We start from the raw sequence: 54807 nt of genomic DNA on the forward strand, positions 1-54807 counted from the left end.
GCCACACATAATTCGCAGTTTTTTTATGCATCGCAAATTACAATATGCGGCATAGTTATGTCCACTTACTTATGCACTGATTAATAATTCGTTTGGTATATACTAAATGAGCTTAGTGGCTTTTACGAAATAATGAATATTACACATATATCTGAGGTTAGGGAGGTACAGAGATGAAATTTTTAGAAGATATTATAGTGGATTATCTGAATACAGATAAAACTTATTACGCGATTTTAATAAATGGCAAATGGGGAAGTGGCAAAACATATTATTTTAATCACCACATATCTAAGATTATTAAAAAGCATAATTATAATCCAATTTATATATCTCTTTTTGGGATAACAAAGATAGAAGATATTACAAAGAATATTTTTCTTGAACAAAATCAGATATTAAAAAAGGTAATGAAAAAAAAATCAACAATGCGACTATCTCAAGTTAGCAAAACTATTTTGAGTTTACCATTTGCTTATGGAGCAGGCAAATTGGGAGAGACATTCACTCCTGATGCATGGATAAATAAAGACGAGATAACTGTGTTTTGTTTTGACGATTTGGAACGTACAAAGCTCAAATATGATGAATTATTTGGATATATCAATAACTTTATAGAACACGACAATATAAAAGTCATTATAATTGCCAATGAAGATAAAATACTAAAAATAGATGGTCATAAAAAAGATGATAGTAAAATTTATTTGGATTATAAAGAAAAGATTATAAAGCATACAGTAGACTTTAAACCTACAGTTGAGGATTCAATAGGTAGTATACTTGAACAAGAATGCAATGATAGGCCACAAACCTTTAAGCTATTTATCGATAATAATAAAATTAAATTATTTGACACAATAAAAGCAACTAAAACTGAGAATCTAAGACTAATAAAATATGCTATTTCATTATATATCACGTTTTATAATAGAGCCTATAAATGTATTGACAAGATTTGTAAAGATAAGTGTAAAGATAAGAATAATATATATATGGATAAATATAAGTCAACACTACTTATTGGCAGTATCATAATTACAGTTGAGTCAAGTGGTTTAGACAAAAAACATGCTGTGGATTTATTTAACGGATTAGCTGCAGATGATGATTTCAATTCTCGTCATTCAGATATCGGATTTCTTTATTCAAGAGATTCTCTTTATAGAAGAATAATGGACCTACCACATAAAAGAATAATGGACCTACCACTAAACCTAGAAAATACTGCTTTTGACTACTACTGTTCTAATTTCCTTAGTAAATATGATAATTATATTGGTAGCCATAAATTCAATAATTCTTTGACTAAATATATATTGACAGGATACTTTGACGAGGAACAAATAAAAAAAGACACACAATTATTTATAGATATAATGAAATCGGACGAACTGTATGATAAGGAACAAGCAAAAAAAGACATACGATCAATTATAGATACAATGAAATCGGACAAACCGTATGATGAGGAACAATCAAAAGAAGACATGCGATCAATTGATGTAAAGAAAATAGCCATAACATATCCCTTCGACTTCATTGTAAAAGATTTTATTAGAAATTGGAACTATATAGATGATCATACAAAATTTACTTTAATAGCTAATACAGTTCTGAAATTAGTCGAGGAAGGAAAATTAGGTTTATTATTGTATCGTGGATTATTACCTTTATATATACACTTTTCAAATAAATGTTTAATAGCAGACAATATAGATACCATTAAACAGAAATTCATAAGTGGGATTGATAAGGCATCCAAGAATTTAACTAATAGATATAGACAGCTATTTAGAAAATGGAATATTACACCATATCAAGACGATGAAGTCGGATATACTATATTTCTGATGCAGACCATTGTAAGTGAGAAATTAGAAGCATCTGAGGAGAAGACTAAAATGACACAAGTCACAGAATTATTTAATCTTCTCCCTGATGATATAGTTAAATTCAAAGATAAAGTATTAGATAAAGATAGTCGCTACAGCTTCATGCATATCTTTTCATACTGTGACGCTAATATGCTGATAGAAAAAATTATACCTTTGACTAATAAAGGTATTTGTATCTTCGACAAAGCATTATATTCACTGTTTAATGTAGAAGGCAAGATTATAGCAAACCATATTGACTCATATAAAAAAGCAGTTGTTAATCTGGAAAAACTATCAGAATTGATTCAGAAATATATCAACACTAATATTGATCAGATAAAAAGATATAATCTGAATCAATTAGTAAACAGTATCAATGAAATATGCAAGAGAATTAATACTATACAAAAAAAATTAGCCAATAACTTATGCTAAATATTACAGTGCCATTTCAAAATCATAGTCAGTAATTCCTGCATCTTTTATAATTGCTTTAAGTATATATGGATTTAGACGCGTGTGGTTGGGGATTACAATACGATAAGTTCCGTTAGACATTACTATGTGCTTGTTTTTGCTGACGACCCTAATTTCACGAATGCCTTAATTGCACACTCAGTAGATACATCAGTGAAAAGCATTTATCATATCGACGTCCACTTTATAAACAGGATTACCCTTTAACTCCTCTTCAATCATTTCAAGATAAGTCATAATTGCGTCTTTTATGTTTTCCTGCGTCTCTTCAAGCGTCTCACCTTGGCTATGACATCCTCTCAGCATCGGACAATGCGCGTCATAACCGTATTCCGATTTATTTATTATTACAGAGAATTCCATATCTCTATCGCTATTAGTGTATCATGATAAGCCCAAAGTGTACAATGCGCCACTTAAACTACACTAAGCGTCTCACCATGTTCAAGGGCGTCTATTACGACAGATGATGTGGCTCTAATGTTTTCGAACTCTTCCGGTGAGTAACATAGGGCGTCGATGTGTTTTGGAAATCTTACAGTTTTTAACAGCACCGCCATTCTATTAATAAATACTGTGCCTTTGAAATAGTCAGATACAACGATAATGTCAATGTCCGAGCCCTCATCTGCCATGCCCGTTATTCGTGAGCCAAATATTAATACCATCTCAGGTGAAAACGCATTAACAATCAGCGGCAATGCCTCATTTTTGAATTTCTCTATCCAGACATCATGGCTCACTATACTATAATACCGCATCTTGCTAAACAAGGATTTTCACAAATGCGGCTGAATTAACAATCTGTATGCCTTTATAGTGTTTTATCGATAGCAAATGTTCATCTCCTGAGACAACATAATCAGCCTCACCTTCAATGGCACATGAGAGAAACTTGTCATCGTCAGGGTCTGCATTAATGCACTTAACGCTTATTATTTCCTCGGTAATGACAGCTCCCTCAGCGATGATATGCCGTTTATGATATCCTCATCCAGATGATATTTTGTGTAAATATGCTTCCTGTGAAGCACGCTCAGAATTTCATGATTTATCGTTATGGAAGTAATCACCCTGAACTGTCCTTTAAGCGCTACATTCAATACCTTACGAGGTGAACCGTTGGGTGATATGGCGCCGCTTACAAATACATTAGTATCTATGACTGCCCTAATTATTGGCTGCTGCCCTCACTTCGGCTACAGCTGCGCTTACATCGGTTAAGACCTCTTCTTCTGGAAACGCACTGTTTCTCTTGTCAGTTTCATTTAGAGACCAACCGAACATCTCCTGCCATGTCAGTATCTTATCATGTTGCAGCTTCCTCTTGAGTATGAGTTTTTCGTCAGGGTTAAGCTGCTCAATTAATGTAAGAAGTTTCTGAAACGGAATTTCGAGTTTCACGGTTTTTGCAGCCATATCAGGCCTCCTCTATGATATTTCACTATTTTACCATATTACAGGAGGAAAATATTGACCAGGAAGTCAAGACTACCCTAACGGGCTTCTTATCTTTCTGGCTATTGTCTTAATCATACCGCTTCTTTTAATCAGCGGCTCGATGGCGTTGCGATAGACGATGAACAGCGGCAGGTTGTTCTGGAATTTTTCGTGTGCCTTCAGTAACTCTACCTGGTGGGCATAGATTATCTCCGAGTCTGGCATTCCACCCTTGTTCCTGATTTTCACGAGGGAATTTTCAATTTGCCTGTACGCCTCTTTTAGGGCAGCCCCGCTGAAATGGAGATATTTCTTTTGGAATGTAAGCGATTCTCTAAAACCCGACGCAGGATTCGATACAAGCGCAATTTCGGGCGCCGCCTCCAGTGACAGCGCTATGTCAGTGAACTCCTCTATTTCTCCTATGTTTTGGGAGTTCAGCGTCATCGCTATAAAAAATGGAAATCCCTGTCTTGCCTTAAGTTCTTGTATCTTTTGTAAATTTTTCACTACACGGCCCCAGAAATTCCCCCTCAATAACTTATACGTACTCTCACGTGCCGCATCCAGCGATACGCCGAATAAGCCAATGTTTATCCTGTTGAGCATCGCAAAGAGTTCATCTGTCAGCAGTGTCGCATTGGATATAAAGAAATGCCGACAGTGCTTGTTTTCAGACCAGCTCGCCATCAGCCGCTTTGCCGGTTCATACATAAAGGGCTCCCCGCCAAAATAAAATATCACCTGAAGATACTTTAATATGGAATCAATTTCAGCAAAAAACTTCTCTGGCAGCGCCTTGTTCTGCGCCCGGATGTCCTTTTGATAGCAGTGGTAACAGTTCAGATTACACACGTAGCTATAGGCAAAACGAACCCAGCGAGGCAGAGATTTAAGGACAAGGTTGCCCGCCTTTATCTCTTCGTCGTTTAGGAGCGCATTTTTATACAGCTCCAGCTCTGGCTCCAGTTTCTTGTACCAGTTAAGCCTCTGGTAGGATTTTGACCCCTTTAGGACGGCGCAGTTCGGGTAACACAAGTCATATGCCCCGCGCGTGAGCATCGCCTTTCTAATGCTGCGGTAGCCATCGCCATTCCAAATATCCTCTATGGTCTGACTGTTGACATTTCCAAGCACTACGGGGCTGTCGCAGCACATCGTAACATCACCGTTAGGATTGTTTACCTCAAAATGTGTCCATGGATAGTCGCAAATCGCTAGCTGCATAGCACGATTGTAACATTTTATCAGGCATTTTTTTTACGTTTTTTACATTCCGCACCATAAGCCACAGTCTATGTGCCCCCACATAATGGTGTATTATATATTTTGTTGCACATCGATGATAATTTTATTGACACAGCCGTTATTGATATGGTTTACTATGTTCACTAAAAAGTTAACTAATAAACAACACGGAGGTACTTTATATGTCAGCTAAAAAGAAGAGGATGGCTGTAATTGCCAGCAAAGGGACGCTTGATATGGCATATCCGCCACTGATTCTGGCGTCAACCGCAGCCGCTATGGATGTGGATGTGCAGATATTTTTCACCCTATACGGGGTGGACATAATAAATAAGAAAAAATATCGGAATCTGCAAGTCTCACCGATAGGCAATCCGGCGATGCCTTCACCGGTTCCTATGCCTAATATTATAGGAATGCTGCCCGGCATGACACCTATGGCCACATCGATGATGAAGGGTATGATTAAGAAGATTAACTGGCCGTCGATTCCGGAACTCGTCGATGCTTGCCGTGAAATCGACGTCAAAATGATCGCCTGCACGCCGACTCTCGAAATGACCAATGTACATAAAGAAGACCTCGTCGAAGGCGTAACGGTTGCCGGGGCCGCAGAGTTTTTAAACTTTGCTCTCGATGCCGATATAACGTTATTTATATAGTATCATTCAGGTGGATTATAAAGCGGAGTCTCTCCGCTTTATCCATGCTGTGCAGCCGCCGTTAGAGCCATCCATTCGTTAATAAGGCGGTGTCTGTCCTAATTTATTGCAGGAGGTGGCATACCATGTCAGTCAGACACTCAAACAGCGCATTAAGAGGCCCTTTAAGTAAATTGTTGGCAAAGATATCATGCGCCTTTAGCAAGGAAAAGCGCCCTATGATTTTCTTCGGGTTCGTTTTCGTTCTTTTTTTATCGATGACTTATATATCTCTGTATTTCCCAAAGGCATTGTACTCAAGCACATCTTCTTCGCAAATTACTGTTGTAAAACCGGCAAGACAGGCTGAAAAGGCACCACAGCTTAAGATTATCAACGGACTTGTTAAAAAGGGTGAAACGCTTCAGGATATCAGCAAGAGATATAACCTCAAGGCAGACGATGTCAAAGGTATCTCGATAGCCTCCAGAGACCTCTACAATCTTAAAACAATCAGGCCAAAGATGTCCTATAAAATTATTGTCAATCCCGTCAACAACGATATCCTCGAACTTAATTATGCCATTGACGACTCATCCTATTTGTCAGTTAAAAGATATGCTGACGCCCCATCACTGGCCGCTGCTGAGGATTATTTTCAGGCCGAGATGGTATCTCTGGCCTATCAAATGAAAATTGGAACACTCACCGGCACAGTAAAATACAACCTCGTCGACTCCATAGGAAAGTCAAGGGAACACCTTAATGTTGCCTACGAGTTGGCTGATTTATTTGCCTATGACATAGACTTCAACACTGACCTTCGAAAGGGCGACACGTTCGAGGTTGTCATCGAGGAGCTTTACAGAGATAACATATTTAAGGGCTATGGCAAGATTCTCTATGCCAGATTCACTAATGATGGTCATCGTTATGAGATACTCAGATATGATATAAACGGCAAGGACGAGTACTTTCGCCCGGATGGCAATTCTATCAAGAAGATGCTGATGAGGGCGCCGCTGAGGTACAGACATATCAGTTCGTTCTTCTCTAAGAGCAGATTTCATCCCATATTAAGAATCAGCCGACCTCACTTTGGCGTGGATTATTCCGCCCCTAAAGGAACCCCGATCTCAGCAGCAGGCGACGGAGTCGTATTTGACGCCGGACGAAATGCTTCATATGGCAATCAATTATTTATCAGGCACGCCGGTGGGTATGTCACAGGTTACGGTCATCTGTCCGCGTTTGCCAAAGGTCTAAGAAACGGCGACAAGGTCACTCAGGGTGAAATCATCGGATATGTAGGCGCCACAGGGCTTGCAACCGGTCCTCACCTTGATTACAGGGTAAAACTCGAGGGAAAACCCATTGACCCGCTTACTATGAAGCTACCGGCAAGCCCCATTCCGGCCAAACACAAGGAGGCTTTCAAGACTTATGTTGCCCAAATGCGCTCTGAGTTGTCTAAATCCCAACTGGCAAAGGCTTCAGCAAAGCCAGCTAAAAAGTTTAAATAGCAGAGATACGGGCTTGACTGCTTCACGGGGTGTTCTGTTTGTGATGTATCTGGCATTAGCCCTATCGTTTACACTGTTAAATCCTCGGGCGGCATTAGCCGGTGATACAATTCGGTGTGCTTCGACAACAAGCACACAAAATTCAGGATTTTTCGATTACATCTTACCGATATTTCAGAAAAAGACCGGTATCACCGTAGAGGTAGTTGCAGTGGGCACAGGGGCGGCTATTGAGGTAGGAAAAAGAGGAGACGTAGATTTCGTCTTCGTTCATGCAAAAGACCAGGAGATGAAGGCAGTTGAAGAGGGATGGTTCATTAACCGTAAGGACGTAATGTATAATGATTTTATTCTGATAGGACACCCTCAAGACCCGGCTGGTGTTAGGGGTATGAAAAGCGCCGCCTCTGCATTTAAACAAATCTCCCAAAAAGAAGTGCCGTTTGTCTCACGCGGCGATAAATCCGGCACGCATACTAAGGAGCTGTTGATCTGGAAAGAGGTCGGCATTGAACCAAAGGGTAAGGGCTGGTACATGGAGGCAGGGCAGGGAATGGAAAAAACCCAGCGTATTGCAGACGAACACAAGGCCTATACGCTTACTGACCGAGGTACATGGCTTGCGAAAAAAGATAAACTCGACCTTCAAATCCTCTTAGAGGGAGACCCATTACTATTCAACCAATACGGTATCATGGCTGTAAATCTGGAAAAACATAAACACGCCAAATATAAAGAAGCAATGGTATTTATAAATTGGCTCACGTCTAAGGAAGGTCAGGATGCCATAGCTGGTTTTAAAGACAAAAACGGTAACAATCTCTTTATACCAAACGCCAAATAGTTCATACTTACTCGTTTTTCATGAATTCCATCCAGATAGGCAGTGCTGCGTGTGCCCCGGTTTCTTTCTCGCCTATTGGCCTGTGGTTGTCTCTGCCGACCCATACGCCGACGGCAAGGTTGTTGTCAAAACCAAGAAACCACGCATCTACGTAGTCGTCTGTTGTACCGGTCTTGCCGTAAACCGTTTGTGGCAGCGACATGGCCGCCCTGCCCGTGCCTTCTGTGATTACTGCCCTTAGAATCGTCTTCATTTCCTCTACGGCTAAGTTGTCCAATATTGCCTTTGGCGGAGCTGCCTTTTGTTCCTCAAGCAGGAGGCCGTCCCTATCGACTATCCTCTCAACCGAAAGATGATCGAATCTCTTCCCTGTTGCAAATGCGGCATACGCATACACCAACTCCAAAAGCGTCATATCCGAGGCCCCAAGCGCCGACGGCATATACGGCTGAATGGTACTCTTTATCCCAAGCATTTTAGCGGTTTCTATAACATTTTTAATCCCTACTTTATCAGCCAAATAGACTGTTGCAGCGTTTAGGGAATGAGCTAGGGCAAACCTTATCGGCACATCGCCCCTGTATTCGCGTTCATAGTTCTGAGGCACCCATACGTCTGCCTTGTTTCTACCGGTAAAACTTATTGGTCCGTCGTATATGACATCCTCCGGGCTGAATCCCTGGTTAAACGCCGCTAAGTAGACAATGGGTTTAAAGGATGAGCCGGGCTGCCTTACGGCTTGTGTGACACGGTTAAACTGTGTCTCCCAGAAGTCTGTGCCGCCGACCATTGCCTTTATGCCGCCTGTTTTTAGGTCAACTGCAAGGAGCGCTGCCTGAACGTTCTTTCTGCCCCGCTTGTTCAGAATTGAAACCCCAAAATCAACTGCATGTTCAGCCGCCCTCTGCAATCTATAATCCAGGGTTGTATATATTTTAAGCCCCGCCGTGTATAATTTCTCATCGTAATCGTCTTCAAGGGTGTTCTTCACATAATCTAAGAAATACGGGGACTTGTACTTTCGTGTATGTGGTATTGTGGGCAGTGGTTCTTTAAGTGCGGCGTCATGCTGCCTCTCGTCGATAAAGCCATTTTCAAGCATCTTTCGTATCGCATAATTTCTGCGGTTCAGGGACTTCTGGGCGTTTTTAAAGGGTGAATATGTCGATGGCGCCTTGGGTATGGCTGACAGGAGTGCGGCCTCTGCTATGCTTAAGTTGCTTGCTGTCTTTCCAAAGTACGTAAATGCCGCGGCCTCTATGCCATATGCACGCGTACCGAAATACGCCTGGTTCAGGTAAAGCCCGATTATCTCATCTTTTGTGTAGTGCCGTTCAATCTGAATGGACAGCGCGGCCTCTTTTACTTTTCTGTTGATGCTGCGCTCTGGTTTTAGAAAAAGCATCTTTGCAAGCTGCTGTGTTATAGTGCTTCCACCCTGAACGAATCCTCCAGCCTTTATGTCTTCAATCATTGCGCCGACTATCCGCACAAAATCTATACCGCTGTGTTTATAAAAGCGTGCGTCCTCAACAGCGATAAAGGCGTTTTTGACGTGCTGCGGGATGCTGAAATATGGTACAAACGTGCGCCTTTCCACAAACAACTCGGCTAATATCTCATTATCTGCCGAATACACAATAGAAGACTCAAGCGGCGCATATTGTTCAAGCTGTCTGATTTTCGGCAAATCAGAAAATGCCCAGAACAAATAACCGCTGAAAAAACCTAACGATACGGCTATCACAATCAGTATAAGGGGGAGAATAATAGAAGCCTTACTTGTCTTTGCCTTCTTCTTTGCAACAGTCTTCTCAGCAGTTCTCTCAGCCACAGCGCCATTATAACAAAAACCCCAACCGCGTGTCTTGGTGTGAGTATATTATTAATGCCTAACCAAAAACTGTATCCGCACTCAACATGTAAATTAATTATACGCTTATGGTATAATTTGCTATTGTATTAATATGAGTATATCTGGTACTATATTGCAGTCAAAATTACTCAACATCAAGAGAGGGCAACTTGGACATCAAGACATTATTATATGGCATAACCAGCTATCTCATGCCTTTTATGCCATATCTCTTGCAATCGCCAGTAGAGAAAGCCGTACCGGCAGATGAACATGCCTTCATGTGGGCAAAACACATCGCAAAACACATTATGGATAAGCTCAAACCCAACCTCAAGCAGCGGCAATCCCTTAAAGACGCCATGCAGGACGCCGCAGACAACCCCTTCGACGACGATGCCCGTGCAGCCTTTCGTCTTCAATTAAGAAAAATTATCGAAAGCGACGATACCCTGGCAAAAGAATTAAGCGATATGTGGGTAACAATGAGCGGTCAGGGCGTCGGCATCGACCTTGGCAAAGAACTCGGCAGCGCTAAATGGCTGAATATACTCAACAGTAACGACGACGTATTAAAGCGTCTCGAAATGGTCCGCCTTCTGAGGACTGGAATGCCGCCGGAGAAGATTGCAAGCGAATTCCATACCGATGTCCAATACCTCTACAGGGTACACTCGGCCTTTTCTCACTACGGGGTATATGGCATCCTCTCAGGCTCGAACATAAAGCACTGGCTGGATAATATGAACATGGAAGACCACGTGCTGCGGCGTCTTGAGATGATTCGTCTGCTCAGGGCCGGGACACCAGCAGAGACCATCGCAAAAGAGTACAACTGTATAAAGGAATACATCTACAGACTTAATGACAGATTTACAAAACATGCCACAATCGGCATATTAACAGAAGAGGATATTCAGAGGTACCGCGCACTAAATCCGAAGATTGTCCGTATTACCTCGTTCAACCTGCACGGCACTCATGGACAAAGTGATGTGCAGCGTTTTAAGCAGATTGCCACAGAGTTAAGCGCCAATGACCCGGAAATCTGCGTCTATCAGGAAGTCATAAACGGGGCAGGTATCAATGAGACCAGCGCCCAAATCGCCGCCTTAATGACAAAAACTACAGGCTATTACTATAGAACCCACTACAGCTACTGCCACCTGTTCATGGATAAGTACCCTGAAGGGGTAGCAGTGTCATCAAGATATGCCATGAAAAATCCCCAGACAATTGACCTTAACAAGGACCTTATCAAGGGGCTTCACCCACTGATGGAGCGTTTTGCAGCAGCAGCCGAGGTAGAAATATACGGCAAAAGGTTTATTTTTGCCTCTGTACACCTCGACCACAGCGAAAATCCCAGGGTGCGTTACGCTCAGGCAGAAAAATTATTAAAATCTCTTGATTTTTTATATGGCAGCGCTGCCTGCTGCACCATAATAGCCGGAGACTTTAACGATGTAGAAGACTCAGATGTCATAACATATCTAAAAGAACAGGGATATACAGATGCCTACAGGTCGTGCCACAGAACTGGTGGAAACACATTTCCCAGTACCGCGCCTCATACCAGAATTGACTATATTATGGTCAAGGGCATCGTCAAAATTCACCATGCAGAGCTTATTCTCAAAGCGCCGTCTCTGAGCGATCACACAGGGGTCTATGCCGTCATTGAATAACATCGAATAACATATGTTCAACATGAGAGGTAGAAACTAATGCCGCACAGATCAGGAAGCTTTGTACTTGCATATCAGTGGGACCACCACTGCCAGGCAATATTCGACTCACTAAATGGAAAGTTCCAACACATCCTGCGTGAACTGCGTGAACTAGAGTATCAGGAAGCCCATGATACAGAACATCTCCTGTATTACTATATGAAATGGCATTACAACAAGACACTCTACGACCAGACTATTGCTGCAATCGACAGGAAATGCGACGTTATCAACTCCCTTGGCTATCGGGGTTATGGCGTAAACATCGACCTTTTAAGCGCCTTTGGCACATTAAAAAAGGACTATGCAGTGCATTTATCCCTGCTGCTTACCGATAGATTTAACAAATACTCAGCAAAGATAACAGAGCTTATCAATTTCCCTGTCTCAAATGCCGATGCGGTAAACTCTGCCCAGATAATTCAACAACTGTGTACCATCTTAGGCCGAAATGCCGAAGAACACACGCCTGTCGTAACACATCCCATACACCTTGACTTGAAGCACTATTTCAAAATAATGGGCGAGGAGACCGCATGGAACGTCAATACGGCCATATTTCAGAAGTTGTTTCTGCACCTGGGCTGCTCATCAATGACCATTATGAAAGGCTCAGTAGGGCACGAGGACCAGCTTTCCCCTCAGGAATTAAAGATTATCGGAAATAGAAATTTCATAGAAATGTACAAAGAGACATTCTCATCCCTTCACACCTACACAGAAATAGGCATTGACCTGCTGAAAAAAATCCATCTTACAATGTCAAAGGAAACCGTGCCTAACGCAGGGAGTTTCAGGCCGTTTGATTTCCCCGACAAAAACGGTGTAACTTATGACAACGGCAACTTCGACAGGGAAGTCAAAGACCTGCAGCATGTGCTGTGGGAAACCAGTCAGAGCTTTCATAACCTTGACGCCTTCATTTATGACTTATCGCGTTCATATTACATGTTCATAGCCATTCACCCGTTTTGGGATTCAAACGGGCGCGTCGGCAAGTGTTTTTTAAACTACATGCTGTTAAAAAAAGGCATCCCGCCGATAAGTTTTTCTCAGACCGAGGAAGTGCAGGCGCTGCCTCGCTATGGCGGTTCGATTGAAGACATGTACGATTACATTAAACACAGGATAAATGTCGCAGTAGAGGCATATTTTTATGAACGATGGAAGCTGGAACACCTCGGCTTTCTGCAAAAGCAGATATATAACATATCCTTTGACTCCGGGTTCTATTTCCGCCAAATCGACGACAGACCCCAGAGGCTGGAAGTACACTTTATTACTTACATAGTGGAAGATAATGAACTGCTCTTCAGCGCCCTCCATGACAGGTGCATGGTTGTCTTTCCCAATGAACACTATCTTTACAATATGGCAACTTACTGCGGGTTTTCAAAGACGAAACGCGGTGACTGGGAACACGTTTTTAATATAAAACACAACTTTTTTATAAAAGAGATACCATCAGATATAAACGGCACGAGGGCATTCGACATAGACTTCTCTATCGAACTGCACGACTACCACTATGACTGCGACTATTTCAACTGCTGTGTCGTATCGCACGAGGGTGGTTACATCCACAATAACAAGGCTTTAAACTACTCATATAAAATACAAAGGTAACTATGGAAAAAGAATATGCTGAAAAATACTGCCACCCAAGCTATAAATGGATAGGCGCCCGGCGTTTCGTTCATAATGTTCAGAACTGGAATATCTCGAACTTTCCCGGCGGTATAGGTTTTGCCTTCGAGGACTATGCCCATGACAAGGCCCTTCGCGTAGTTCTAAAGGTCTTCAGGGAAGACAACGCCGTAGAGTATTACCTAATGAATGCCTATCACTGCGGTCACTGGGGCGATAACTGGCAAAAATGGCAGACCCATCAACTGCCTCTTTTCCCTTACGAGGGGCGCCACGGGCGTATTACACATATAAAATTCTCCTACATCATACACAGATACGGGGCGTCGATTCCTTCCCAATACGATTATAAGTTCGCCGGTCTTGATGATTTTCACAGGGGTCACATAGACTCAGGCGATTTTCACGACTCTTATTTTCATACCATCAACACATACCAGACATGGGAGATGAACCAACAGGACGTACAAAACGCCCTTGACAAAATAAATTTCGAATACGAACACCTCCCAATCAGGCCATATTTTACCAGAGGCAACACATGGAATGCCGATCACCCTATTCATGAACTGCACGGGCACATTGACTGGGTAATCAGACGAAAAGAAGAGGACATGAGCGGACACCACTATATTCACATGGCCATATTTGACCCGGACAATTACCATGTCGCCGAACACCTGATTCATGCGAAAAATAAGGGGGTAGAGGTAGAGGTCTATGCCGAGTGGTCTGCGGTGAGTTCTATGAACGCCACAGAAAATATTGCCAAACTGCGGCGGGCCGGAATCATGGTTTGCGGTATAGTAAGAAATAATCCCTGTGACCCGTCACATGGCATAGCCAGCATGCATACGAAATTCATCATCTTTGACGGCGAGGTAGTCCACTCAAGTTCGTATAACCTGCATTTTCACCTCTGGGGCGGCAACTGGGAAAACGGCCTTGTGTACTACTCAAGGGAATTTGCCACGCTCTATGCAAACATCTACTGCGCTATAAAGGGCGGCGTCATTCAGAGAATTAAAGCAACTCCCGAAAGCAGATACAATCTCTACTACACATTCGGCAGCTACTACACATCGTTCAGAGACTACTACCGTCCACAGGACGCAATAATAACCGAGATAAACAATGCCAAGCACTCGATAATCGTATCTATGTTCGACATAGGATGGATGACCGGCGTATCCAGCGCAGACCACCACGAAACAGACGTAGTCACAGCCCTCATAAACGCCCGTAACCGCGGCGTGTACGTGAAGATTATCCTCAATGGCATGATAGCCCACACAGGGGCGCTGCCGGAGACATGGGACAAAAACAGGTGGCGACCGCTCAAAGACCCGGCCCAGCGCCTCAAGAACAATTGGATGGAACTTGTCTTCGTCTACTACCACGAGAGTATTTACTCACCCCTGCACCACAAATTTGCGGTCTTTGACAACTACACCGTCATAACCGAATCATATAACTGGTATCCTGCAAGCATATACTCAGATGAAGTGCTTTCTGTCATAAGAGACGGAAGGGTCGCCTGGGACTTCATAGTAGAGTCAAACAAGATTTGTGAATCCTTCAGGATTGGGCACGATTAGCAATATTTGCGGCATGGCAGATGCTAATAACCGATTAGATTTGGTTTTCCGCCTGGGCCGCTAGTACTGTCGTCGGAGCAATAGTAACCAACCATATTGCGCTTGGGAAGCGTAGTGCCCTGAAAACAAGCCATCGGTAACGACAGACAATCTACGCCGGATGTCATTGTAGCCAAAGCAGACGTCCAGCTTATTCTTGCCCCATAAGAACAATCCACACAGGTATCGTTTGCAATATTTAAAGAGGTATTATCGCTTATAGTGCCATTGTCACTGGCAGTGGCATTGTCTTGCACCCTTGAGTAAACCCTCTGATTACTAAAGGTGAGCATTGCAGTTCTACCATTTGGAATGGTAAATGTTGAGGGGAGTTCATAAGGTATTTGTGTTGCTGTCTGCTGCGCGTTACTCAAGACGACAAAGCTGTCCGCCGTGGCTTTGTCAGTAGAAAAATTAGCTAACATACAATAGACAACAGCGCTGCTGGATGTATGCAGATAGGGAAAGCCGTAAGTAACATTGTGATAACCTGAGAATCTGGCCTTAAGTGTTGCATTTGACCTAAGCGTTATGGAACAAGTACCATTGTCTGAGACGCTGTCACAATCTTGCCAAAAAGAGAACCTTGAGGTATTATCGGCAACAGGGTACAACGCTATAGTCTGATTTGAGTTATATGTTGCTGTGCCGGTAGAAGAACTCCACGAAAGAGAACCTACCGAAGGAACTATTGTTCCTGAGCCAAAGCCTGTCTTTTTAACCGTAAGTACATACGTACTCGATCCACCGTAGGTAAGTGTCAGGGTCCTATTATCTGTGCTAAAGGTATATGTACATGTGCCATTGTCCGACACGGAAGCACACCCTGACCAGCTCTGAAATGACGAACCCAAACTCGGCTCAACAAAGTAATAGACAGTATCATCCGCATTAGCGGTTGTTGTTCCTGTGCTGCCAGACCAGGTTATTGTGCCAGAGGATGGAGTTATGGTACCACCGCCAGTGCCTGCTATAGTAATATAAACCGTATAAGTCGCAGCAGCCCTTGCGTACAGCGGCAATATCACGGCAAAAGCCAGCAAAAGTACACTGTTCAATATTGGCTTTATTATTGGGTAAATCCTCTTTTTCATTTTCTAATTACCGTCGAAACAGTGCCGCTCCCTTTTTGTTGTGTAGTCATTGTACAAATGGTTAATACCCTATTACATTCTTTGTATTTCCAGGACCTGTAGTGCTGTCGTCCTCACAAATATAACCCACCAAATTGCGCTTAGGATACGTATTTCCCTGGAAGCAGGTCATTGGTAATGTCTTGCAATTGACGCCGGTGGAGCCGGTTGATGAAAAACGCAGCGTACCGCCATATGAGTTGGCCGTACCAGTGTCAGAAGAAAGGTCAACTACCTGAGTACCGGTGTCAACAGTTATGGCTTGAGCTTTGAAAGTAATGAGCTGTGTCTTGCCCTTTCCAACGTTATTAATCGATGGAAATGTCCTTGCTGTCTGTGATGCCTGGCTTGTTGCGTTTGCCATAACCGTAAATGTACTTGATGTAACATCATCAGTGGAAAAATTCGACAACATACAGTAGACTTCAGAGCCAGAGACTGTCGTCAAATATGGCATATAATAATAAACGTTAGTTGTCCCTTCGACAACACCCGTGCCGCTCATAAAAAAGGCAACAGACATACACATCGACATACACAGCGCCAAAACTAACACAAAAACTTTCTTCATATTTGCCCTCCGTAGTCTCTTTATAATTTATGGCATATGTCAACTGCCAGTATCGCAATTTACGATACTACCCATGCTAAATATACTATATACAGCACAATATTGTCAACAAAAAATTATGCGCCCCTCAAGTTGCGCAGCACCAGCATGAAATGTTAATTTACTGATATGGGGAACATTGAAATACTGGACGTATCCGGGGATTTAGGGATTAAGGTACTTGCCGCAAACCTTGAGGATGTGTTCAGCACAGCCGCAATTGGATTATATTCACTCACAACCGGCATAGACAGCATTGAGCCTTTAACTACGGTACAAGTAAACGTAACAGAGGATTCTGTCGAAAGACTTTTAGTCGCGTGGTTAAATGAACTAATCTATCTGCTTGATACGAACGGCTTTATTGGGAAGCAGGTAACACTTATGTCATTAGACGACCGGCATATCAGCGCAGAAATCATAGGTGAGAGCTTTAATCCTGAAAAACACGACAGCGGTTTCTTGATAAAGGCAGCGACATATCACAAGCTGCGGCTTGACAAGTCTGACCCTGGCTGGAGTGCCGAAATTATTTTTGACATCTGAGTCATTTGTTCGTAAAATTGTCGGTCACAATATTTTCATTTCAAACGCAACGACCCGCTTGCCCCCTTCTAGGGCTGCGCGGGTCATTGGCTTAAAACACTGCTATTCGCCGTTTAAATCACTTCTTTGTCGAAAGCGTCTTGACGAACGCCACTATGTCAGCGATGTTTTCGTCACTCAAACCGGCCCCGTCAACTCCAAACGCCGCCATGTGGGTGCCTTCCCTTCCATCTCTCAGCGTAATCGCAAGGAAATCCGTGCTTGCTCCTTTCTGTACGACGGGATTGCGCAAGTTAAGTCCTACACCACCCTCACCCTTTTTGCCGTGACAGCTTACGCAGCGTACCCTGTACAGCTCTTCACCGTGCTGCACGTCAGGCTTATACGGTCCGCAATCAAATCCCATAGAGGCAGAGGCAGGTTTATCCTGCATGATGTAATCAGTGATTTTATCAATCTGGTCATCTGTAAGACCAGCAGCAGCTGATTTCCATGCCGTCATCTGTGTCCCGGCGCGTCCCTCTTCTATTATTGTCTTAAGATACTTCTTGTCCACAGTCTTCAAAAATGAAGGATTTGAAATCGATGGGATAGTCCTCTTAAAGACCTCGTCATAGACACTGTCCTTACCGGTGTCATGACAGGAGCCGCAGTACATCTTGTACAAGTACTCACCGGTATTGGGGATATCCAATCCCTTCCCATGACGCCTGTACTTCTTTGGTATCTCTTCTGAGTGCAGCGACAGTATGTATGTCGTCAACTGGTCTGTCTCCAGGTCGGTAAAGTCTGACTTCATCTCGCTCGTGGCAACGACATTTCTTGGGTCGTCGAAATGTTCCTTCATCCACGCATAAACAGTTTTCTCGCCTGGGATGTTCTTCATCGGGAAATACGCCACCGGCTGTGAGCCTACGCCATCGAGGGCCTTTCCAATTACACCGCCAACACCCTCAAGTTTATGGCAACCCTTACAGCCGCGCTCTCTGAAAAGTACTTCACCGCCTGCCAGTTTGCTGCCGCCATTTGTCTTCAGCATCTCGGCGTCATGGCAGGAAGCACATGAACTCTCAATATATTTAAGCGGGAGTATAGGCAAATCCCAATGTGTGTCATGTCCAAGTCCGTGCGCATTTTTCATATCTACTGCCCTGCCCTGCCCGTTATGACAGACCGTGCATCCAAACTTGTCAGACGAATGGTCTTTCAGATATGGCCCGCTGTGTGTCTTTAACGGCAGCGGCATTTTTGCCATCGCGGGATTCTCAACGCCCAGATGACAGCTCGTACACCTGTCCACACGCTTCAGCCCGCCAAGATATATTTGTTTGACTTCAATATCCATTGACATGGCCGCCTTTTTAGCCTCGGCGTCCTTGGCATTAGCTATGGCAAGGTCCCTGTACTCAAGCTGGTATGGTTTCCACTCAGGCGACATCTCGCCCCGAATAAACATCAAAGTGAATACTATCAGCACCACTGCCGATAGGAATATCATCCATGAATAATATCTACCGTGCATAATCCTCCCTCTCTGTTATATAAAGTATTTTTTACTCCCTCTCCCAGCTCTCTCATACTTCACCCGACAATGGGCCGCAAGCCAGCGTATCACTTCTGACGCCGTTTAAGGCCTCTCTCGTTAAATCTTTGTTATAAACTGTCTTATCAAGACCATACCTTTCACACTCTAACGTGAGTACCGCTTCCACAATCTTTCCGAGGCTTTTATATAATCCTCCTCCTTCAAGACTCTCCAGCTGACGGCAATAAAAAAATCCCCATCTTGCAAGGTGGTCTTTCAAAAATTTTCCCTTCGCATCAACCACTATCTCCTCGTGTTCCTTCGAGTTAGTCTCTATGGCATAGATTTCCTTCGATGTCAAAAGCGCCATGAACTCAAGCTCTACTGAGATGTGGTCTACCATCTCCTTGTCATCAGAAGACTGATTGACACTTAATCCAAACGCCCTGTAAAAGCCGGCAATGTCAGCCAGCTCAAATGGCTTTCTCGATATTTTTTCTGTCAGATACTCTGTTTCGTATGGGGATATCTGGCCTCCTAAGTCAAAAAATGTCAAATAGTCAGACCTTACATCGCCAATTGACACCCCATTAAACTGCCCTGTGAAATCACTTACCATATCAAGCGTTTCACCCTCAAAGAGCGCCTCCCTCTCGGAAACTATCCTCTCTATCGCTGACCAGTGAGCCTCATTGGGATATGTTAGTCCTAATGAGGCTAACTTATACAGATATACCAATTCTTCCATCACTATTTCACCAACACTTCTGCCCATGCCGGAGACACTGCCTTACGCCCGCCGCTTTCTAAACGGTGACCTTCCCATATGGAAAATGCTACTGGTTTTTTCTCACCAGCCTTGAACTGTACGCTCTCCTTATCGGTTACTGTCATCGGTCTTCTCATAACAAGCGTCCATGTGCCGTTTTGCCACTGCGCATCTGCGGATGTGTTCTCAACAGGCTTAGTCTTTAAGGTGCTGGGTCCCTCTGCCGAGGCCTCTTCTACTATCTCCTTGTGAGCGACGGACAAGGGATTGGCAGCCGCCCTGCCGGGTATAAACATATCCTTCTGAACCTGCGTCTTTTCCGTACCCACGCCAGAGACCTTATAGTCAAAGGTGTACATATCTATCGTCATATTCGGATATGCCGTGTTTACTGTTTGAACCCCATCGGTCTGGTCTTTTGACCTCCATGCCCTCCAGTATAAAATATGCACTGGCTTTTTTGGCTCACCCATAAAATACTCTGGCAGCGGCTCGGATGCAACAGGAAATTGTATCGCCGCAGCATCTGAAAAATTCGCTATCCTCACCAAATCATCCTTTGTATCGTCTTTCCATGTCAGCCGAAACGCGATGTACTTGCCGTCGTTTACAGACTGGACTTGCACCTCTTTCACTCCCACTTCCTTTGGTTTTGGCTCAACTAGAAACTGCCTCTGAAGCGGCTGCTTGTACGCCGCAACCCCCTTCCATACCTCGTCGCTTATGCCGACCTTTGAGATATCCACATCCTTGTGAAACGAGGTTATCTCGACAAAGGCCTTGTCTTTACCATACGCACCCTGCACGAATGCAAGCACTATTACTAACACTAAAAATATCTTTTTTCTCATCGTCTTAGCCTCCAAATCCTCTTAAGGTGTATTTTGCCTGTATACTTTAAGCTTTTGATCGAAAAACTCCCTCACATACATAGGCTCCGTTACGGGTACCTTCACTATCTCGTTACCTTTGTCGTCATAACCGTATGCAAGCTTCTCGTCAACCTTAAACGAAGAGAGGGTTTTTTCCATACTGCCGAATAAGACCAGCAGTCCCTTAAGAGCCTGGTCGTTGGGTATATTCTTGTACATCTTGACAGCATTGCCAACGCCTGGGCCAAACATCTGCTCCATATATGACAGCGGTGCGTGAATTGGCGGTATAAAGTATATGTTCGGCTCAGTGCCAAACTGTGGATACAGCGGCAGCGCCAGCTTCCTCACATGTACAAGATAGTCTATCGGATTGTCCTTGTTCGCCTTATCAGGTGTACTCAGATACCCGTGTAGCCTTATCCTTCCGATACAGTTAGTCACGCACTGCGACATCTGACCCTGTTCCATCTTCGGATAACACCCTATACACTTCTCGCTTATCCTCGTCTCGACATTAAACATCGGCTTTTTATATGGACACGCGCGTACACACTCCCTGTAACCACGGCAGCGTGACTGGTCTATTAGGACGATGCCGTCTTCCGGCCTCTTGTAAATCGCCTTTCTTGGGCAGGCCGCCACACATGCAGGATACGTACAGTGGGCACATGTCCGGGGAAGATAGTACATCCATATCCTGTGGGGCAAGGTAAGCCAGTCGCCCTTGTTCACAGAGCCGGCTATCTCGTCCTCGCCAATGTTTGGATGTGACCAGTCCTCGTCTACGGGTATGTGCTGAAGGATTTTCTCATCCTTCTCTGACGCTTCGTACAAGGTCTTGCCTGTGTATTTCTCCCCCTGCCATTCCTGTACACCAAGCTTGGCCAGAATGCCCATGTCCCAGCCTACCGGATAGCCGCCGTAGGGTTTTGTCTCAACATTGTTCCAGAACATATATTCCTGGCCTTTGCCTGACGTCCACGTAGTCTTACATGCCAGCGAACACGTCTGACAGGCTATGCACTTATTCAGGTCAAAGACCATAGCCCATTGTTTCTTCGGCCTGACCTGCGGATATACATATGACGCATTCCTGCCTAATTGCCAGTTAAATACCTTTCTCATTTGCATCGAGGCTGCTCTCCTTATTTTTTAGTGACTATAAATTTTCCATTTATAAACGCCATCATGGCTTCGCTTTCCATAGTAGGGCGTATACCGCTCTTTACCGGCCTCCACGGACCCTTACCATCTATGCCGCCGTCTTCGGCCTTCAGAATCGTAACAAAGCCTTCCCTCGGCGCGCCATCTGCGCAGTGTATATCAGGTTCAAACCCCTTTCCTATTGTCTGACCAAACATTTCCTTATGCACAAGAGAGTCTGTCAGAAGTGTCGGTCTCAGCCATGCGCGTGTTGTACTCTGGTGGCTTCCATAGCGGAACATCGCCTGATAATTTGACTCAGGGTTTTTAGCAAGACCGTCCGGTCTGGTCTCGTGTCCCTTGACGCTCCCTATAGTTGCAGGATAGACATTGTGCCACATCCTCGTTACCCCGCGCGGCGTACCAGGATAGTAACGAGCGCGACAGAGAATCCTTGCGACCTTATAATACTCGTCAGTCTTTTTTGCCCCCCTGTATGGACGATCCTCGGGGTCAGCATCAATATGAACATAGTCGCCGTCGTTTACGCCTATCTCTTTTGCGTCCAACGGGTTTATATCGACATACATCTCTGTTACATATGGAATTCTCTTGTCCCGTCTGTACATATCGGCAAACGGTCCAAACCACACGGCAACCAAATCGGTGTCCGACGGCGTCGTATGCGCGCCGTGACGGTATTTAGGCGTATGCAGGATAAACTTATAGCCCTTGCTCATCAGCGGATGCTTTGTCTGCATCAGCTCCTCTCCTGACTTTTGTATATTTCTTACCTGTCTTGTATCTGTTGAAAGGTCATTTGACGAAAAACCCCAGTCTTCAGGCTTTTTCGGCCTTATGGCGGTATGTTTCTTGCCGACAATTACGTTCGGTTCATAAAATGTCGCATCTATCGGCTCCCTGTAAACAATCATGTTTTCGCCGTGCTGTATCCACTCGTCTTCATGGCGGTAGAACTCAAGCCTGCCGGATTTTGTATAATACGGCGTACCTTCGTGAACCTGCTCATAACTGGAGATTCTTGGATATGTACGGCAGTTCATCAGGGCAGGTTTACCGTTTTTGGCGTCCTCCTCAAGCTTCTGTATCGTATTTCCGGCAAGATTGGCCGAGGCATTTATTATCCTCTGGGAGTAAACTTCCATCTTGTCTTCGGTTACAAACTTCCAGTGGTCGGCAAACCTCTTGTCGTTTAACTGTTTTCCCAACGCTATGGCAATCCCGGCAAGGATATCGACATCGGGCTTTGTATCAAATATCCTCGGAAGCGGCGTCCTCGGATATACCTGCAGAAATGGATTCGTACAGGAGGCTGTAAAATCATACTTCTTAAACTCAGCAGGTGAGTCGCAGCCATACACTATGTCGGCATACTCACACGAGGCAGTCCACCAATACTCCGCCACTGTTATCATCTCAAAACCCTTCAACGTATTGAATACGACGTCATAGTGGCCCTTGGCATTTCCTATCAGCGAGTTAGAGTTATTTATCATCATTACCTTTGACGGTGTGTTCAGATGGGTCTTTCCGGCAAACAAATGCCCGCCTACTCGCAGCGTCCTGTCGCCGTAGTTAAAATAGTGCGCGGATTCGTACTTGAGTAATTTCTTGAGCCTCGGCTTTTTAGCAGGGTCAAGCTCCTGGTCGAATGGGTTTTCCATTACATACATACCCATGCCGCCTATTAACGCCCCCCTGAAGTTACCTGCATAGCTTCCGACGTTGCCGCCAGGGTAGCCGAGGTTCCTTGTCAGCGCACTTAAATAGAATATCGCCCTGTCCTTTAAGTCGTTGTTAAAGAACTGGTTAGTCCCCATACCGGTTGTAAATAAAGTCTGCTCTTTGTTGGCGGCAATCTGCCTGGCAAGGGATATAATTGCTTCCTTCGGTGCCCATGTTATAGTTTGCGCCTGTTCTGGTGTATAGTTTTCGTTGATATATTCCTTCATAAGATCAAATACTGGGCGTACCTGTATCTTCTTTCCATCTATCGTTGTAATGTCGAACTGCCCTTCGAGTGCCGGGTCTGCCGGCATCTGGTCGCCAAATTCATCTCTGCTGATGCCCGCAGGTCCGTTTTTCTTAGCATCCCACACAACGAAATCCTGCCACTCGTTAAACAGGGCCTCTGTTATGTACTGGTCTCCCTGTTCTTTTACCATTGGGGCCTTTTCGTCCTTACCCATGACTTTGGTCTTTCTTGCCGCGTTCTTTCTCTTATAGCCTGGGATTACATCCTCTGGACGCAAGAGCTTAAGGTTGTCAAGCCTGACGAGAAACGGCAGATCTGTATTTTTCTTTACGTTATTGGCGTCATAGAGGTTTTCCTTTATGATTACCTGTGCAAGGCTCAACGTAAATGCAGGGTCAGTGCCGGGTCTTATTACTATTACCTCATCGGCGCGGCACGCCGTAGCAGGGTACTCCACAGTTATTACCACGACCTTTGAGCCTTTCAAGCGTGCCTCTGTCATCCAATGGGCATCCGGCATCTTCGTCGTTATCCAGTTCAAGCCCCATACGAGGATGAGCTTTGATCTTTCCACAGCAAACAGCTCAAACTCATTGGTCTGCGCACCGGTAACCATAGGGTGTCCGGGCGGGAGGTCTGTGTGCCACGTATAACTGTCCCAGCCGCGCGCCCCTACAGCGTCTTCCGGCTTGACTTTTCTCACCTTTTCATCCAGCAGGGCCAGCATATTGGCGAATCTGTAGTATCCAAAGATTCTAGTAGCGCCAAGCAGCGCCATGCCCCCTCTCAGCTTCATGGTCTGCACCCCTGCCCCGTGTGTCGCGTCCACAACGGCGGGGTCATAACCCTGTTTTGTCAGATACTTCGTCCCCTGCTCACCCGAATATGCCTCAGCGATGTTGCGCAGGGCCTTAGCCGTTATGTCATAGACCTCGTCCCATCCAATCTTCAGCCACTTGTCATCGCCGCGCTTCATATATTCAACCGGCGGTTTCCCCGTTTCCTTGTCACGCGGGAAGCCCTTGTCAACCCAGTCCTTAAAGCCCTTTCTTATCATAGCGCTCTTGACGCGCCTGTCGCCGTAGAGCCTCCTTACCAGACCGACGCCCTTTTGGCATATGCGCGGGTCCCAGCGGTGCGAGGCCTTATTGCCATATAAGTCAGTCGCTTCACCATACTTATAAGACGGGCCTATCCTTGTTACAACACCATTTTTCACGTGTGCCTTCAGCAGGCAGTTGTGTGTATCATTGGGGGCACAGAGGAAGTGGAAGTTGCTGTCCTCTTGGTATATGTTTCTGAAAATCTTCTCCCAATCCCTGTTGGGGTAACTCTCAAGCGGGTTTTGCGCGGTCTGATCTAAAAGCCCAAGCACGTTAACATTCACACCTGCCAGCATCAACCCGCCACCGGCAAACGTCAGAAACTGCCGACGTGTTATCTGTCCTTTTTTCTCGTTGTCACTCATATATTACACTCTCCTGTTAATTTTTTAGTGCGCTGGCCACTGGCTCTTTGACCAGTAAAATGCCCAGTTCGGCCCTCTGAGTTCAGTCCCTATATAGGTCAGTATCAGGTAACTAAGCAAAAACATCGTAAACAGGGCTATAGCGCCCATTCTCGTTGAGCCTGTCCTGCCGGTTACAAATAACGCCCACAGAATCATGAACCCTACCCAAATCACCCCTGGATTTATAAAGGTTATCACTATCTGCGGTATGTCCGGCCACCATGTCCTAAACCAGCCAAAGGCTATAACAGCTGCCATAAGACCAACCAGTACGATTGTCCCTACAATAAGGGCCTCAATAGCAACACCCTTTCCCTGCTTCCCCGAAAACCATATGCCGACCTTGTCCTTCTCTCTATCCAAAAACGGTATCAGCGCTAACCCTAACAGCGCAATTGTGGGAAGCCCCACACCACCCATAAAGGCAGAGTATGAGAGCAGCTCCTGCAGCCCCAGAAAATACCACGGCGCCTTTGCCGGGTTTTCTGGTATCATCGGATTGGCCAGCTCCTTTAACGGTGCGTCAATATAGTACGAATAGGCAATTACACCGGCCATGCAGAGCATAAACACCGCCGCCTCCGCAATCAGCAGATTCGGCCAGCTTAACACAGAATGCTCTACGTCTATGTTTACTGCCGGGGTCTTCCCCTTTGCCAGTTCCATCAACCCGTAGGTCTTGTTAGGGGTAAAGATTCCACCCTTTTTATCTGGCGCTATCACATATTGAATATCATCATACTTCGGTGCATAGTTCACCGGCTTCGTCAAGCCGCCGTCTTTTCTGATTCTCCAGAAGTGTACGCCGATGATTACCAGAAGAATAACCGGCAGGAACACCACATGCAGCAGATAGACCCTGGTCAGGGCCTCCTTACCGGGCTTCAGACCGGCCAGAAAGAGTTCCTTTGAGAAGCTGCCTACGTCAAAATACTTGGTCAAGCCCAAAGAGTCTGTAAGCTCCTTGGGCGATTGCATGATGTTTGACACAATCACCAACGCCCAGTACGACAACTGGTCCCACGGCAGCAAATATCCCGAGAGATTTAACATGAATGTCAAACCAAGCAGCACTACGCCGACAAGCCAGTTAAACTCACGCCCGCTCTTATACGAGTTGGTATAAAACACCCTCGCCATGTGTAAGAACACAAACACTATCATACCCTCACCGGCCCATTTATGCGCATTCCTTATGAGCCTGCCCGCGAAAACGACGAAATTTATATCCTTTACGCTGTTATATGCGTTTTCAAGCGATGGATTGTAATAAACCATGAGGGCAACGCCAGAGCCGACCGTTATCAGGCACAAAAACATTGATATAAGCCCCATACCAAGTGTATAGCCAGGCCTCAATGAGTTTATGTGCGTCTTTACGCTGTGGATATGCAGGAAAAAATTGTTGACCATTATAGCAGCCCTTGACATATCGGACGTGGGCTTGCCGGCCCTGAAGAATGACCCTGCAAACGAACACCAAATAGATTTCAGGTTATCTGCCAGTACGCCTATACCTGAATTTCTTGATTCACTCATTGTCCCTCCAAAATCATGCGATTTTAAATATTGTCCCAGCCGAAACTTCTTTTGCCGTGTCAACCTCGAGGCTTCCGTCAACACTGCGGCTAATCTGAAGCCACGGCAGAGCCCTTGGCGCCGGTCCGCCGACTACCTTGCCATCTTTATTGAATTTCGAGCCGTGGCACGGGCAGTCAAAACCTGCCTCAGTCAACGTCACCAGACATCCCAGATGGGTACATACGCAGGATATGGCATACAGCCCATCCTCACTGGAAAATACAAATACGCCTTTTTCGTCAAACTTGGTCACTACACCCACGGGGAAGTTGTCCGCTGCCCCAATTTTAAACTTTGTTGACTCCTCATACGCCACCTTTGGCTTTAAAAACCTGAACAATCCCGCAAACACAGCAGCCAGAGACAAAAATGCAGCCCCTATTGCCGCCACGTTTATAAACTCCCGCCTTGTTATAACCGTGTCCTTATGCTGAGCCTCACTACTCATCGACTAAAACCTCCTTAAATGAAAATCGCTCCATCGTTATCGCATCAACAGGACAACGTTTCGCACACAGGCTGCACCTTATGCACCTGTCTTCGTCTTTAACTATTGCGCTGCCAAACCCCAACGGCTCCTTCCCATACCTTGCCTTGTATAGCGCTGAGAGTGTCTCGCTGTCTCTGATTCTATCCAGAGAGATGAGCTTCAGACAGTACTCCGGGCATACGTCGGCACATCCGCCGCAAAGTATGCACTTGTTGCCGTCAAATATCGTATTGACTGCACAGTTTAAACACCTCTGACCCTGAACCTCTGCCTGGTCTTTGGCGTAGCCCACCTCAACCAGCGTAAATACATCGTTAAGCCTTGATTTTGACTCAACGGCGCTTGTCTCAGCCCGCTGAATCTTCTCATAATCCCACGACTGCGCTGCCACATTCCCAGGGACTATAGCGTGCATTTCACTGACTTTAAGTTCAGGTTTGGCTGCACTTATATACTCGTGTATCGCCATCGCTGCCGTCTTGCCAGAGGCCACGGCGTCAATTATCAGCTTAGGCCCGTATGCCAAATCCCCCGCTATGAAAAGCCCGGGCAGCGTCGTTGATACCTTGTCTTCTTTTACACTGATAGTCCCGCGCTGCGTCATCGCCACATCAAGGCCGCAGTTGTCCAAAAATGAAAGGTCATAGGCCTGCCCAACAGAAAAGAATATCGTATCGGCCTCAATTGTTATCTTGTCCTCCTCGTCGTATCTGGGGCTAAAGCGTCCTTCCGGGTCGAATATAGAAATTACCTTTTTAAAGGTCACTGACCTTGCAACCCCGGCTCCGTCTATGTTTATCTTATCAGGGCCAAAACTGTTTATCCTCTCAACACCTTCCTCTTCGCCCTCTTCTACTTCTACCCTGTCGGCAAGCATCTTACCTTCAGGCTCGATACAGACCAGCGTTACCGCAGCAACGCCTTTTTGCCTGATTGCCGTCCTTGCCACGTCATACGCCACGTTGCCGCCTCCGATTACAACTACCTTCGGGCCGATCTTCACCGCCTTGCCCGTAAATACATCCCTCAGAAAGTCCACGCCCCCGCTTACTCCAGCGGCATTACAATGCTCAAGCGGCAGCACCCTTGATTTCTTCGCCCCTACAGCCAGAAGCACTGCGGCAGACTCATCATATAATGTCTTCAACTGTACATCCTTGCCTACCTGCACACCGCACTTAATCTCCGCCCCAAGCGACTTTATTACATCTATCTCTGCCTGCAAAAGTTCCCGCGGCAGCCTGTATGGCGGTACGCCAACGGCACACATCCCTCCGGCAATCTTCTCCATCTCATAAATCACCGGCTTGTAGCCCATCAGGGCAAGCTCATGCGCGCAGGCAAGCCCTGCCGGCCCGCCCCCTATTATTGACACCGGCTTGTCCGTCTCTGCGGCTATCCCTATTATGCCGCATCCCTCATCTTTTAATTTGTTAAGGAGCGCCCCCTTGTACTGGGGAGCATCCTTTTTTACGGCCTCTACGCCGTATTTCTCGGTGACAAACCTCTTTAGCGCCCTTATTGAAACTGCCGCATCTATGCTTCCCCGTCTGCACGCAAGTTCACATGGGGCAGCGCATACCCTGCCGCAGATAGACGCCAATGGGTTTGGTATCCTTGCTATCCAGTATGCCTGCTCATAGTCGCCCTCGGCAATTGCCTTGACATACCCCCTTGAGTCCGTGTTTACAGGACAACCGGTCTGGCACTTAATGTTCTGTCTCCAGTACTTGTAGTCTGGAATTACTACCTTATATGGCTTCTCAGACATGGTCAACCTCACTGTTTTCGATTATGTAAACATTTCTTACCTGTCATTCGCAGTAACTTATATCACTATCATTTAAATCATTATAAATTATTTTTCTCATTACTATAAAAAATCTGTTCCCCGTTGACAGGCTGTAATACTTGGTGATTTACCAGCGTGGTATTTATGGCGCACATTTGTCTCAACGAGGCAAGCCGTCAGCAGAACTGTTGGCAGTGATATATCACTGCGGGAAGTCACCAAATATGTCATCAACATTTATAACCAAACCGTCGATTACTTTGGACTTAACCATACCATTACCTTCTACGGCGCCCTCTGCTGTGGAAAACACCCCATATGCGTCTCCTTTGATGGTAAAAATCTCTATGGTTTCAAGTTCCGGTATGACAATCCAATACTCAGTCACCTTAAATTTTTCATATATCTTTTTCTTTGTCACAGTATCCTTAGTAACAGAACCCATAGAGACTACTTCACAGACCATGTCAGGGACGCCTCTTATATAATCCTGAAAGATAGCCATATTTTCTTTCCTGATGAATATTATATCAGGTTGCAGCCTCTGCACACCTTCTTCAAGTATAACGTCAAGCGGGGAAAAATATAGATTTCCCGTCCTGTTTTTCCTCAAATGATGCAGGATAACATCAACTATCCTCATACAAACTGCCTGATGTCTGCCAAACGGACTATACCCTATAACCTCTACTCCATCGATTATTTCTGTTAAATCAAAGTCTAATACCTGTGTCTCCATGCGGGTATTTTAGCACAAGGGGCTGTCAACTTGTGCGCCGTACATCATTGACAGATTATTAACCACTGTGATACATTGGCATAGTGGTTAATGCCACGCAGTCGGTTTTTGGCAAGACAATTGGAGGCAGTGAAAATGAATATAATAGTTTCCGGTTCTATCGCATATGACAGAATTATGGATTTCCCGGGCAAGTTCTCTGACCACATCCTTCCAGACAAGCTGCACATACTAAACGTCTGCTTTATGATAAACGAGCTTAAGGAGAACTTTGGCGGCACTGCAGGAAACATCGCTTACGCCTTGTCTTTGCTTGGTGAAAGCCCGGAGATTGTCGCAGCAGCGGGGCATGATTTTAACTCATACGGTAACTGGCTCAGAAATCATGGTATCTCTGTGGAGTTCATTAAAATAATACCAGCCGAATTCACCGCTGGGGCATATATCACCACAGACCTCTCGGACAATCAAATCACCTCATTTAATCCGGGGGCAATGAAACACAGCTCATCATATGATTTCAACTCACTCGACCCGCAAAAGACAATCGCAATCGTAGCGCCTGGAAATCTCGACGATATGTTTAATTTCATAAAGATTTATAAACAGCGGGGGATTTCTTACATATTCGACCCGGGACAGTCGCTTCCTGCGTGGGACGGGCATCAACTCATAGATATGATCACAGGGGCAAAGATTTTCATTAGCAACGACTATGAACTAGTCCTTACTATGGAAAAAACCGGCATCACTGAGGGCGATATCACCTCAATGGCCGGGGCATTGATAACCACCAGGGCAGAAAAAGGCTCCACCGTGACATTTAAACGAGAGGGCAGCCTCCAGACCGTCAACATCCCTGCCGTAACTCCATCCAAAGTAAGCGACCCGACGGGCGCTGGAGATGCGTACAGGGCCGGTCTCATAAAAGGGCTGTTGCTGCCTGAGACATCTATCGTTCACGCCGCAAAAATGGGGGCAGTCTGCGCATCATTTTGCGTGGAAGTACACGGAACCCAGAATTATACATTCACAAGACAATCGTTCAACGAGAGATTCGAGGCAGGGTTCTCACAGACAGCTTACTAACACATGGCGTAATGCTGCCTGATAATACGCACCATGGTGGTGAACTCAATGGCGGTGAACGTATATGTTTGGGGCATGTTCACACCCTTATGTCTATGAGGCCTTTTCTTGAGCCATCCTTTTTCTCTTCTTTGGACTGCTCATCTGTGCTGTCCTCTTTTTTAGCCCATTTCGCCCATTTTGAATTTGTCCCTCTGGGTTTATCTCCAACTACAGCGCCTGCGTACCCAACCGGCATCCATGTGTACTCATCTGCCATATCTCTGCACCTCCCTTTATTATTCAGCGTCATTATTCAGCGTCTTAAGCTTATAATCGGCTAAACAGGCAGATAAGTTTAACTCCAGATGAGTCTTCCACGGCGTAATGCCCAGCATGAAATAGTAACATCAACAAAGAATGACGCCGGGTGAATTGGGGCTGCCGCCATTTTTACTCCAAAGAGGGTTGTTTTAAGGCCGTGATTGTTCGCAGTGCCGTTTATTTTCATCATAACCTTACTCTCAAACTCACGGTCAAACTCACGGTTTTTTTCTTCGTTTTTTTCTTCAGGCCCGGCATCGTTCAGCTTTCTCATCAACTGTCTTTTTGAGAGCGCTGTGACCTGCTCCCTTGCTGAACCAACACCTACGCCTGCAATTAAAGGGAAACAGACCTTGACTTCTGCCGCTGCTGCCCCAACTGCCTCTTCAATACATCCGGCAATGGCATCGTAACCGCGCGGCTGAATCACCCCCCGGTCAGTTAATCCGTCTGCGGCAAGCGTAAAGAGTCTTCCGGCATTTTCACAATCTGCCCCGTTTAACAGCAAATCTATTATCAGCGAGGCACCTTCATACTCCTCGAAATTAACTATAGGATAGCCTTCAGAAGAGATAGCAGCGCTGCCCATAAGGGATTCCTTGACTTCTGTAGAGTGAAAACCTATTTTCTTATCGGCTGCGGCTGTGCCTTCGATAACAATATCACCGATCTCTTTTTGGCTTAGGCCCCGGGGAATCTTTATCCAGAACACAGGTATTCCGGTATCAAGACATACTGGCTTTTTTGACGCCCGCGCTGTCCTTATATTGTCAATTAAAGCGGTCAGCGTACCTCTGCCAGCGCTGTCCTGAGGCTCGGCCTCACATGCCCTGACAACCGCTTTCTCAACGTCTGGCGGGACCGACGATGCCACTTTCTTATACAGCTCGACGATCCCGTCTAATAGTTTTAGCATTTATAACCTTAGCGCTGTCATTCTTATTTGGGTTTATCCACCGGTGGATGTCCCTGTGGCACGCCGCCTTGCAGGACATTCGCACCCGGAGCGCCCTGTTCAGGCTTTACCGATGAGTTTTTAATAATAAACTCATCAAGGGCCTTCTTATCTACCATTACATTATAACCCTTCTCTATGCCTATGTAAAAGTCGTCGAATGCCTTGTTTTTCTTTTGCTCTGAAAGCAGCTGAGATATAACACTCTTAGCAGAATCAAAGTCTACCTTCTTTGCTGGCTTTATGTCGGTCACTTTTATAATGTGATAGCCGAAGGTAGTCTTAACAGGGGCACTCACCTCACCCTTTTTCAACTTAAAAACCGCTGCGTCAAACGAAGGCTCCATCTGTCCCTTCGAGAAAAATCCGAGGTCACCGCCCTTGTCGGCTGTCATCTTGTCGATTGAGACAGACTTGGCAACTGTGGCAAAGTCTGTGCCGCCCTTGATTTTTGCGGCTGCATCCTTAGCCTCCTCCTCAGTCTTCACTAAGAGATGGCTTGCCTTTATCTGTTCCGGCATTGTGAAGTCTTTCGAGTTGTTATCAAAATACGCCTTTATCTCATCTGGGGAGACTTGTGCCATTTCGGGTTTGAAGGCCTTCTGTACGAGGGCGTTTATCAGGGTTACCTTCTTAAACTCCTCAATTTTCTGAACATACTCAGGGGTTTTATCTATACCGGCCTTTTTTGCCTCAAGATTGAGCAATTCAGTTTTCTTCATCTCTTCTATGAGTTTTGTCATACCTTCCTTGCCCTTAAAATACTGCTTTACCTCAGCAGGGAGCTTTGACAACTCAGCTTCAATGCTGGCTGCTGTTATTGAGACATCACCGATTTTAACAATCGGGGTCGTATCAGCCGCAGCAGCAGGAGCCTGCCCCCCCTTTTTTGAATCGCCCTCTGCGTGCTTCGAGATAAAACTCTCCAACGCCTTCTGGTCAATTTGTACATTATAGCCCTTTTCTATCTGGGCTATATAACCGTCAAACGCCTTTTTCTGCTTTTCAGAGGTCAGATATTGTATTATCATGCCCTTTGACGGCTCGAATTCCATTTTTGCAGAAGGTTTCATATCAATAACCTTTATCACATGATAGCCGAACGGGGTCTTGACTACAGGGCCTGTCTCGCCTTTTTTCAATTTAAAGACAGCCGCATCAAATGTAGGCTCAAGCTGCCCTTTCGCGAAGAATCCCAGGTCTCCACCCTTTTCCCCAGATACCTTATCCACTGAGAACTCTTTGGCGATTGCAGCAAAATCTCCGCCTTTTTTTACCTTTTCCAATACCTTTTTTGCCTCATCTTCAGTCTTCAGCAGTATGTGGCTTGCCTTTATCTGATCAGGCATTATGAACTCTTTTGGGTTCTTATCAAAGTAATCCTTCGCCTCCTCAGGGGTTACTTTTATATCCGCCATGTTTATGTTTTTTGTAATCAGTGCGTTTACAAGATTCAGTCTCGTAAACTCGTCCAGCTTTTTGACAAACGCGGGGTCTTTGTCCATCCCCTGCTTTTTCGCCTCAAGATAAAGGACCTCTCTCCTTTTAATTTCATCGACAAAGTTCATAAGCCCTTCTTTGCCGGAAAACGCCGATTTATAATTTGCTGGCAGTTTTAAAAGATCATCTTGCAGCTGACCGGTTGTTACGGCGACATCATTGATTTTAACAACAGTTGCCCCCTCTGTCTTCATACCGCCGGACTTCCCCTGCTTGTCATCGCAAGACACGAGAAGCGTTAAGGCTAAAATCATCAGCAGTAGCTTTTTCATTCCTAATCTCTCCATTGCCCAATCTCTCCATTGTTTATATTTTATTTACGCAATTCTTCAGAACTCTATATAATAACAAATATGTACCATTTTTTGTTATCTTAATTTTAGTCGAACAGGCCTGAACCCCCTGTAGCCCCGACTGTAGTGGACGGGACAGCGTGTTTATCCTCGCCAAAGTCCTTCAGGACATCTTTTAGTTCCTCCTCAGTATCGCGAAGCCTTTCCTTACAGGACTTTATCAGCGTTATCGCACGCTTCACCTTTTCTGTCAGCACATCAACGTCGATGGTTTCACTTTCTATCTCAGATATAATTTCCTCGATTTCCTTCAGCGCCTTAGAGTATTTAAATCCCTGTTTCATCCTTTACCCCATGGGTTATTTCGACGGCCTCGCTTTCAATGCTGCCATCGTATAATAATGTTGTCAAACGCTCACCGGCAGAAATCCCGGCTGCTGACCTCAGCGCCTTGCCATTTACGCTGGTAATGCTGAACCCCCTTTTTAATATGTTCTCAGGATTCAGATGTCCTGCCGCGCTCAGGGCACGGTTCAGCCTTTCCCCGTGTTTTTCCAGTTGCCGCGGTGCGTCTCTGCATATTCCTTTAGCGTACTGCTCAAGCATAAACCTGTGCCTCATCACCACAGCAGCCACTGCCGTCCCGACGGCCTTTGACAACAAAAAGAGCCTCCCAGAGGCGTCAAGACACAGTGTCTCTACCGATTTCAGCAGCCTTTGTCCCTGAGCATCTATCATGCCTTCAAACTGCCCTACCCGCTCGATAATAAAAGCCGCCGCCGCTGTCGGAGTTTTTATTGTCACGTGAGCGGTTTCGTCTATCACTGTCTTATCTCTTTCATGGCCAATGCCGGAGATTACCGGAATAGGAAACAGGGCTATTTCCCTGGCAACGGCATAGTTGTTAAAACAATCTAGGTCAGACGCCCCCCCGCCTCCGCGCGTTATCACCACACAATCAAATGCCTCTACCCTTGCGCGGCACAATGAAAGCGCCCTTAACATCGTCGCTTCAACGGCGTCTCCCTGGACTGCCGTCTCAAACAGCGTCACGCTAAAGGCATAGCCATAGGGGTTTCCCCTGAGGTGCTTGACAAAATCCTCATACCCTGCCGCCGTCTTTGAAGATAAAACCGCTATTCGCAGCGGTACAATCGGGAAGGGGACGGCCTTGTTCTTATCGATTAATCCCTCTTTTGTGAGCCTCTCAATAATCTGGCGTTTTGCCAGGGCCATCTCACCAAGCGTATATGACGGGTCGATATTTTGAACAATAAGGCTCAGACCGAATCTCTCGTGGAAATTCAGTGTGGCCTCAACAAGGATTTTCATGCCCTTTGTGAGGGACTGCCCTGTGGCAGACTTAAACTCCTTCGATACGGTCTTCCAGGTTGATGCCCATACGCGGGCACCCATCTGCGCCTTTATCCCCGTGTCATCCTTTTCTATTAGCTCCAGGTAGCAGTGCCCCTTTGCGTCGATGTTCAGAGAGGCTGTCTCGGCCTTTATCAGGTATCGGGCAGGAAATGTAATGGCAAGCGCCTCTTTGACGATTAAGTTAAACTCGTAGAGGCTTAGGAGGTCGCTTGTTTTTGGCACGTTGTCTGTTTTCCTCTATTCTTAAGGCCTTGAGCATCCCGCAGTTTGCTGGAGGCACACTCAGCGGCTCAAGCGGCACACGCACGCCACCGCCAGTAACCCTGCCAGTAACCCCGTAGGTTACTCTATATGCTGAGACGGTTACAACATTTTCATATTTGGAGTCGGCATATCTTGCCGTCAGCGAGGCGGCAGCTTTGAGAGCTTCAGCGTCTGCGGCACCGGTAACAATCGTCGTAGGTGAGCCGATACCCTCAACTGTCATAGTAATATCCCCCGCTGCGGCATGGGATTCTATGGTGTTATTTTCCAGCTCATCTCTTCCTACGACTGCCTTACAGGTATCAGACAGCCTGAAGTGACGCCCTGTTTTCAGTAGATTAATATCCCTTACGGGCGGGTCAGGTATATGAGAGAGCAGTTCTTTGAGCCTGTATGAATATATTGGGTCTGTGAGGAGGCACCCGCCTGCCGGATTGGGGAATTCAGTGAGGCCAAACTCCCGGGCCAGTTCAATCTGCGGCCTTCTTGTGCGACCGTTAAAGGCATGGAGTTTTTCTCTGTCTATCAGCCCGTCAAGTTCGGCGCGCGAGGGTGGGAGGTGTTTTGCACTGAGCGGGCGCACAACACGGCCAACAACACCGGCCTCTTTATCTATCAGCGGGAAACAGTCCCGCCGCTGGCTCATCGGACGCTGCCCCAGCACCTCACCAGTTATGATGAAATCCCCGCCGGTCATCTCTAAAAACACCTTCGCCTCTTTGAGCATCAAAATACGGCAGTCAATGCAGGGGTTCATGTTTTTACCATGACCGAATTTCGGATGTTTTACTATCTCTATAAACTTATCTGCAAGATGGCAGAGTTTTACATTAAAGCCAAACTTTTCAGCCGCCGCATATGGGTCTTTGGAGCACGATGACCTGTCAGTTATATCGCAGCCGAAGTGGTTCTGAAAGGAGATGGCCGTTACCTCTACCCCTTGTCTTAATATGGATATGATAGCCAGCGTGCTGTCAAGCCCGCCGGAGAACAATGCCGCTGCCTTAACCATTGGGTACGATAACATTTCGTATATGACCGCTGCAATACGCGCCTGCACTTTTTTCTGAATCTCACTGCGGTGGCGTTTTATTGCTCTTCAAATGTTATACTACTGCTAAATGTCTAAACATTACGATAAGATAATAAAGGAAATCCTGAAAGATGTTGTCGATACCCTGGTTGCAAAAGTAATCGGCCTGCGAATTGTTAAATCAACTGCAATAGAGACTAAGCTTCAGATAACGAACGAACGCGAGGCAGATTATATTTTACTTGTTGAATTGGAAGATGGCACCATCTCTCTGCTTCACATTGAGTTCCAATCCACGAATTATTCGAAGATGGTGTTCAGAGAGCTGCGCTATTGGCTATATCTGATGGAAACTCATGGAATTGAGCCTATGCAATACGTGTTTTACATTGGTAACGACCCGCTTACAATGAGAGACAGCCTTTCAACAAAGACAACAACTCATAAATATAGCTTAATAGATATGCGTGACGTAGACTGCAAAAAGTTTTTGTACTCTGACACACCTGAAGAGGTTATATTATCTATCTTGTGCAATTATCAGAAGAAAGGTGTTAAAATATTTATAAGAGAGATACTCGATAGATTAAGGGAACTGGTGCCGGAGGAAACACTCCGTGGCAAGTACATAAGGCAGGTAGAAGTCCTGTCACAGTTGAGGGATTTACAGGGCAAAGTATGTGAGGAGGCAGAGGCAATGGCATTAGTATATGATTTAGAAAGAGACGTAAGGTTCAGACAGGGGCGGCAACGTGGAATGCTTGAGGGGGAGAAAAAAGGCCTACTTGAGGGAGAGAGAAAAGGTCTGCTTGAGGGAATAGAGTTAGGGCTTGAACTCAAATTTGGTTCTGCTGGAGTCTCACTGATGAGCATGGTCAGGGTCATTGATACTATTGATAAACTGGATGATTTCAAAAATCATATCAGGAAGGCCGCTTCGGTAGATGAGTTGAAGGAATTCCTGACAATCACCTCTTAACAACTCAAAGCAGCCCTAGTTCCCTGAGATATTTCCCGAACAACTCAAGACCGGTCATGTGCTTCCCCGTAAGGTCATACGAGATAGTGCGCCAATACGAGACTAAGGTCTCAGTGGAAAATTGTCTCGTATATGGACTTTTTACAGCAATACTGTCAAACGATTCAACGGCCTGCGCCTTTGCCGCGTCGAGTTTAGTCTGTAACTCCGCCACTTCACTGCCTTCACAGCGCTTCCTGCTTATCCACAGGGCAAAGACAAACGGTACTCCCGTCTGCTCATACCAGATTGTGCCGAGGTCATAGCGCTGGAGCGCATTATTTTGCTGTGACGCAGCCTCGATGAGGGCATTGTCTCCTATCAATAGATACGCAGGGTGTTCCATAATGCCTTCCATAAGCGGTGCACGCGAGGTCTTTATCTCAACATTAAGGTTATAAAATTTTCGCAGAACTATCTGCAAGAGACCGGTTGATGTCTCAGCCTGATATGAACTCAGGACAGTCTTACCATCAAGCGCCTCAATCTCAGCACGGCTAAACAGGATAATGCTCATAATACGGCCAAAGGAGCTTACAGAGTGACCGTCTATAAGATTATATAAGTGCGGATTTCTCAAGTATTCGATTGAAGACGACGGCCCGGCATCAATAAGCCCCTTTCGCAGCAGGGCATTAATCTCTGAGGGTACGCCGTCAGTGAATTCGTAGTGTTCATTGACCGCCTTGTGCGGGTTTTCAAGGCAGTAGAATATCGGATAGAGGTTTGCGAAGTTTATCCTGCCTATTTTTTTCAACACCACAGATAGCCCTTCACCACGCCGAATCTAGCCCTTCACCACGCCAAGGGGTTTGAGCATGGCCACCTTTTTTGAGATACCGGCACTGTGGACGATTTCAACAACGTTTGATACATCTTTATATGCCTCTGGCATCTCCTCTGCCAGGGTTGTCCTGCCGGCTGTCATTACCGTTACCCCCTGGTCCTCAAGTTCGCGCCAAATCGCCCTGCCCTTTGCCGCCTTAATCGCCTTGTGTCTTGACATCAGGCGCCCTGCCCCGTGACAGGTTGAGCCAAAGGTCTCAGCCATAGCCTTCTGCGTCCCGGTCAGGACATATGACGCCCTGCCCATGTCGCCGGGGATAAGTACCGGCTGACCAATGTGCCTGTACGACTCTGGAAGCTCTGCGTGCCCCTTGGCAAAGGCGCGCGTGGCGCCCTTTCTGTGTACAACCAGTGCCCGCTTTGTCCCGCCGACGGTGTGATGTTCTACTTTTGCTATGTTATGCGCTACGTCATAGACGAGCCTCAGACCAAGCTCCCTTGGGGAAGCACCCAGTGCCCTTGAAAACGCCTCCATTGTCTGGTGCATTATGACTTGCCTGTTAGCCCATGCGTAGTTTGCCGCCCCCTTCATTGCCGAGAAGTATTGTTGCGCCTCAGGGCTGTTAAACGGTGCTGCCGCTAATTCCTTGTCATAGAGCTTTATGCCGTATTTCTTTGCCGCCTTTTCCATAGTGGAAAGGTAATCAGTACAGACCTGATGTCCAAGCCCACGGGAGCCGGTGTGTATCATTACGGTTATTTGTCCTTTGAACAGGCCAAAGGCGTTAGCGGCAGCTTCGTCAAATATCTCACTGACATACTGTATCTCGAGAAAGTGGTTGCCTGAGCCAAGCGTGCCCTGCTGGTTTTTACCTCGCTCCAGAGCCTTGCCGCTTACTGCCGCAGGGTCGGCCCCTTCGATACAGCCGCCCGATTCGGTCTTATCCAGGTCGTCTGCCGTTCCAAAGCCGCGTTCAACTGCCCAGCGTGCCCCTTTTTTTAACAGCTCACGCTCATCATCTAAGGACAGCGCAAGTGCCCCCTTTGTGCCAACTCCCGACGGTACGCTATTGTAAAGAACCCCGACGAGGTCCTTCATCCTCCTGAGTACCTCACCCCTGGTGAGGTTGCTCCTGAGAAGCCTCACGCCTCAATTAATGTCATAGCCCACACCGCCCGGTGAAATCACACCGTCGTTTATGTCAAACGCCGCAACACCGCCAATTGGAAACCCATAGCCCGTATGAATGTCAGGCATTGCCATAGATACGCCAACAATGCCCGGCAGCGTGGCAACATTTGCTACCTGGTCAATTGCCTGAGCCTCGAGATGCCGCTCAAGTTCGGGGTCAACATATATAATGCCCGGCACTAACATGCCCTCTTTTGAGTCTGCCGACACTTCAATCCTGTTACCGTCTAATCTGATAATATCTCCCATAGTCAACCTCCTGACAGCAGAATATACTATATTATAACAATGCCAGTATTAATTTATAGCCCTGATATAATATAATATGCCTATGCGAGTAACTCCTAAGATTATCGCTTATGATTCGCTTATGATTAAGGAGGGGAGATGAGAACGCTGGCAAAGGACCAAACAAAAGCTGATATACCAAAAGACCTGAGGTGTCTGCCGTGCCTTTCGCTTTTAAAGGACGAGGAATTCTCAGACATCTCAGCGTCTGTCGAGGTCAGAAGGTTATGCAAGCACGAGATAATTTTTCTTGAATCAGAACCGTTGAAATCCACTATCATCGTTAAGGCAGGTTCAGTGAAGATATATAAGACCGCATCTAACGGCAGGGAGTTGATTATCAACATCTTATGGCCGGGTGAATATTTTTGCTATCCACCGCTCAAAGATGACACTGCCAATATTATCAATGCTATGGCCTTTACAGATTCTACTGTGCTGCTTATACCTTCTGATAAATTCAAGGAGCTGCTTAGCAGGAAAATTGGCGACGTGGGAATTAATATCGTTTCCGGACTTTGTGAAAAAATATCAGTTCTGTCAGAGAAACTCGATGACCTTGCCTTCAGAAATGTTCAGCAGAGGATTTTAAAGACCCTTTATGCGATGACAGACGGCCTGCCAGTCGAAGACGGTTTAGTTACAGTGGCTATTAACCATCAGGAACTTGCCGCGCTTGTCGGAACTGCACGTGAGGTAGTATCAAGGATTGTCAGCACTCTAAAGGAAAAGAAAATCATATCGGACAGCCGCACTAAGAATTTCAAGATAAACAAGAAAACTCTTCTCAAGCACATAAAAAGCGCATCGGCTTCCAAAACCCATGTTTGTTGCAGCACATGAGCAAATAGTTGGAGGCAGTGAAGAAGGAGGCAGTTGATGAGATATATCGGAATTGACGCTGGCTCTGTCAGTGTTAAGATTGTCGTTATGGACGGTGACGGCAGGGTCGTTGACAGCGTATATGAAAGGCACAAGGGCCATTCCATAACTGTAGCATATAAAAACCTCACGTCTATGAACCTGGACGCAGCGTCAGTTTCTGTCACCGGTACGGCAGGAAAGACGCTTGCCGCAGTATTGGGCATAAAACATGTAAATGAACTTGCTGCCCAGTCATATGCTGCAAAAAAACTCTTCCCATCTGTCAGCACCATAATTGAAATGGGCGGTGAGGACTCAAAGTTTATCATCCTTGACAGCAGCGGCATACGGGATTTTTCAATGAACTCGGTCTGTGCCGCCGGTACGGGTTCGTTTTTAGACCAGCAGGCCGAAAGGCTCAGGCTCTCGATAGAGGAATTTGGAGAGATGGCCGTGAAGACTAAGAACCCGCCGCGCATTGCCGGTAGATGCAGCGTGTTTGCAAAGAGCGACATGATACACTTGCAGCAGATAGCCACACCGGTAGAGGACATCGTTGCGGGGCTGTGTTTTGCCGTTGCGAGGAATTTTAAGGGTACTATTATCAAGGGCAGGGCCGTTATCCCTGATGTCTTGTTTCAGGGCGGTGTGGCCCTCAACAAGGGCATGGTAAGGGCATTTAAAGAGGTATTCCAACTGTCTAATCTGATAGTCCCAGAGAAATGTGAATTTATGGTTGCAATTGGGGCTGTTTTAAAAGACATGGAGGGGGGCGAGCCTCAAAGACTTGAGCTGTCTCTTATAGATAAATATCTGAAATCTGTTAAATATGCCGAGGCAGGGCGCCCACCCTTGATAACAGCGGGCGATGGCTTTATGGAAAGACATGTAAAGGCGTCTCATCAGCCTAAGGCACAGCGGCCAGCAGTACCGGCATTACTGGCAGCACCGGCAGAGGGCGTCTCGTGCTTTTCAGAAGAAAATATGAAGATTATGGCATACATGGGCGTAGATATAGGCTCGATAAGCACAAACCTCGCCGTCATTGACAAAGAAGGTAATCTGCTGGCAAGGCGGTATTTAATGACCGCCGGAAGGCCGATTGAGGCCGTAATGCAGGGGCTGGTAGAGATAGAAAAGGAGATTGCCAGAGATGTTGAAATCGCAGGCATAGGCACTACTGGGTCGGGCAGATATATGATAGCTGACTTCATAGGCGCTGACATAGTGAAAAACGAAATCACAGCCCAGGCCACTGCCGCGATTTCCATTGACAACACAGTCGATACAATTTTTGAGATAGGCGGACAGGACTCCAAATATATATCAATCGAAGACGGCGTCATCACTGACTTTGAGATGAACAAGGCCTGTGCAGCAGGTACGGGTTCATTTTTAGAAGAACAGGCAGAGAAACTCAATATCTCCATAAAAGAGGAGTTTGCCAGCGAGTCATTCTCCTCATGCCAGCCATGCAATCTGGGCGAACGCTGTACGGTGTTTATGGAAAACTCACTGATGGCCAACATACAGCGCGGTGCAGAGAAAAACGACCTGCTTGCAGGGTTGTCATACTCGATTGTCGAAAATTATATAAACAGGGTTGTTGCTGGGAAGAGAATCGGCAGAAAGATTTTTTTCCAGGGCGGCACGGCATATAACAAGGCAGTCGTGGCGGCATTTGAGAAGTTCACCGGTCAGACAGTAACCGTTCCCCCAAATCATGACGTTACGGGGGCAATAGGAATGGCATTAATTGCCAGAGATGCTAAATTAAACGGTACGCCTTCGGCCTTTAAGGGATTTTCGATAACGCAGCGCCCATATTCGGTCTCATCATTTGAGTGTAAGAGCTGCTCCAACGTGTGTGAGATAAACCGTGTCTCTATCGAGGGTGAAAAAAGAAAACTCTTCTACGGCGGCAGGTGTGAAAAGTACGATATAAAAGAGAAGTCCGACATGGAGGACTTATTTGCCTTCAGAGAAGAACTCCTCTGGAAGGGCTATGAAGCGGTGGCGCACACATCCTCAAACGGCAAGGGAAAGCCAGTGCTTGGGATTCCGTATATATTCCTGTTTCACGAATATCTGCCATTTTGGACTACGCTGCTTGGCAGACTTGGCTTTGGAGTAGTGGTATCACCTAAGACGAACAGGCAGGTGGTAAATCTCGGGGTTGAGACAGTGCTGTCTGAGTCGTGTTTCCCTGTGAAGGTTGCCCATGGGCATGTCAAATGGCTGCTTGAGCAGGGTATCAATCATGTGTTCCTGCCGTCTTTTGTCAACATAAGCGCCCCGGGTGAGGATTTCTCAAAAGGCTCACCGTGTCCATATACCCAGACCATACCATATCTGTCAAAGGCGGCCTTTAAGCACATGCGCCTGTATAAACCTATTATAGATTTCACACGCGGCGATAAATTCCTGACAAATCAGCTTTCAAAGGCCTTCAGGGGTTTTTCCATATCTGCAAAGGCGATAGCTCATGCGATAAAAGACGCGAAAAATGCCCAAGAGGAGTTCTACATAGAGATGCAGGAACGCGGCAGCCAGATACTTCAGGGGCTTGCCGAAAAGACAATCGTTATAGTAGGCAGGGCGTATAACTCTTTCGACGGCGGCGTAAACCTCCAGATACCAAAAAAACTGGCCTCATTAAACGTCCTTTCTATTCCAATGGACATGCTGCCGCTGTCAAGGGTTGACATAACAGACCGCTGGCAGGAGATGTACTGGAGGAGCGGGCAGAGAATCATCAAGGCGGCCAGGTTTATCAAGGACAACCCGTACCTGTATCCCATATACATAGGGAATTTTAACTGCGGGCCGGACTCCTTTATCCTGAAGTATTTTAAGGATGAACTTGGTGATAAGCCATTTTTACACCTTGAAATAGATGAACACAGCGCCGATGCCGGTGCTGTAACGCGCTGTGAGGCATTCTTAGACAGCATAGAAAACAGAAAGACCCGCCCGTCAAAACCAGTGGAGACGCTTGTAAGGCCGATAATGCGGCCATCGAAGGACAATGTGATATATATACCGCGCATGTCCGACCATGCCTATGCAATTGCCGGGGCGTTTGAGTATTCGGGGATTGCCTCAGAGGTGCTGCCGCCAAGCGATGCCGAGTCCATCGCACTTGGAAGGAAACATGTCTCCGGCAAGGAGTGCTACCCCTGCGCGGTCACAACCGGCGATATGCTCAGAAAGGTGTTCTCTGAGGGATTTGACACTGAACACTCGGCGTTTTTCATGCCATCTGGAACCGGGCCATGCAGGTTCGGGCAGTATAACGTATTCCAACGGCTGCTCCTCGATAACATTGGCCGCAAAGACGTTCAGTTGTTTTCACCCGTGCAGGATTCAACTTTTTACGAGGACTTGGGGATAGCAGGCAGGGACTTTATAACCCGCACATGGAAGGGAATTGTCGCTATCGAGCTGCTTACGAAGTGCCTGCACGAAATACGTCCATATGAAACAGAAAAAGGCCGCGCACAGGCAGTCTATGACAAGTACCTAATGGAGGTCTATGATTCCATAAGGTGCGACAAGCGTAAGATGACAGATATTCTGAGAGATGTACGCACAGACTTTGGGGCTGCAGCGGTTGACCGCACACTGAGGAGACCAGTTGTAGGCGTGGTGGGTGAGATATTTGTCAGGTCGAACAGGTTTTCCAATGAAAATCTTGTTGAAAAGATAGAGGCATTGGGCGGTGAGGTCTGGCTTGCGCCGGTTGAGGAGTGGATATACTATGTGAATTATTTTGGGCTTAAACATGCCTTGATAAAAAAGGATTATTCTGCTACTATAGACATTCTCATAAAGAGGCTGTATAAGAAGAACGTAGAGAGACAGTATCACAAGCATTTTAAGGGATTTTTAAAGACGCTGCACGAACCGGACACGCGCACGCTGATAAAAAAGGCGCGACCGTATGTGGATGAGTCATTCGAGGGTGAGACGATACTAAGCATAGGAAAGTCGGTAGATTTGGCAGAGCGCGGCGTAAGCGGCATTATAAACACGATGCCCTTTGGGTGTATGCCGGGCACAATTGTATCTGCGCTGATGAGGGCATTAAGCAGAGACCACAACATACCCGCTATCAGTATCCCTTATGACGGCACAGAGTCAAACACGACAGTGATGCAGCTTGAGACTTTTATGGAACAAATCAAAAATAATCATACTGGGAGGCAGCATAGTGGGTAATGTAAAAAAATGGAGAAAGAAGAAGATGTCCAAGCACAAGCACAAGAAGCTGCGCAGGAAGATGAAGTTTCAACGCAGGAGAAAATAGCCGCGTGATTTAATTAATAGGAGGCATCCTTCAAAAAGCCCAGAACGAGGATGCCCTCTATTGTGTTCGCGGTAAAGATACCCCATCCAGTGGTAGATACTGACAGTTACCATGGGTACAGAAGATCGTAGACGTGAATTTGCCGAGGTCACTCAGTACCAGGACATACATGTGATGACAACAGCATCGACAAACATACACAGAAAGCTGATAAAGCGGCTGATTTTGGGCTGGGTAGTGTTGTCTGTTGTATTAGGGGGCGTAGTATTTTTAGTCAAGCTCGAGGACATTGACGATTTCGTTGAAACACTTGCCATAAATGAGTCTAAACCACTTATACATGATAGACAGTATTTTTCGCAAGATATAACCGAACAAGAGCGTGAAGAAATTCTCAGTAAACTTAACCACCACATAGAAATGGCCCATTTTGTTGTCGTCGAACTCTACAGTGCAGACCGTAAAGAACTCTACAAAGTCACTTCTAAAGACACTGATATTACAGAAAAATGCGAGAAATACATTGAATCAGATAATCACTCATATTTGTTTGGTGACACTGCGAAATATACCAAGTATTTCATAGACAGACGGGTATACTTAAATTTTGTTGTGCCTCTTTTTGACGACAATAACAAGAAATACGGTTATTTCGAGGCTGTGTATCGCGCGGATGACCGTACAATGGCGGCTATCAGAAACCTGACATTCGGCTCTCTGCTCATAGTGGTTGTAACGGTGTTTGTAACAGTTATCATATTTTATCCAATTGTCATGGGAATGAACAAGGACTTGATAACACTGAACAAAGATTTAACAACACTCACTTATAACCTGTCAGACGCCAACATTGGTATACTAAAATCGTTGGGCAGCGCCATAGCCAAGAGGGACAGCGATACAAACAGCCACAACTACAGGGTTACAATATATGCCGTAACACTTGGCGAGACACTGAAATTACAGGATATTGAGATACAAAGCCTGATAAAGGGCTCGTTTCTCCACGACATAGGGAAAATTGCAATATCGGACAATATCTTACTAAAACAAGGCAAGCTCACCGAAGAGGAGTTTGATATGATGAAAACTCACGTCAGCCACGGTGTGGATATAGTAGGGCAATATGAGTGGCTTAGAACTGCGCTGGATGTGGTGGCAAATCATCACGAGAGATATGACGGGAAAGGCTATTTAAGGCAGCTTAAAGGGGAAGACATTCCATATAACGCAAGGATATTTGCGATAGCCGACGTATTTGATGCCCTCACGTCAAAGCGCCCATATAAAGAACCCTTCTCTTATGAAAAAACCATAGAGATAATGAAAGAAAACTCAGGGAAACACTTCGACCCAGCGCTATTAGAGGTCTTCATAGGCATATCAGCCGCATTATATGACCAAATAAGCAGAACTGAAGACACCATCCTTGAGAAAACCATGACCGGGCTGGTAAGTAAGTATTTTTGACGAAGTGAACCAGGACAATAACTATAGGCCTGTACATGTGGTTTGAATCACATGTTGGGATAGTCTTCGAAAAAACTATTGTTTAACTGTATGAACTTACCACCGGACAGAGATATATCGCCGTTTTTAATCCATTTGTTAATTGTCCGGGTTACTGTCTCACGCACCATTCCTGTCATGTTTGCAATGTCTTGATGGGTTAATCTGGTGTTTAAGACTATGCCGTTTGTTGTTTCTGTGCCGTATTTTTTTGACAACAGGATAAACAGTATTTTTATCCTCTGAGCGGCATTATTGGAATTCAGAATCTCTATTTTATCGTTGGATGAACGCACCCTCTGGCAAAATATTTTCAATAAATTTTGCAGTACCTCCCTGTTATCATAGAGCAGCGAAAAGAAATCCTGCCCTGACATGAGACCAACTACCGACCTCTCAGCGCAATACACATTAGCTGATACCGGCTTGCCGTCAATAAGTGACATCTCGCCAAAAAAGCTGCCAGCCCTATGTATCGCGATGATGATTTCCTTACCTTCTTCAGACAATTGCGTGACCTTAACACTGCCGCTTAGTATGAAGTAAACGTAACTGTTTGGGTCTTCCAGCAAAAAAACGAGGTCGTTTTTATTATACCTCTTAATCTTTAACTTATTGTAAACTGTAGCAAGGGTATAATCTGAAAGCCCGGCTAACAACTCCACACTACGCAGTGATTTAATCTCATGCGTGGATTCAACATGTATATCAATTTCCCACGGGACTACCGCCGGGGCTGGTTTTTCGAGGGCTGCCGCCCTTATATAAGACGCGATGTCCAGTTCGTCGGCATTTTGCCTGATCAAGTCATACTCTTCTGTGTTGACGCGAACAGATATCAGCTTATTGCGCTTGTGCTGCCCTGAGAGTCTCATGCTGTCTCTTAGAACCTAGTAACTTTGATACCGATAAAGGACATCTGAGCAATATAGTCCTCGAATAGAAGTTTTTTAACATGACCGGGATTTTGAGCATTTTTTTTGCCGCTAGCGTGAATGAGATAGACCTTGCCACCCTCTCTTTTGATAATCCCCAGGTGGGCAACTATTTCACCAACAACACGTTTCTCAACGGCCTTGATGAAATAGATGATGTCGCCGCTGTTGAGTTTAGCGCTTACAACGGCGTCTTTGGGGATAATCTCTGTGGATTCAATCCCTCTGGCGCCCTTTATCTTAAGCGTCGTGCCAATTTCAGCGGTAATATCTCTGCCCCATTTGCCGCTTAAAATCATGTCCTCGGCGTATTCAAACCTGTTGTCGTAGTTTTGTACCTTGCCAGAGTCACCAAGCACACCGCGGTCCTTGAATCGCAGATTCAGGGCAGCAGATACCGCCTCCTCCGGGGTCTGACCGATGGACAGCTCAACGGCTCTGAATGTGTGATACATACAGTCCACAGCGCTGTCATATACGATTACATTGTTACGCACATATGCGCCAAGCGGGTCAGTGTCATATGGAGTGCCGACGAACTGCTCTGCCCAAAAGGCTATTCTCTGCCCTAAGGGTAGTGCTGCAACAGCTTCCTGTGTCTTTGATATGTTGTCCTGCGACATATCCTGAGCTGTGGTAATGGCATTAGCCGATGCCGTAAGAAAGAGAATGAGAAATAATAGCTTTCGCATGTCTTATAATATCACATTAACATAGAGAAGAGTGAAACTTTTCATTTCAGTTTGTTGAACAGCCTCTGCCTTAGTACGGCCTGCCTTTGCATCCGCGAATGTTAAAATCTTTATTTGTAAAATCATATGTTTTATCGCTATTATAGTTTTTATCATCAGTTCCATCTTTAAGGCCCTCATCAGTCTCTAATTATAACGTTAATTTCACATCGTTTAATTTAACCCCTGATTTCTTCTTTATTACAACGAAATCATCATAGAAAAAGTTCAACCTTACGCTTCCAGCAAAAACAAAAGCGCCACCGGCAAAACGCCCACTGCCATCCTTCTTATTTCTTTGTCCAGTTTTTGGGGAGTATCATACAGGGCAATCGCATTAGAAACTTACACCCGCTAATCCCTCTCCTGGATTCCCGCGAAAGCAGGAATCCAGGAAACCATCGATCAGAGCTAAAAGTATAGGCAATCTCAGCTTATTTTTTCTAATGCGTTTGCCATGGAGTATCATAGTTGCATTATATCCATGTGTAATGTTACGCTGTATGTGATGACTGATCTGCTAGTAACATGGTTAATTATGACAGTTTCGGTGCTGGTGGCGGCATATTTGCTGCCGGGCGTGAGGGTGGCAAGCTTTGGGAGCGCACTGGTAGTTGCCGTTTTACTTGGGGTTTTAAACGCGATTCTCAGGCCGGTTCTGATTTTTTTTACCTTGCCGCTGACGATCTTGACGTTTGGGCTTTTTATATTGGTCATTAACGCGATAATTGTCTTAATCGTGGGGAGTATAGTCAAGGGCTTTGAAGTAAAAGGTTTTATTACGGCCGTCTTGTTTAGTGTTATTCTGTCGATTGCTCACTGGATTCTGCAGGCTGTTATCAGGTATATTTAGGTTATGTGGTGGATGCTCTGGTCGGTCATATCCACTTCTTTCGCTTAAACAATACTATAAAGGAAACAGCCGCTGCAAACATACACCCTAATACAGTAAAATACCCCCAGTGCCACTTCAGTTCAGGCATATATTCAAAGTTCATCCCATAGATGCTTGTAATAAACGTCAGTGGAATGAAAATCGTCCCTATCATCGTCAGGAACTTCATGATTTCATTCATCTTTGTATTAAGGTTTGTCAGATATATATCGTGAAGGCCGTATATTACATCTCTGTATGTCTCCAGCGTGTAGTTGACCTGAATCACATGGTCATAGAGGTCTTTCAGGTACACCTTGCTTGGTTCCCCGATTAGCCCGCTTTGTTCTCTGACAAGTGTGCTGACGATTTCCCTCATAGGCCAGACTGCCTTGCGAAGCCGGATAAATCCGCGCCGAAGTTTATGTATATTGGTCAAAATCTCTGGTGCTGCCGTGCGTAAGACATTTTCTTCGACAGAGTCTACGTCGTCGCCTAATTTCTCTATGACAGCAAAGTAGTTGTCAACCACTATGTCAATCAACGCATAGGCCAGGTAGTCTGCCCCCATCTTTCTGATAAGTGTCTTATTGTACTCAAGGTGGTGCATAAGCGGCTTGAAGACGTCGGATTCTTTTTCTCTGAATGAAAAGACATAGGTTTTTCCCATGACTATGCTTAATTGCTCTATGCAAACCGGTTCATCTGCCTCTGTAAGCGTTATTACGGGCATCTCTACGAATACATAATCGTCAAAGAAATCTATTTTGGGCTGCTGTTCTGTGTTAAGAATGTCCTCTACAGTCAGTGGATGAATACCGGCGAGTTTCCCCAGTTCTTCAATTATATGCACCTCGTGCAGGCCGTCAATATTAATCCATGTTATGGCGGGTTTATCCTTAAGAGGAAAACACTCTGAGATGGCAGCCTGTTCACTGATAACTATATCGTGGTCGTCATAGCGTACGGAGGTGATTTTGACCTTATCTGTTTTTATCTCACCTATGTGAACAGGTGTTTCAGGGGGCAGACCTACTGACCTCTTGTGTAACCGCTTCATAGGATAACAGTATCTCCAGACATATGCCTTTTATGCTACTATAAGCCGCATTATGTTGTCAAAATTCGTCATGGTCTGAATATTTTTAGTGCAGTGGTATTGAAATCTTTTCTCCATATAGGTTATTATCTTGTATACAGTACAAGAGAGGTGGAAAGTATCGTAATTAACATTGAAGGTGAAGTAGTCGATGCCGATAAGGATGATGTACTTAAAAGACTCAAGAAGGTAAATGCATTAGCGCTGAAAAGTGCAGAGGGGCATATATTCGATATCTCAGGTGATGTTGGTGGCACCGGAGAGTTAACAGCAGTCACTATAGACTCCCCTGAGGGGCTTGCGATATGCCGTCACAGCACTTCCCACATTATGGCCCATGCCGTGAAAGACCTCTACCCCAGCGCAAAGGTGACAATCGGTCCTTCTACTGAGGATGGTTTTTACTATGATTTCGACATAGACACGCCATTTACCCCTGATGACCTTTCTGCAATAGAAAAGGCTATGCAGAAGATAATAAAACGCAATAACCCGTTTGTTAGAAAAACCATGTCAAAGGCAGACGCCATTGAATTGTTTAAGGCAATGGACGAGGACTATAAAGTAGAAATAATCGAGGCGATTGAGGCCGATGAGGTCAGCCTCTACGAAGAGGGCGGCTTTGTTGATCTCTGTCGCGGGCCGCATGTGCCCAGCACTGCCTCTGTACGTGCCTTCAAGCTGCTTAAAACAGCCGGGGCATACTGGCGCGGCGACGAAAAAAACAAGATGCTTCAGCGCATATATGGAACAGCCTTTGCCACTTCAGAAGACCTGAAGCGCCACATTGAGCTCCTTGAGGAGATCAAACGACGCGACCACAGGAGGCTTGGCAGGGAACTTGATCTCTTTAGTATGAGTGACGACATAGGCGCTGGCCTTATCCTATGGCACCCCAACGGGGCGATGATAAGAAAGACTATTGAGGACTTCTGGCGCGAAGAACACATTAAGGCAGGCTATAAGCTGCTCTACACCCCTCACATAGCAAGAATTGACCTCTGGAAAAAGAGCGGGCACGTTGATTTTTATAAGGATAACATGTATACGCCGATGGACATCGACGGGGCGGACTATGAGATTAAGCCGATGAACTGCCCGTTTCATATTGCGGTTTATAAGAGTGCCCTGAGAAGTTACAGGGAGCTGCCCATTAAGTATGCTGAGCTTGGCACGGTGTACAGGTATGAGCGTTCGGGGGTACTGCATGGGCTATTGCGTGTAAGGGGATTTACGCAGGACGATGCGCATATATTTTGCCGCATTGACCAGATAGAGAGTGAAATACTGGATGTCCTTGATTTTACGCTTTATGTGCTGAGGACATTTGGGTTTGAAAAATATGATGTATATCTGTCCACAAGGCCTGAAAAGTATGTGGGGACACTGGATAACTGGGAGATTGCTACAGAGGCTCTTAGAAAGGCGCTTGAGAAGAAGGGGCTTAAATATGAGACTGACCCGGGCGAGGGTGTCTTCTACGGCCCGAAAATCGATATAAAGGTGAAGGATTCCCTGAACAGACAGTGGCAGTGCAGCACAATCCAGGTGGACTTCAACCTTCCTGAGCGTTTCGATGTCGCCTACCGCGCCTCTGATGACAAGGACCATCTGCCTATAATGATTCACAGGGCATTGATGGGTTCACTGGAGAGGTTTTTTGGTATACTTATTGAGCATTACGCAGGGGCATTTCCGCTTTGGCTGTCACCGGTGCAGGTCTCTGTGCTGACAATATCAGAAAGGCAGGCGGAGTTTGCAAAGGAGACCGCCGGAGTACTCATGAAGGCCGGGCTCAGGGTTGAAACTGACCTCGGAGATGAGAAGATAGGCTATAAAATCAGGCAGTCATCGATAAAGAAAATCCCCTATGCCATACTGATAGGAGATAAGGAGATGGAGTCACAGTCGCTAACAGTAAGAAAGAGAAATGGCGAAAACATTAGTTTCGCAGATATAAATAGTCTTCTCGACTTTTTAAGGGAAGAAATCGAAAGCAGGAGGTATGGCCATAAATAAAAAAATCAGGATAAACGAACAAATCAAGGTCAACCAGATCAGGTTGATAGACGTAGAAGGCGCACAACTGGGTATCGTAGCAGTCAGAGACGCTATAAAATCAGCCAAAGAGAAAGGGCTTGATTTGGTAGAGGTAGCGCCAGGGGCGAATCCCCCCGTATGCAGAATAATGGATTTCGGCAAGTACAAGTACCAGATAAGTAAAAAGCACACGCACAAAAAGACAATAGACGTAAAAGAAGTAAAAATCAGACCCCGCATCTCAGAACACGACCTTGAGAGGAAGATAGGTCAGGTGAAGACGTTTGTAGCTGATGGTAACAAGGCTAAGGTCTCGATGTTTTTCAGAGGGAGAGAAATCGTCAGGCCGGAGCATGGGATGGTGGTATTTGATAAGATGATGGAACAGCTTGATGGTACCTGTAATTTCGAGTTGAAGCCTAAACTGGATGGAAAAAGCATCATTATGGTCGTTGCCCCAAAGTGAAAATTATGTAGAACCAGACATTTTCAAAGAAATGGGATTGCTTAAGCGGTAATGTTATTTGTGGAAAAAAGGAAACGGGAAGTGGTGGACCATGTATTAGGTAAAAATGGGGGAAGTCGTATTTGTTATTACCTGATAAAGCAGCGATTTATCAAATTTAGGTAAAATCATGCTTTAACAATCACTCGCCTAAAAGCAGGTAACAAGTGCGCTGTTTGCAGTTGCCTGATTTCATTTAAAGTAAGGCTATACGCCAGCCCTCGGGGTTTTTTTTAATTCTGTTAGCGATTGACAGTGAGGTACGATTTTTTGTTAGCATATAAGTGTGTATAATGATATTATTTGGAGGTCTGCTATATGAAGCTGACACTTGGTAAAAAACTATTTGGTTCATATGGATTGATTGTAGCGCTGCTCCTGGGGTTTTCCTACTACGTGGTATCGATAATGTTTGAATTCAGGGATGATTTAAAATATCACATTAAACTGCAGGAAAACGTGAATGTAGCAAAGACTCTTCAACTTAAAGTAGCAAATGTGTGGCAGTTTTTTACTGACGCATCGCTGACGAAGGACAAGAAGCCAATAATGGATGAGGCAAAACCGAATTTTGAAGATGCAATGCATTCGATTACAAAACTAAGGGAGTTGAACAAAGAAAAACCAGAGACACTAAAGCTGTTGGACGGTATAGATGAGAATATAAAAAGTATGTGGACGGTCGGGAACAGGATGTTTGAAGCCTATGCCGAAGATTGGGACAAGGGCAATGTTATTATGGATGACTATGATAAGGTCTGCGATGAGCTAATAAAAAGTGTTGAGATACTGGTTGGGGAGACAGATATTCTTAGTAAGAATTCTTCGGATGAGATATTTAACATGGTACAGAAGGCTGTGGAAGTGACTCTGGTGGTGGCCCTGACGTCAGTTATTTTGTCGGTAATTATGGGATATTTAACGTCTGTAGCGATAAGGAGACCGTTAAAAGAGGCAATAGAGGTAACGAATCTGATGACGGAGGGGGATTTGAAAAGACGACTTCCCGTCAGTGTGAATGACGAAATAGGGCAGATGAAGACCGTGATAAACATATTGGCTGATAAATTATGCGGCTTTGTGGAATCTGTAAAGACTGTTGCGTTTTCCATATCAGATGTGTCTAAGGTGTTGAAATCTGGTGCAGGGACACTGGCTGCCGGAGCGTCCGGCCAAGCGGCGTCATCAGGGAAAATAGCCTCCCTGATAGATGAGATATCTTCGAGCATCCAGCAAAATTCCGATGACTCCAGTCATATAGAAAAGCTGACAAAAGAGGCTACCACAGATGCCATTGGAAGCGGAGGAGTTGTGAAGAAGACAACCGATGCGATGAGAGAGATAGCCACAAAGATAACTATAATTGAAGAAATAGCGCGTCAAACAAATCTGCTTGCCCTTAATGCAGCCATAGAGGCAGCGCGTGCAGGTGAACATGGCAAGGGGTTTGCAGTGGTGGCGTCCGAAGTGAGAAAGCTGGCAGAAAGGAGCCAGCATGCCGCTGCCGACATAAACAAGTTGTCTTTTTACAGTGTTAGTGTTGCAGAAGAGGCTGGCAGAATGCTTGCCAAGCTCGTTCCAGATATCAAAAAAACTGCGGAATTGATTGACAAAATGAATGTCTCTGAAAGGGGATTGTTACAGAGGACCGGGCAAATCACAAGTAGTGTTCACCAACAGGACAGCATTATACAACGTAATGCTGCCGAATTAGAGGAAATTGCTTCCACTTCTGATGAGCTTTTGGTTATGTCCGACAAGCTGCTCGATGCCATTGGGTTTGGCAGATGTAAGGAAGAATCAGATGAAAAAAGAAAATGTGACACTATGGCACAAATCGCCGCCACATAGACGTGTGAAATGCCGTGTGAAATATTATTCCGGCGCTAAGGCTTGCAGTGGTCATAACAGGGAGTCGGTAGCAGTATATATTTAAGCGCTTACGTACCGAGTGGAAGCGAGGTGCATGTAAAACCGTATGGAATCTATCGGGGCGAGAGGATTCGAACCTCCGGCCCCCTGCTCCCAAGGCAGGTGCGCTAACCAGACTGCGCTACGCCCCGACACACACTTATCTAAAATAATCTATTCCATGACTAAAAGTCAACTCTCACAGCAGTAATGTCAAGCCAAAATAGAAATGTCCTATTTTTACCAAAGTAAAAATGTCCTACTGGGTTAATAATAAGTGTACGGGTATCCCCTGTCAATT

47 protein-coding genes, 1 tRNA gene and 1 pseudogene are annotated in these 54807 nt (G+C 45.6%); 18 read left to right on the top strand and 31 right to left on the bottom strand.

Annotated features, from left to right (window positions below):
- Positions 1–173 precede the first annotated feature (173 nt).
- Positions 174–2315, top strand: a complete 2142-nt coding sequence (locus tag ASN18_RS07675; protein ID WP_085052158.1) for a P-loop NTPase fold protein — start codon at positions 174–176, stop codon at positions 2313–2315.
- A gap of 192 nt (positions 2316–2507) precedes the next feature.
- On the opposite strand, the gene ASN18_RS07680 is transcribed toward ASN18_RS07675, so the two are convergent.
- The 6 genes from ASN18_RS07680 to ASN18_RS07700 form a co-directional block, all read right to left on the bottom strand.
- Entirely contained in the window at positions 2508–2720 is a 213-nt protein-coding gene (locus ASN18_RS07680; protein WP_085052159.1) for a type II toxin-antitoxin system HicB family antitoxin, read from the bottom strand.
- A 53-nt stretch (positions 2721–2773) separates the two neighbouring features.
- Complete coding sequence (locus ASN18_RS07685; protein ID WP_236861598.1) at positions 2774–3100, bottom strand: nucleotidyltransferase domain-containing protein; 327 nt, start codon at positions 3098–3100, stop codon at positions 2774–2776.
- Positions 3101–3122: 22 nt separating this feature from the next.
- On the bottom strand, positions 3123–3329 hold the full coding sequence (locus ASN18_RS17940; protein WP_157072887.1) for a PIN domain-containing protein: 207 nt from the start codon (positions 3327–3329) through the stop codon (positions 3123–3125).
- Positions 3293–3535 carry a putative toxin-antitoxin system toxin component, PIN family gene (locus tag ASN18_RS17945; protein ID WP_085052161.1) on the bottom strand — a complete coding sequence of 81 codons (243 nt, stop codon included), beginning with the start codon at positions 3533–3535 and terminating at the stop codon, positions 3293–3295. The genes ASN18_RS17940 and ASN18_RS17945 overlap by 37 nt, the downstream gene beginning before the upstream one ends.
- A complete protein-coding gene (locus tag ASN18_RS07695) occupies positions 3528–3776 on the bottom strand; it encodes a hypothetical protein (protein WP_085052162.1) in 249 nt (82 codons plus the stop codon). Before ASN18_RS07695 ends, ASN18_RS17945 begins: the two co-directional genes overlap by 8 nt.
- 72 nt (positions 3777–3848) lie before the next feature.
- Entirely contained in the window at positions 3849–5024 is a 1176-nt protein-coding gene (locus ASN18_RS07700; protein WP_085052163.1) for a radical SAM protein, read from the bottom strand.
- A 203-nt stretch (positions 5025–5227) separates the two neighbouring features.
- On the opposite strand from ASN18_RS07700, the gene ASN18_RS07705 reads away from it, so the two are divergent.
- The 3 genes from ASN18_RS07705 to ASN18_RS07715 all read left to right on the top strand — a co-directional run bounded on the left by ASN18_RS07705 (position 5228) and on the right by ASN18_RS07715 (position 8053).
- Entirely contained in the window at positions 5228–5707 is a 480-nt protein-coding gene (locus ASN18_RS07705; protein WP_085052164.1) for a DsrE/DsrF/DrsH-like family protein, read from the top strand.
- 125 nt (positions 5708–5832) lie between these two features.
- Positions 5833–7209 (top strand): M23 family metallopeptidase, encoded by a 1377-nt coding sequence (locus tag ASN18_RS07710; RefSeq protein WP_085052165.1) that lies wholly within the window; start codon positions 5833–5835, stop codon positions 7207–7209.
- 13 nt (positions 7210–7222) lie between these two features.
- Positions 7223–8053 (top strand): ABC transporter substrate-binding protein, encoded by an 831-nt coding sequence (locus ASN18_RS07715; RefSeq protein ID WP_236861599.1) that lies wholly within the window; start codon positions 7223–7225, stop codon positions 8051–8053.
- Between the two features lie 7 nt (positions 8054–8060).
- Here ASN18_RS07715 and ASN18_RS07720 read toward each other — a convergent pair whose 3' ends face one another.
- A complete protein-coding gene (locus ASN18_RS07720; RefSeq protein WP_085052166.1) occupies positions 8061–9887 on the bottom strand; it encodes a penicillin-binding protein 1A in 1827 nt (608 codons plus the stop codon).
- Positions 9888–10078: 191 nt separating this feature from the next.
- Between ASN18_RS07720 and ASN18_RS07725 the strand changes: the two genes are divergently transcribed.
- The 3 genes from ASN18_RS07725 to ASN18_RS07735 are packed head-to-tail and all read left to right on the top strand — an operon-like array spanning position 10079 to position 14883.
- Positions 10079–11596 (top strand): endonuclease/exonuclease/phosphatase family protein, encoded by a 1518-nt coding sequence (locus ASN18_RS07725; RefSeq protein ID WP_085052167.1) that lies wholly within the window; start codon positions 10079–10081, stop codon positions 11594–11596.
- 39 nt (positions 11597–11635) lie between these two features.
- The gene (locus ASN18_RS07730; RefSeq protein ID WP_085052168.1) at positions 11636–13264 is read left to right on the top strand and encodes a Fic family protein; all 1629 of its coding nucleotides are present in this window, start codon (positions 11636–11638) and stop codon (positions 13262–13264) included.
- A gap of 2 nt (positions 13265–13266) precedes the next feature.
- Positions 13267–14883 (top strand): phospholipase D-like domain-containing protein, encoded by a 1617-nt coding sequence (locus ASN18_RS07735; protein ID WP_085052169.1) that lies wholly within the window; start codon positions 13267–13269, stop codon positions 14881–14883.
- 23 nt (positions 14884–14906) lie between these two features.
- Here ASN18_RS07735 and ASN18_RS07740 read toward each other — a convergent pair whose 3' ends face one another.
- A complete protein-coding gene (locus ASN18_RS07740; RefSeq protein WP_085052170.1) occupies positions 14907–16016 on the bottom strand; it encodes a hypothetical protein in 1110 nt (369 codons plus the stop codon).
- A 61-nt stretch (positions 16017–16077) separates the two neighbouring features.
- Positions 16078–16626, bottom strand: coding sequence for a hypothetical protein (locus tag ASN18_RS07745; protein WP_085052171.1), 549 nt, complete (start codon positions 16624–16626; stop codon positions 16078–16080).
- 168 nt (positions 16627–16794) lie between these two features.
- Between ASN18_RS07745 and ASN18_RS07750 the strand changes: the two genes are divergently transcribed.
- Complete coding sequence (locus ASN18_RS07750) at positions 16795–17211, top strand: archease (protein WP_085052172.1); 417 nt, start codon at positions 16795–16797, stop codon at positions 17209–17211.
- Between the two features lie 118 nt (positions 17212–17329).
- Here ASN18_RS07750 and ASN18_RS07755 read toward each other — a convergent pair whose 3' ends face one another.
- The 9 genes from ASN18_RS07755 to ASN18_RS07795 form a co-directional block, all read right to left on the bottom strand.
- On the bottom strand, positions 17330–18733 hold the full coding sequence (locus tag ASN18_RS07755; RefSeq protein ID WP_085052173.1) for a c-type cytochrome: 1404 nt from the start codon (positions 18731–18733) through the stop codon (positions 17330–17332).
- A 52-nt stretch (positions 18734–18785) separates the two neighbouring features.
- On the bottom strand, positions 18786–19511 hold the full coding sequence (locus ASN18_RS07760; protein WP_085052174.1) for a TorD/DmsD family molecular chaperone: 726 nt from the start codon (positions 19509–19511) through the stop codon (positions 18786–18788).
- Positions 19487–20356, bottom strand: a complete 870-nt coding sequence (locus ASN18_RS07765; RefSeq protein WP_085052175.1) for an ethylbenzene dehydrogenase-related protein — start codon at positions 20354–20356, stop codon at positions 19487–19489. The genes ASN18_RS07760 and ASN18_RS07765 overlap by 25 nt, the downstream gene beginning before the upstream one ends.
- A 21-nt stretch (positions 20357–20377) precedes the next feature.
- Positions 20378–21505 (bottom strand): 4Fe-4S dicluster domain-containing protein, encoded by a 1128-nt coding sequence (locus ASN18_RS07770; protein ID WP_085052199.1) that lies wholly within the window; start codon positions 21503–21505, stop codon positions 20378–20380.
- 20 nt (positions 21506–21525) lie between these two features.
- The gene (locus tag ASN18_RS07775) at positions 21526–24987 is read right to left on the bottom strand and encodes a molybdopterin-dependent oxidoreductase (protein WP_085052176.1); all 3462 of its coding nucleotides are present in this window, start codon (positions 24985–24987) and stop codon (positions 21526–21528) included.
- Between the two features lie 24 nt (positions 24988–25011).
- Positions 25012–26568 carry a cytochrome b N-terminal domain-containing protein gene (locus ASN18_RS07780; protein WP_085052177.1) on the bottom strand — a complete coding sequence of 519 codons (1557 nt, stop codon included), beginning with the start codon at positions 26566–26568 and terminating at the stop codon, positions 25012–25014.
- A gap of 13 nt (positions 26569–26581) precedes the next feature.
- Positions 26582–27058 (bottom strand): QcrA and Rieske domain-containing protein, encoded by a 477-nt coding sequence (locus tag ASN18_RS07785; RefSeq protein WP_085052178.1) that lies wholly within the window; start codon positions 27056–27058, stop codon positions 26582–26584.
- The gene (locus ASN18_RS07790) at positions 27051–28871 is read right to left on the bottom strand and encodes an FAD-dependent oxidoreductase (protein ID WP_085052179.1); all 1821 of its coding nucleotides are present in this window, start codon (positions 28869–28871) and stop codon (positions 27051–27053) included. The genes ASN18_RS07785 and ASN18_RS07790 overlap by 8 nt, the downstream gene beginning before the upstream one ends.
- Positions 28872–29094: 223 nt before the next feature.
- Positions 29095–29631: a Uma2 family endonuclease gene (locus ASN18_RS07795; protein WP_085052180.1), complete on the bottom strand. Its 537-nt coding sequence runs from the start codon at positions 29629–29631 to the stop codon at positions 29095–29097.
- 135 nt (positions 29632–29766) lie between these two features.
- Between ASN18_RS07795 and ASN18_RS07800 the strand changes: the two genes are divergently transcribed.
- Positions 29767–30720 carry a carbohydrate kinase family protein gene (locus tag ASN18_RS07800; protein ID WP_085052181.1) on the top strand — a complete coding sequence of 318 codons (954 nt, stop codon included), beginning with the start codon at positions 29767–29769 and terminating at the stop codon, positions 30718–30720.
- A gap of 79 nt (positions 30721–30799) precedes the next feature.
- Here ASN18_RS07800 and ASN18_RS07805 read toward each other — a convergent pair whose 3' ends face one another.
- The 6 genes from ASN18_RS07805 to ASN18_RS07830 all read right to left on the bottom strand — a co-directional run bounded on the left by ASN18_RS07805 (position 30800) and on the right by ASN18_RS07830 (position 36472).
- Entirely contained in the window at positions 30800–30979 is a 180-nt protein-coding gene (locus tag ASN18_RS07805; RefSeq protein WP_085052182.1) for a hypothetical protein, read from the bottom strand.
- 78 nt (positions 30980–31057) lie between these two features.
- On the bottom strand, positions 31058–31939 hold the full coding sequence (locus ASN18_RS07810) for a fumarate hydratase (RefSeq protein ID WP_085052183.1): 882 nt from the start codon (positions 31937–31939) through the stop codon (positions 31058–31060).
- Between the two features lie 23 nt (positions 31940–31962).
- The gene (locus ASN18_RS17855; RefSeq protein ID WP_157072883.1) at positions 31963–33750 is read right to left on the bottom strand and encodes a peptidylprolyl isomerase; all 1788 of its coding nucleotides are present in this window, start codon (positions 33748–33750) and stop codon (positions 31963–31965) included.
- Between the two features lie 107 nt (positions 33751–33857).
- Complete coding sequence (xseB, locus tag ASN18_RS07820) at positions 33858–34115, bottom strand: exodeoxyribonuclease VII small subunit (protein WP_085052185.1); 258 nt, start codon at positions 34113–34115, stop codon at positions 33858–33860.
- Positions 34099–35370, bottom strand: a complete 1272-nt coding sequence (xseA, locus tag ASN18_RS07825) for an exodeoxyribonuclease VII large subunit (protein WP_085052186.1) — start codon at positions 35368–35370, stop codon at positions 34099–34101. The genes xseB and xseA overlap by 17 nt, the downstream gene beginning before the upstream one ends.
- Positions 35330–36472: a DUF814 domain-containing protein gene (locus tag ASN18_RS07830; protein WP_085052187.1), complete on the bottom strand. Its 1143-nt coding sequence runs from the start codon at positions 36470–36472 to the stop codon at positions 35330–35332. Before ASN18_RS07830 ends, xseA begins: the two co-directional genes overlap by 41 nt.
- Positions 36473–36533: 61 nt before the next feature.
- Here ASN18_RS07830 and ASN18_RS07835 point away from each other — a divergent pair, with 61 nt between their 5' ends.
- Complete coding sequence (locus tag ASN18_RS07835; RefSeq protein ID WP_085052188.1) at positions 36534–37424, top strand: RpnC/YadD family protein; 891 nt, start codon at positions 36534–36536, stop codon at positions 37422–37424.
- A gap of 4 nt (positions 37425–37428) precedes the next feature.
- Here the strand turns inward: ASN18_RS07835 and ASN18_RS07840 are convergent, their stop codons facing one another.
- The gene (locus ASN18_RS07840; protein WP_236861600.1) at positions 37429–38226 is read right to left on the bottom strand and encodes a menaquinone biosynthetic enzyme MqnA/MqnD family protein; all 798 of its coding nucleotides are present in this window, start codon (positions 38224–38226) and stop codon (positions 37429–37431) included.
- A 24-nt stretch (positions 38227–38250) separates the two neighbouring features.
- Positions 38251–39690: pseudogene (locus tag ASN18_RS07845) on the bottom strand (RtcB family protein).
- Between the two features lie 138 nt (positions 39691–39828).
- On the opposite strand from ASN18_RS07845, the gene ASN18_RS07850 reads away from it, so the two are divergent.
- The 4 genes from ASN18_RS07850 to ASN18_RS07865 all read left to right on the top strand — a co-directional run bounded on the left by ASN18_RS07850 (position 39829) and on the right by ASN18_RS07865 (position 46372).
- A complete protein-coding gene (locus ASN18_RS07850) occupies positions 39829–40572 on the top strand; it encodes a Crp/Fnr family transcriptional regulator (RefSeq protein WP_085052190.1) in 744 nt (247 codons plus the stop codon).
- Positions 40573–40608: 36 nt separating this feature from the next.
- On the top strand, positions 40609–44814 hold the full coding sequence (locus ASN18_RS07855) for an acyl-CoA dehydratase activase (RefSeq protein WP_085052191.1): 4206 nt from the start codon (positions 40609–40611) through the stop codon (positions 44812–44814).
- Entirely contained in the window at positions 44807–44902 is a 96-nt protein-coding gene (locus ASN18_RS07860) for an AURKAIP1/COX24 domain-containing protein (RefSeq protein WP_085052192.1), read from the top strand. Before ASN18_RS07855 ends, ASN18_RS07860 begins: the two co-directional genes overlap by 8 nt.
- A gap of 111 nt (positions 44903–45013) precedes the next feature.
- Positions 45014–46372, top strand: a complete 1359-nt coding sequence (locus ASN18_RS07865) for an HD-GYP domain-containing protein (protein WP_085052193.1) — start codon at positions 45014–45016, stop codon at positions 46370–46372.
- Positions 46373–46419: 47 nt separating this feature from the next.
- On the opposite strand, the gene ASN18_RS07870 is transcribed toward ASN18_RS07865, so the two are convergent.
- Genes ASN18_RS07870 through ASN18_RS17140 form a run of 3 tightly spaced genes read right to left on the bottom strand, consistent with a single transcriptional unit; the run spans position 46420 to position 48203 of the window.
- On the bottom strand, positions 46420–47286 hold the full coding sequence (locus tag ASN18_RS07870) for a Crp/Fnr family transcriptional regulator (RefSeq protein ID WP_085052194.1): 867 nt from the start codon (positions 47284–47286) through the stop codon (positions 46420–46422).
- Positions 47287–47294: 8 nt separating this feature from the next.
- Complete coding sequence (locus ASN18_RS07875) at positions 47295–48038, bottom strand: DUF1460 domain-containing protein (RefSeq protein ID WP_157072884.1); 744 nt, start codon at positions 48036–48038, stop codon at positions 47295–47297.
- A 3-nt stretch (positions 48039–48041) separates the two neighbouring features.
- On the bottom strand, positions 48042–48203 hold the full coding sequence (locus ASN18_RS17140; protein ID WP_157072885.1) for a hypothetical protein: 162 nt from the start codon (positions 48201–48203) through the stop codon (positions 48042–48044).
- Between the two features lie 382 nt (positions 48204–48585).
- Here ASN18_RS17140 and ASN18_RS07880 point away from each other — a divergent pair, with 382 nt between their 5' ends.
- Positions 48586–48930 carry a phage holin family protein gene (locus ASN18_RS07880; protein ID WP_085052200.1) on the top strand — a complete coding sequence of 115 codons (345 nt, stop codon included), beginning with the start codon at positions 48586–48588 and terminating at the stop codon, positions 48928–48930.
- 25 nt (positions 48931–48955) lie between these two features.
- On the opposite strand, the gene corA is transcribed toward ASN18_RS07880, so the two are convergent.
- Positions 48956–50011 (bottom strand): magnesium/cobalt transporter CorA, encoded by a 1056-nt coding sequence (gene corA / locus ASN18_RS07885; protein WP_085052196.1) that lies wholly within the window; start codon positions 50009–50011, stop codon positions 48956–48958.
- Between the two features lie 159 nt (positions 50012–50170).
- Here corA and thrS point away from each other — a divergent pair, with 159 nt between their 5' ends.
- The 3 genes from thrS (at position 50171) to ASN18_RS07900 (ending at position 54446) form a co-directional block, all read left to right on the top strand.
- The gene (gene thrS / locus ASN18_RS07890) at positions 50171–52069 is read left to right on the top strand and encodes a threonine--tRNA ligase (RefSeq protein WP_435050996.1); all 1899 of its coding nucleotides are present in this window, start codon (positions 50171–50173) and stop codon (positions 52067–52069) included.
- The gene (gene infC, locus ASN18_RS07895; protein WP_236861601.1) at positions 52056–52556 is read left to right on the top strand and encodes a translation initiation factor IF-3; all 501 of its coding nucleotides are present in this window, start codon (positions 52056–52058) and stop codon (positions 52554–52556) included. Before thrS ends, infC begins: the two co-directional genes overlap by 14 nt.
- A 357-nt stretch (positions 52557–52913) precedes the next feature.
- Complete coding sequence (locus ASN18_RS07900) at positions 52914–54446, top strand: methyl-accepting chemotaxis protein (protein ID WP_085052197.1); 1533 nt, start codon at positions 52914–52916, stop codon at positions 54444–54446.
- Between the two features lie 137 nt (positions 54447–54583).
- Here the strand turns inward: ASN18_RS07900 and ASN18_RS07905 are convergent.
- Positions 54584–54658 (bottom strand) — tRNA-Pro (locus ASN18_RS07905).
- Positions 54659–54807: the final 149 nt, after the last annotated feature.

Origin of the sequence: Candidatus Magnetominusculus xianensis, assembly GCA_001541255.1 — a bacterium.
Classification (GTDB): domain Bacteria; phylum Nitrospirota; class Thermodesulfovibrionia; order Thermodesulfovibrionales; family Magnetobacteriaceae; genus Magnetominusculus; species Magnetominusculus xianensis.

Excerpts from the sequence above, each read along its gene's own strand:
- ASN18_RS07790 (WP_085052179.1), bottom strand. The coding sequence starts at position 28,871 with ATGTCTGAGAAGCCATATAAGGTAGTAATTCCAGACTACAAGTACTGG.
- ASN18_RS07770 (WP_085052199.1), bottom strand. The coding sequence starts at position 21,505 with ATGAGAAAGGTATTTAACTGGCAATTAGGCAGGAATGCGTCATATGTA.
- ASN18_RS07705 (WP_085052164.1), top strand. The coding sequence starts at position 5,228 with ATGTCAGCTAAAAAGAAGAGGATGGCTGTAATTGCCAGCAAAGGGACG.
- ASN18_RS07675 (WP_085052158.1), top strand. The coding sequence starts at position 174 with ATGAAATTTTTAGAAGATATTATAGTGGATTATCTGAATACAGATAAA.
- ASN18_RS07875 (WP_157072884.1), bottom strand. The coding sequence starts at position 48,038 with ATGCGAAAGCTATTATTTCTCATTCTCTTTCTTACGGCATCGGCTAAT.
- ASN18_RS07745 (WP_085052171.1), bottom strand. The coding sequence starts at position 16,626 with ATGAAGAAAGTTTTTGTGTTAGTTTTGGCGCTGTGTATGTCGATGTGT.
- ASN18_RS07900 (WP_085052197.1), top strand. The coding sequence starts at position 52,914 with ATGAAGCTGACACTTGGTAAAAAACTATTTGGTTCATATGGATTGATT.
- ASN18_RS07735 (WP_085052169.1), top strand. The coding sequence starts at position 13,267 with ATGGAAAAAGAATATGCTGAAAAATACTGCCACCCAAGCTATAAATGG.
- ASN18_RS07850 (WP_085052190.1), top strand. The coding sequence starts at position 39,829 with ATGAGAACGCTGGCAAAGGACCAAACAAAAGCTGATATACCAAAAGAC.
- ASN18_RS07680 (WP_085052159.1), bottom strand. The coding sequence starts at position 2,720 with ATGGAATTCTCTGTAATAATAAATAAATCGGAATACGGTTATGACGCG.
- ASN18_RS17855 (WP_157072883.1), bottom strand. The coding sequence starts at position 33,750 with ATGAAAAAGCTACTGCTGATGATTTTAGCCTTAACGCTTCTCGTGTCT.
- infC (WP_236861601.1), top strand. The coding sequence starts at position 52,056 with ATGGCCATAAATAAAAAAATCAGGATAAACGAACAAATCAAGGTCAAC.
- ASN18_RS07800 (WP_085052181.1), top strand. The coding sequence starts at position 29,767 with ATGAATATAATAGTTTCCGGTTCTATCGCATATGACAGAATTATGGAT.
- ASN18_RS07870 (WP_085052194.1), bottom strand. The coding sequence starts at position 47,286 with ATGAGACTCTCAGGGCAGCACAAGCGCAATAAGCTGATATCTGTTCGC.
- ASN18_RS07740 (WP_085052170.1), bottom strand. The coding sequence starts at position 16,016 with ATGAAAAAGAGGATTTACCCAATAATAAAGCCAATATTGAACAGTGTA.
- ASN18_RS07855 (WP_085052191.1), top strand. The coding sequence starts at position 40,609 with ATGAGATATATCGGAATTGACGCTGGCTCTGTCAGTGTTAAGATTGTC.
- ASN18_RS07865 (WP_085052193.1), top strand. The coding sequence starts at position 45,014 with ATGGGTACAGAAGATCGTAGACGTGAATTTGCCGAGGTCACTCAGTAC.
- ASN18_RS17140 (WP_157072885.1), bottom strand. The coding sequence starts at position 48,203 with ATGGAACTGATGATAAAAACTATAATAGCGATAAAACATATGATTTTA.
- ASN18_RS07835 (WP_085052188.1), top strand. The coding sequence starts at position 36,534 with ATGTCTAAACATTACGATAAGATAATAAAGGAAATCCTGAAAGATGTT.
- ASN18_RS07780 (WP_085052177.1), bottom strand. The coding sequence starts at position 26,568 with ATGAGTGAATCAAGAAATTCAGGTATAGGCGTACTGGCAGATAACCTG.
- ASN18_RS07710 (WP_085052165.1), top strand. The coding sequence starts at position 5,833 with ATGTCAGTCAGACACTCAAACAGCGCATTAAGAGGCCCTTTAAGTAAA.
- xseB (WP_085052185.1), bottom strand. The coding sequence starts at position 34,115 with ATGAAACAGGGATTTAAATACTCTAAGGCGCTGAAGGAAATCGAGGAA.
- ASN18_RS07765 (WP_085052175.1), bottom strand. The coding sequence starts at position 20,356 with ATGAGAAAAAAGATATTTTTAGTGTTAGTAATAGTGCTTGCATTCGTG.
- ASN18_RS07795 (WP_085052180.1), bottom strand. The coding sequence starts at position 29,631 with ATGGAGACACAGGTATTAGACTTTGATTTAACAGAAATAATCGATGGA.
- ASN18_RS07810 (WP_085052183.1), bottom strand. The coding sequence starts at position 31,939 with ATGCTAAAACTATTAGACGGGATCGTCGAGCTGTATAAGAAAGTGGCA.
- ASN18_RS07755 (WP_085052173.1), bottom strand. The coding sequence starts at position 18,733 with ATGCACGGTAGATATTATTCATGGATGATATTCCTATCGGCAGTGGTG.
- ASN18_RS07775 (WP_085052176.1), bottom strand. The coding sequence starts at position 24,987 with ATGAGTGACAACGAGAAAAAAGGACAGATAACACGTCGGCAGTTTCTG.
- ASN18_RS07700 (WP_085052163.1), bottom strand. The coding sequence starts at position 5,024 with ATGCAGCTAGCGATTTGCGACTATCCATGGACACATTTTGAGGTAAAC.
- ASN18_RS07880 (WP_085052200.1), top strand. The coding sequence starts at position 48,586 with ATGACTGATCTGCTAGTAACATGGTTAATTATGACAGTTTCGGTGCTG.
- ASN18_RS07805 (WP_085052182.1), bottom strand. The coding sequence starts at position 30,979 with ATGGCAGATGAGTACACATGGATGCCGGTTGGGTACGCAGGCGCTGTA.
- ASN18_RS07785 (WP_085052178.1), bottom strand. The coding sequence starts at position 27,058 with ATGAGTAGTGAGGCTCAGCATAAGGACACGGTTATAACAAGGCGGGAG.
- ASN18_RS07695 (WP_085052162.1), bottom strand. The coding sequence starts at position 3,776 with ATGGCTGCAAAAACCGTGAAACTCGAAATTCCGTTTCAGAAACTTCTT.
- ASN18_RS07760 (WP_085052174.1), bottom strand. The coding sequence starts at position 19,511 with ATGGGCAGAAGTGTTGGTGAAATAGTGATGGAAGAATTGGTATATCTG.
- corA (WP_085052196.1), bottom strand. The coding sequence starts at position 50,011 with ATGAAGCGGTTACACAAGAGGTCAGTAGGTCTGCCCCCTGAAACACCT.
- ASN18_RS07750 (WP_085052172.1), top strand. The coding sequence starts at position 16,795 with ATGGGGAACATTGAAATACTGGACGTATCCGGGGATTTAGGGATTAAG.
- ASN18_RS07730 (WP_085052168.1), top strand. The coding sequence starts at position 11,636 with ATGCCGCACAGATCAGGAAGCTTTGTACTTGCATATCAGTGGGACCAC.